Annotated in this window: 54 protein-coding genes and 1 pseudogene (1 of these 55 running past the window's edge); 37 read left to right on the top strand and 18 right to left on the bottom strand. The window is 39.6% G+C overall.

The window, feature by feature from the left end:
- Positions 1 to 77: the end of a DMT family transporter gene (locus ACG916_RS17110; RefSeq protein WP_419328798.1), read on the top strand. It extends 100 nt beyond the left edge of the window; only the last 77 of its 177 coding nucleotides appear in the window; its start codon lies off the left edge, out of view; the stop codon is at positions 75 to 77.
- Positions 78 to 243: 166 nt separating this feature from the next.
- Here ACG916_RS17110 and ACG916_RS17105 read toward each other — a convergent pair whose 3' ends face one another.
- From ACG916_RS17105 to iolG, 5 genes are all read right to left on the bottom strand, one after another.
- On the bottom strand, positions 244 to 1434 hold the full coding sequence (locus tag ACG916_RS17105) for an MFS transporter (RefSeq protein WP_336954147.1): 1191 nt from the start codon (positions 1432 to 1434) through the stop codon (positions 244 to 246).
- 95 nt (positions 1435 to 1529) lie between these two features.
- A complete protein-coding gene (locus ACG916_RS17100) occupies positions 1530 to 2306 on the bottom strand; it encodes an SDR family NAD(P)-dependent oxidoreductase (RefSeq protein WP_336954146.1) in 777 nt (258 codons plus the stop codon).
- 235 nt (positions 2307 to 2541) lie between these two features.
- Positions 2542 to 3405 (bottom strand): sugar phosphate isomerase/epimerase family protein, encoded by an 864-nt coding sequence (locus ACG916_RS17095; RefSeq protein WP_419328796.1) that lies wholly within the window; start codon positions 3403 to 3405, stop codon positions 2542 to 2544.
- Positions 3406 to 3437: 32 nt separating this feature from the next.
- The gene (locus ACG916_RS17090) at positions 3438 to 4712 is read right to left on the bottom strand and encodes a sugar MFS transporter (protein WP_336954144.1); all 1275 of its coding nucleotides are present in this window, start codon (positions 4710 to 4712) and stop codon (positions 3438 to 3440) included.
- 112 nt (positions 4713 to 4824) lie between these two features.
- Positions 4825 to 5850: an inositol 2-dehydrogenase gene (iolG, locus tag ACG916_RS17085; protein ID WP_336954142.1), complete on the bottom strand. Its 1026-nt coding sequence runs from the start codon at positions 5848 to 5850 to the stop codon at positions 4825 to 4827.
- A gap of 512 nt (positions 5851 to 6362) precedes the next feature.
- Here iolG and chvE point away from each other — a divergent pair.
- The 4 genes from chvE to ACG916_RS17065 all read left to right on the top strand — a co-directional run bounded on the left by chvE (position 6363) and on the right by ACG916_RS17065 (position 10191).
- Entirely contained in the window at positions 6363 to 7427 is a 1065-nt protein-coding gene (gene chvE / locus ACG916_RS17080; RefSeq protein ID WP_419328794.1) for a multiple monosaccharide ABC transporter substrate-binding protein, read from the top strand.
- A 100-nt stretch (positions 7428 to 7527) separates the two neighbouring features.
- A complete protein-coding gene (gene mmsA, locus ACG916_RS17075) occupies positions 7528 to 9057 on the top strand; it encodes a multiple monosaccharide ABC transporter ATP-binding protein (protein ID WP_419328793.1) in 1530 nt (509 codons plus the stop codon).
- Position 9058: 1 nt separating this feature from the next.
- A complete protein-coding gene (locus ACG916_RS17070) occupies positions 9059 to 9550 on the top strand; it encodes an ABC transporter permease subunit (protein WP_419330657.1) in 492 nt (163 codons plus the stop codon).
- A 23-nt stretch (positions 9551 to 9573) separates the two neighbouring features.
- Positions 9574 to 10191, top strand: a complete 618-nt coding sequence (locus ACG916_RS17065; protein WP_419330656.1) for an ABC transporter permease subunit — start codon at positions 9574 to 9576, stop codon at positions 10189 to 10191.
- 659 nt (positions 10192 to 10850) lie between these two features.
- Here ACG916_RS17065 and ACG916_RS17060 read toward each other — a convergent pair.
- A complete protein-coding gene (locus tag ACG916_RS17060; protein ID WP_419328791.1) occupies positions 10851 to 11579 on the bottom strand; it encodes a hypothetical protein in 729 nt (242 codons plus the stop codon).
- 80 nt (positions 11580 to 11659) lie between these two features.
- Here ACG916_RS17060 and ACG916_RS17055 point away from each other — a divergent pair, with 80 nt between their 5' ends.
- On the top strand, positions 11660 to 12271 hold the full coding sequence (locus ACG916_RS17055) for a TetR/AcrR family transcriptional regulator (protein ID WP_336954135.1): 612 nt from the start codon (positions 11660 to 11662) through the stop codon (positions 12269 to 12271).
- Positions 12272 to 12475: 204 nt separating this feature from the next.
- Here the strand turns inward: ACG916_RS17055 and ACG916_RS17050 are convergent, their stop codons facing one another.
- Complete coding sequence (locus ACG916_RS17050) at positions 12476 to 13408, bottom strand: IS5 family transposase (protein ID WP_419328790.1); 933 nt, start codon at positions 13406 to 13408, stop codon at positions 12476 to 12478.
- A gap of 348 nt (positions 13409 to 13756) precedes the next feature.
- Here ACG916_RS17050 and mdcA point away from each other — a divergent pair, with 348 nt between their 5' ends.
- Genes mdcA through madM form a run of 9 tightly spaced genes read left to right on the top strand, consistent with a single transcriptional unit; the run spans position 13757 to position 21054 of the window.
- Complete coding sequence (gene mdcA / locus ACG916_RS17045; RefSeq protein ID WP_336954130.1) at positions 13757 to 15436, top strand: malonate decarboxylase subunit alpha; 1680 nt, start codon at positions 13757 to 13759, stop codon at positions 15434 to 15436.
- Positions 15436 to 16314, top strand: a complete 879-nt coding sequence (locus ACG916_RS17040; RefSeq protein WP_419328787.1) for a triphosphoribosyl-dephospho-CoA synthase — start codon at positions 15436 to 15438, stop codon at positions 16312 to 16314. Before mdcA ends, ACG916_RS17040 begins: the two co-directional genes overlap by 1 nt.
- A complete protein-coding gene (locus tag ACG916_RS17035; RefSeq protein ID WP_419328785.1) occupies positions 16314 to 16613 on the top strand; it encodes a malonate decarboxylase subunit delta in 300 nt (99 codons plus the stop codon). Before ACG916_RS17040 ends, ACG916_RS17035 begins: the two co-directional genes overlap by 1 nt.
- Complete coding sequence (locus ACG916_RS17030) at positions 16606 to 17457, top strand: biotin-independent malonate decarboxylase subunit beta (protein WP_336954127.1); 852 nt, start codon at positions 16606 to 16608, stop codon at positions 17455 to 17457. Before ACG916_RS17035 ends, ACG916_RS17030 begins: the two co-directional genes overlap by 8 nt.
- Positions 17454 to 18284, top strand: coding sequence for a biotin-independent malonate decarboxylase subunit gamma (gene mdcE, locus ACG916_RS17025; RefSeq protein WP_336954125.1), 831 nt, complete (start codon positions 17454 to 17456; stop codon positions 18282 to 18284). The genes ACG916_RS17030 and mdcE overlap by 4 nt, the downstream gene beginning before the upstream one ends.
- Positions 18284 to 18883, top strand: a complete 600-nt coding sequence (locus tag ACG916_RS17020) for a malonate decarboxylase holo-ACP synthase (RefSeq protein ID WP_336954124.1) — start codon at positions 18284 to 18286, stop codon at positions 18881 to 18883. The genes mdcE and ACG916_RS17020 overlap by 1 nt, the downstream gene beginning before the upstream one ends.
- A 9-nt stretch (positions 18884 to 18892) precedes the next feature.
- Positions 18893 to 19825: a malonate decarboxylase subunit epsilon gene (gene mdcH, locus ACG916_RS17015; protein WP_419328783.1), complete on the top strand. Its 933-nt coding sequence runs from the start codon at positions 18893 to 18895 to the stop codon at positions 19823 to 19825.
- 55 nt (positions 19826 to 19880) lie between these two features.
- Positions 19881 to 20297 carry a malonate transporter subunit MadL gene (gene madL / locus ACG916_RS17010; protein ID WP_336954121.1) on the top strand — a complete coding sequence of 139 codons (417 nt, stop codon included), beginning with the start codon at positions 19881 to 19883 and terminating at the stop codon, positions 20295 to 20297.
- The gene (gene madM, locus ACG916_RS17005; RefSeq protein WP_336954119.1) at positions 20290 to 21054 is read left to right on the top strand and encodes a malonate transporter subunit MadM; all 765 of its coding nucleotides are present in this window, start codon (positions 20290 to 20292) and stop codon (positions 21052 to 21054) included. Before madL ends, madM begins: the two co-directional genes overlap by 8 nt.
- Before the next feature lie 60 nt (positions 21055 to 21114).
- Here the strand turns inward: madM and ACG916_RS17000 are convergent, their stop codons facing one another.
- Positions 21115 to 22032 (bottom strand): LysR family transcriptional regulator, encoded by a 918-nt coding sequence (locus ACG916_RS17000; protein ID WP_419328781.1) that lies wholly within the window; start codon positions 22030 to 22032, stop codon positions 21115 to 21117.
- 366 nt (positions 22033 to 22398) lie between these two features.
- Here ACG916_RS17000 and ACG916_RS16995 point away from each other — a divergent pair, with 366 nt between their 5' ends.
- Positions 22399 to 23385, top strand: a complete 987-nt coding sequence (locus tag ACG916_RS16995; RefSeq protein WP_419328779.1) for an AraC family transcriptional regulator — start codon at positions 22399 to 22401, stop codon at positions 23383 to 23385.
- Positions 23386 to 23590: 205 nt separating this feature from the next.
- Here ACG916_RS16995 and ACG916_RS16990 read toward each other — a convergent pair whose 3' ends face one another.
- Complete coding sequence (locus tag ACG916_RS16990; protein ID WP_336954173.1) at positions 23591 to 24289, bottom strand: DUF1826 domain-containing protein; 699 nt, start codon at positions 24287 to 24289, stop codon at positions 23591 to 23593.
- 597 nt (positions 24290 to 24886) lie between these two features.
- Here ACG916_RS16990 and ACG916_RS16985 point away from each other — a divergent pair.
- From ACG916_RS16985 to ACG916_RS16965, 5 genes are read left to right on the top strand one after another with little or no spacing between them, the layout of a single operon-like run.
- Positions 24887 to 26134, top strand: a complete 1248-nt coding sequence (locus tag ACG916_RS16985) for a dienelactone hydrolase family protein (protein WP_336954115.1) — start codon at positions 24887 to 24889, stop codon at positions 26132 to 26134.
- Between the two features lie 17 nt (positions 26135 to 26151).
- Positions 26152 to 26943 (top strand): SDR family oxidoreductase, encoded by a 792-nt coding sequence (locus ACG916_RS16980; protein ID WP_336954113.1) that lies wholly within the window; start codon positions 26152 to 26154, stop codon positions 26941 to 26943.
- Between the two features lie 55 nt (positions 26944 to 26998).
- Positions 26999 to 28237 (top strand): styrene monooxygenase/indole monooxygenase family protein, encoded by a 1239-nt coding sequence (locus ACG916_RS16975; RefSeq protein WP_419328810.1) that lies wholly within the window; start codon positions 26999 to 27001, stop codon positions 28235 to 28237.
- Between the two features lie 28 nt (positions 28238 to 28265).
- Positions 28266 to 28802, top strand: a complete 537-nt coding sequence (locus ACG916_RS16970) for a flavin reductase family protein (protein ID WP_419328777.1) — start codon at positions 28266 to 28268, stop codon at positions 28800 to 28802.
- 50 nt (positions 28803 to 28852) lie between these two features.
- On the top strand, positions 28853 to 29800 hold the full coding sequence (locus ACG916_RS16965) for a SphA family protein (RefSeq protein WP_336954111.1): 948 nt from the start codon (positions 28853 to 28855) through the stop codon (positions 29798 to 29800).
- Between the two features lie 116 nt (positions 29801 to 29916).
- On the opposite strand, the gene ACG916_RS16960 is transcribed toward ACG916_RS16965, so the two are convergent.
- From ACG916_RS16960 to ACG916_RS16940, 5 genes are all read right to left on the bottom strand, one after another.
- Complete coding sequence (locus tag ACG916_RS16960; protein ID WP_419328775.1) at positions 29917 to 30975, bottom strand: AraC family transcriptional regulator; 1059 nt, start codon at positions 30973 to 30975, stop codon at positions 29917 to 29919.
- Positions 30976 to 31556: 581 nt separating this feature from the next.
- The gene (antC, locus tag ACG916_RS16955) at positions 31557 to 32588 is read right to left on the bottom strand and encodes an anthranilate 1,2-dioxygenase electron transfer component AntC (RefSeq protein WP_419328773.1); all 1032 of its coding nucleotides are present in this window, start codon (positions 32586 to 32588) and stop codon (positions 31557 to 31559) included.
- Positions 32589 to 32599: 11 nt separating this feature from the next.
- Complete coding sequence (gene antB / locus ACG916_RS16950; protein WP_336954107.1) at positions 32600 to 33091, bottom strand: anthranilate 1,2-dioxygenase small subunit; 492 nt, start codon at positions 33089 to 33091, stop codon at positions 32600 to 32602.
- Between the two features lie 2 nt (positions 33092 to 33093).
- Complete coding sequence (gene antA / locus ACG916_RS16945; protein ID WP_419328771.1) at positions 33094 to 34509, bottom strand: anthranilate 1,2-dioxygenase large subunit; 1416 nt, start codon at positions 34507 to 34509, stop codon at positions 33094 to 33096.
- Between the two features lie 419 nt (positions 34510 to 34928).
- A complete protein-coding gene (locus ACG916_RS16940) occupies positions 34929 to 35321 on the bottom strand; it encodes a DUF4440 domain-containing protein (protein WP_419328769.1) in 393 nt (130 codons plus the stop codon).
- 363 nt (positions 35322 to 35684) lie between these two features.
- On the opposite strand from ACG916_RS16940, the gene ACG916_RS16935 reads away from it, so the two are divergent.
- From ACG916_RS16935 to ACG916_RS16920, 4 genes are all read left to right on the top strand, one after another.
- Positions 35685 to 37028, top strand: a complete 1344-nt coding sequence (locus tag ACG916_RS16935; protein WP_419328767.1) for a spinster family MFS transporter — start codon at positions 35685 to 35687, stop codon at positions 37026 to 37028.
- Positions 37029 to 37118: 90 nt separating this feature from the next.
- Positions 37119 to 38120, top strand: a complete 1002-nt coding sequence (locus ACG916_RS16930) for an AraC family transcriptional regulator (RefSeq protein WP_419328765.1) — start codon at positions 37119 to 37121, stop codon at positions 38118 to 38120.
- Between the two features lie 83 nt (positions 38121 to 38203).
- Positions 38204 to 39310, top strand: a complete 1107-nt coding sequence (locus ACG916_RS16925) for an NAD/NADP-dependent octopine/nopaline dehydrogenase family protein (protein WP_419328808.1) — start codon at positions 38204 to 38206, stop codon at positions 39308 to 39310.
- Position 39311: 1 nt separating this feature from the next.
- Entirely contained in the window at positions 39312 to 40307 is a 996-nt protein-coding gene (locus ACG916_RS16920) for a 3-hydroxybutyryl-CoA dehydrogenase (protein ID WP_419328763.1), read from the top strand.
- Between the two features lie 54 nt (positions 40308 to 40361).
- On the opposite strand, the gene ACG916_RS16915 is transcribed toward ACG916_RS16920, so the two are convergent.
- Positions 40362 to 40829 carry a MarR family winged helix-turn-helix transcriptional regulator gene (locus tag ACG916_RS16915; protein WP_419328761.1) on the bottom strand — a complete coding sequence of 156 codons (468 nt, stop codon included), beginning with the start codon at positions 40827 to 40829 and terminating at the stop codon, positions 40362 to 40364.
- A 147-nt stretch (positions 40830 to 40976) separates the two neighbouring features.
- Between ACG916_RS16915 and ACG916_RS16910 the strand changes: the two genes are divergently transcribed.
- The 12 genes from ACG916_RS16910 to ACG916_RS16855 all read left to right on the top strand — a co-directional run bounded on the left by ACG916_RS16910 (position 40977) and on the right by ACG916_RS16855 (position 53774).
- Entirely contained in the window at positions 40977 to 42089 is a 1113-nt protein-coding gene (locus ACG916_RS16910) for an amidase (protein ID WP_419328759.1), read from the top strand.
- A gap of 18 nt (positions 42090 to 42107) precedes the next feature.
- Entirely contained in the window at positions 42108 to 43274 is a 1167-nt protein-coding gene (locus ACG916_RS16905; protein WP_419328757.1) for an acyl-CoA dehydrogenase family protein, read from the top strand.
- 43 nt (positions 43275 to 43317) lie between these two features.
- Entirely contained in the window at positions 43318 to 43845 is a 528-nt protein-coding gene (locus tag ACG916_RS16900) for a nuclear transport factor 2 family protein (RefSeq protein WP_419328756.1), read from the top strand.
- 30 nt (positions 43846 to 43875) lie between these two features.
- Entirely contained in the window at positions 43876 to 45153 is a 1278-nt protein-coding gene (locus ACG916_RS16895; protein WP_419328754.1) for an aromatic ring-hydroxylating oxygenase subunit alpha, read from the top strand.
- 10 nt (positions 45154 to 45163) lie between these two features.
- Entirely contained in the window at positions 45164 to 45649 is a 486-nt protein-coding gene (locus ACG916_RS16890) for an aromatic-ring-hydroxylating dioxygenase subunit beta (protein WP_004721595.1), read from the top strand.
- An 11-nt stretch (positions 45650 to 45660) separates the two neighbouring features.
- On the top strand, positions 45661 to 46398 hold the full coding sequence (locus ACG916_RS16885) for an SDR family NAD(P)-dependent oxidoreductase (RefSeq protein ID WP_419328753.1): 738 nt from the start codon (positions 45661 to 45663) through the stop codon (positions 46396 to 46398).
- A 34-nt stretch (positions 46399 to 46432) separates the two neighbouring features.
- Positions 46433 to 47386 carry a PDR/VanB family oxidoreductase gene (locus ACG916_RS16880; RefSeq protein WP_004721592.1) on the top strand — a complete coding sequence of 318 codons (954 nt, stop codon included), beginning with the start codon at positions 46433 to 46435 and terminating at the stop codon, positions 47384 to 47386.
- 65 nt (positions 47387 to 47451) lie between these two features.
- Positions 47452 to 48411 carry a p-hydroxyphenylacetate 3-hydroxylase reductase component gene (locus tag ACG916_RS16875; RefSeq protein ID WP_390883196.1) on the top strand — a complete coding sequence of 320 codons (960 nt, stop codon included), beginning with the start codon at positions 47452 to 47454 and terminating at the stop codon, positions 48409 to 48411.
- A 136-nt stretch (positions 48412 to 48547) separates the two neighbouring features.
- Entirely contained in the window at positions 48548 to 49456 is a 909-nt protein-coding gene (gene feaR / locus ACG916_RS16870) for a transcriptional regulator FeaR (protein ID WP_419330655.1), read from the top strand.
- A 126-nt stretch (positions 49457 to 49582) separates the two neighbouring features.
- Complete coding sequence (locus ACG916_RS16865) at positions 49583 to 51184, top strand: GMC family oxidoreductase (protein ID WP_336954168.1); 1602 nt, start codon at positions 49583 to 49585, stop codon at positions 51182 to 51184.
- 66 nt (positions 51185 to 51250) lie between these two features.
- Positions 51251 to 52741 (top strand): aldehyde dehydrogenase family protein, encoded by a 1491-nt coding sequence (locus ACG916_RS16860; RefSeq protein ID WP_224965224.1) that lies wholly within the window; start codon positions 51251 to 51253, stop codon positions 52739 to 52741.
- 103 nt (positions 52742 to 52844) lie between these two features.
- Complete coding sequence (locus ACG916_RS16855) at positions 52845 to 53774, top strand: SphA family protein (protein ID WP_224965225.1); 930 nt, start codon at positions 52845 to 52847, stop codon at positions 53772 to 53774.
- A 68-nt stretch (positions 53775 to 53842) separates the two neighbouring features.
- Here the strand turns inward: ACG916_RS16855 and ACG916_RS16850 are convergent, their stop codons facing one another.
- The 3 genes and pseudogenes from ACG916_RS16850 to ACG916_RS16840 form a co-directional block, all read right to left on the bottom strand.
- Positions 53843 to 56332, bottom strand: a complete 2490-nt coding sequence (locus tag ACG916_RS16850) for a penicillin acylase family protein (RefSeq protein WP_419328751.1) — start codon at positions 56330 to 56332, stop codon at positions 53843 to 53845.
- A gap of 274 nt (positions 56333 to 56606) precedes the next feature.
- Positions 56607 to 57404 (bottom strand): 3-oxoadipate enol-lactonase, encoded by a 798-nt coding sequence (pcaD, locus tag ACG916_RS16845; protein WP_419328749.1) that lies wholly within the window; start codon positions 57402 to 57404, stop codon positions 56607 to 56609.
- Between the two features lie 10 nt (positions 57405 to 57414).
- Positions 57415 to 57671: pseudogene (locus tag ACG916_RS16840) on the bottom strand (acetyl-CoA C-acyltransferase); the annotation flags it as partial.

The following is a 57671-nucleotide window of genomic DNA, read 5'->3' as shown; positions in this document are numbered from 1 at the left end:
GTGGAAAATTCGTGACAGGGATAGTGATTGATAGCCAAGGGTTAGTCCAAATGCCAATACGAACTGTATATTGGTAGAAGTTTGTTGGGATGGAGGGCATGTTTCTTGTTTTATTTTTATTTATGTTTGGGGAGCGTTGGCTAAAAAGAACTTAGTTTTATGGTGTTTTTTTGTTCTCTTCCCATAAAAATCCTTAATAGTTAAATGAGAGACTCTTCTCATAAAGAGCAGTCTCATTAAAAATTATTTTATAGAGTTTTGAGTGGACTTTTCTATCATAAAGGCTATTGCTAAGATCAGCAATCCACCTAAGCTGAATATTGAACCTATCCAAATTGGTGAAAGCCATCCCAAATGGTGGTTGATCGCCCATCCACCTAAAAATGCTCCGAGTGCATTGGCTAAATTAAATGCAGAGTGATTGAGTGAAGCTGCTAAGCCTTGTGCATCACCTGCCACATGCATAAGTCGCATTTGTAAGGTATTACTCAATCCAATAATAACCAGACCAATAAAAAATAAGCCGATAATGGCTGTATAAAGATTTTTCATTAGAAAGCACACACAAATAAATGTTAATGCTGAACTGATTAAAATACCAACAATGGTTTTATTAAGATTCTTATCAGCAAAATGACCTGATAAAAGTCCACCAATGACCATACCAACTCCCCAAATTGCAAGTGCCATAGGCACAACGGTAATATCAGCTAGTGTATATTCAGTCAAAATTGGAGAAATATAACTATAAGTTGAAAACATCCCCCCAAAGCCAATAGCAGCAACAGCAAGCGTTAACCACATATTGATATTTTTAAGTCCTGCCAATTCATTTTTGACACTTGCCGTCTTATGGACAGAGATATTAGGGACAAAAAATATAATTGCAATTAAGGTTATAACAGCGATAGTCGCTGAAAATTCAAATCCAGCACGCCAGCCAAATTGTTGCCCCATCCAGGTTGCCAAGGGAACCCCAACCACCGTTGAACTGGTTAATCCCATCATCATTAAAGCAACTGCTGTGGATTGTTGTTTAGGATTTGCAAGTTGAGCAGTTACCAAGGCGCCCACCCCAAAGTAGGCTCCATGAGGAAGCCCTGCAATAAATCGGGATAATAATACTGTTTCAGGTGCATGCGCTAAAGCTGTAAAAGCATTTGCTACACCATAAAATAACATAAGTATAAGTAAGAGCATTTTGCGAGGAAGTTTAGCACATGAGATTGCTATGATAGGTGCTCCAATGACCACCCCTAAAGCATAAGCACTGATAAAATGCCCAGCATCAGGGATAGAAACCTGTAGATCTTTTGCAATTTCCTGAATAAGTCCCATAGCAACAAATTCAGTTGTACCGATACAGAATCCACCCATTGCAATGGCGAATATAACCCATAAGAGAGAATATGACGAAGCTGGATGAGTATTCATAAGTAGGAAAGCCAATAATAAAATTGAAGTTAGTGAAGTAAATAAAAAAAGATCTAAGATTTGGTCTTAGATCTTTTTTGTGTACATTTGAATGATTAACTATAGAAGTCAAAACCAGTTGTTAAACCGGCATCTGCCATTAGATCGGCACCTAATAGTGCACTTGAACCTGAAGATAATAAGAATAGAATCGTTTTTGCAACATCTTCTACTTCAAGAATCTGGCCGTATGGCTGACGATTTGCACGTTTAGGATGGAAGCTTGGATCGTTTACCGATTCAACATGACGTTTGAACAAGCCTGCCATCATTGGCCCTGGGCTCACAATGTTGACTTTAATGCCATCACGAGCATAGTCTAGTGAAGTGGTACGAGCAAGTTCACGGACAGCTGCTTTTGAAGCAGAATAAATTGGTAAGCCTTGTTCACCAAACGTTGCACATATACTGCCGATCAAAACAATACTACCTTGTTTGTTTGGTAGCATTAATGGTAAGGCAGCTTGAAGCGCTTGAATTGTGCCTAAAATATTTACGTCAAATACTTTCTTAATACGATCTGGTGTCACATCAAGAATACGGTCGATATCTGTCACTGCCGCACAAGGTACTAATCCTACGTGCTTAAAATTACCTGCTTTTACTGCACCAGTCAGGGTAACCCATGATTCAGGATTTGTAATATCGCCTTGGAAATGTTGATAATGATCTAATGCATCTAAAGTTGCTGTTTTTCCAGCAATATCTAGACCAAAAACTTTTACATTTGCTTGAGTTAATGCAATTGCCATAGCTTCACCAAGACCTGAAGATGTGCCAGTAAGAATTACTGCTTCAGGCATGTCAAATGTAATTTGTTGGGATAGACTCATTTATAAAACTCCATTTTAGATTAATTTTAGATTAGAAAAGTTTTCTTTAATTTCCTAAGTTTTATTTTAAATTGAATTCTTTATTTTAAAAGAACATTAATTAAAAACAGTTTTTCTAAAAATGAAAACATACGATTAAATATCTTGTAAATGGTATTTTATAGAATAGGAAATTTAATATCTTATAAATAAAAACCCAATAGTTATAAAAGAACTATTGGGTGGATAATTAATATTATGCAGTTACAGAGTTAAATGCATTTATTGTAGTTTCATAAGCATTTTTTGCCATTTCATCAAGGGGTAAAGTACGATGATCTCGCGAAATTAGTTCAACGCCATAATAAGGTTGATTGAAACCCGCTTTTTTAATTTCATTCAAGAATAGAGGAATATCATACGAACCTTGGCCACATAGCATCCGATGGTGTGTAGAATCATTAAATAAGTCAATCTCAATTTCCTCTGCTGCATCGTTTAATTCAACAGATTTAATAAGATGAGCAGGAACAGTGCTAATTTTTTCGAAATCAATATTGCCACGTGCTAAATGCCAAATGTCTAAGCATAAACCGCCATTAGTATCGCCAGTATCTACGATCTTTAAACCATCCTCGAGAGTTGCTAAGCGAGAGAATGGCATAATTTCTAAAGCTACATTTGCATTAACTTGAGCAACTTCTTTACATAATTTTGAAAATTCGTCAGACATTTTCTCTAAAGAGTTTGGTGAATTTTCAAATGGTCGTGCTCCAATTTTAAGGTTACACATACCCAATTCAGCACCAAGCTCAATCATTTTAGAACGTTCATAGTCAGATACCTTTCTAGCTTCACCATCCAAATACCAATCGAGTAAAATTTCAAGTTCAAAGTATTTTATATCATTGTCTTTTAATATTTGACGAAGAGTTGCTGTACTCGTTTTTTCGAGATTTGCTTGCAGATCACTTAAAACTAATCCGATTCCTTTCCAACCTGCTTTAGATGCAGATTCTACACGTTGTTGTAATGAAAATGGGCTAATTTCTGTCGGTGCACCAGGATATACGTTTCCAGCTAATGTCCAATATGCAGCTAGTAAATCTGGTTTATTCATGAGATTTTCCTTTAATTCATGTCTGAAAGTGTTTATTTAAAACGAACGTGTTTATAACCAGTAAGGTCTTGAGTAACTGCACACCAGCAGATAAGTGCGTAACAGATAGCAGGAACAATAAATGCTGTTGAAATACTTGTGATATCTGATAAGTAACCCATGACAAGCGGTAAAATTGCACCACCAACAAACATCGTCACCATAAGAGATGCTGCCATTTGAGATTTTTTACCTAGACCACGAACGCCCATTGAAAAGATAGTTGGATATAAAGTTGATTTGAACAAGAAGATACAGATAAGTACGACAACAGAAATATAGTCATAACCTAGCATTACAAATAGGCAACCAATCACGCAGACAGAACTGTTAAAGATTTGGAGTTTTCGAGGATCAATACGCTTCATGATAAAGATGCCTAAGAAGCGGCCAGTCATATAACAGAACATTGCCATTGATAAGAAATAAGCAGCTTTACTTGGAGTAATTCCATGCCAATGCTCAATCACATAGTTAATGAAAAAAGCACCGATACCAAAATGTGCACCGTTATAGCAAAATTGGGAAAGCATAGCTTTACGCACATTCTTAATTTTTAATAAAGGAATATTTTCATAAACAGTATCTTCTGGGCGAGGAGCAATACTATTTTCATCTTCATTATTTGTTTCTGGTAACTTAATCGAAATAATATATCCGATGACACACAACACTAGAATAGAAAGCACAGCGTAAGTCATTGTTGCAGGCTCAACATAAAAGCCTCCCACAGTTCCCGCTGGAATAAAAAATACGGCTCCACCTACTAAAGGACCACACATTCCCCCCATACCGCCAAATGCCTGCGCCATAGTTAAACGGCGAGTTGCATCTTTAGGGTCACCTAATTTAGTAGCATATAAATTACAAACAATTTCTAAGCAGGCCAAGCCAGTCGCTAAAATAAAGATTGCGGTTAGAAAGGCTGAAAAAGTTCCAATTTGAGCAGCAGGAACAAAGCCCATACAACCTATGGCGAACAGCATTAATCCCACAATAATTGAGTTTTTATAGCCATATTTTTTCATAAGCAATCCCACAGGAATTGCAGATAAAAAATAAGCGCCTAAATATGCTGTTTGAACAAATGCAGATTGGCCATGTGATATATGGAAAACATCCTGAAAATGTTTATTCAATACATCTAGTAATGTGTGTGAAAATGCCCACATGAAGTTAAAAGCTGTAACAATGATCATTGTCGCTTTTAACGTAATTGCTTTCTTGTTTACTGGCGCAACTGTAATTTTACTAAAACTCGCATCCATTGCTAGTTTCCTTGCAAATGATATATAGCCCCTCGAAGAAATACGCTTAGAGCATATTTCTTGAGCTATTTAATTAAGTCGTTAAGAACCTTACTCTTAAATAAGAAATAACTTATGCAGCAAGTGACTTTGTTGGACCTTCTGCATTTACGGTAATAGCTTTATTACTTTCTACTGATTCCATTGCACAAACTGCTAAATAAAGCGCTTGGAGTCCATCGAATAAATTGGTAGGGAACTCTTGTCCTTCCACTAGGCTGGATACAAAGATATTAAATTCATTTCTATATGAGCTCGTGTAACGTTCTAAGAAGAAATTTAATAGAGGCTTTTGTGAGCTAGTGAAATCGTGAGTGTATTTTTTCAGGGTAGAAGGGCGGTGGTTCTGGGTTTTTAATAAACCTTGAGAACCAAGTACCTCAATACGTTGATCATAACCATAGACAGCCTCACGACAGTTATTGATGATGCACTGTTTACCTGATTTGGTTTTCAATGTAATGCTGCAAGTATCGTAGTCATTAATACTCGCTAGTTCTTCATCTACTAGACGGCTTGCTGTAGCAAAGATTTCAACTGGCTCTTCACCGAGAATATGTCGGGCCGTATCAAAATCATGAATTGTCATATCTTTGAAGATACCACCTGAGGTCTTCATATATTCGACGGGTTGCATACCAGGATCACGACTTGTAATAATAACTTGGCGAATCTCACCAATTTCGTTGTTCAAAATAGCATCTTTAATTGCGATTGTATCTTCATCAAAACGGCGATTAAAAGCGAGCATTACTTTACCATTATGACTTTGAATTTCTTGAACTGCTGCAATAGAACGTTCAAAATCAAGATCAATTGGCTTTTCACAGAGAACAGGTTTTTTACGTTTTACTGCATGTAACATTAAGTCAACATGTAAATCTGTTGCCGTTGCAATTACAACAGCATCAACGTCATCTCTATCAATTGCTTCGTAATAGTCATAACATGCTTCACAATTAAGTTCATTGGCAAGCTTTTCCACACCCTCTTTCCATGGGTCTGCAATGAGTTTCAATTCACATTGCGAATTAAGAAAAGCGCTTTTAGAATGAATTTGAGCAATACGTCCTGCGCCTAAAATAGCAACTCTCAACATTTCTTACTTCCTTTTAGAAAATAGGTAATCATGAAAAATACCCTGTTGATAATTAGGGTATACAAGCCGTTTTTGAAAAAGAATAGCTATTTCTAAAAACACTTTTTCATTTTTGAAATTACCAGATTGCATTCCATTAGCATTTTTATAGGCAGATTAAAACCCTTTATTTTTCCAGATTATGCAAAAGACATTTTCTAATTTGACATTTTTTTCCAGTTTTTGCGCTCCTATACTTCAAAACAATTGATAAGAACCATCCCCCAACAAATGAATGTTGGAAAAATTGATTAGTGAGTAAGTGCGACAGGAACGTCGTAAATATAAGGGAGAAGTGAGTTTGATAACTTACTCAAAAGACAAATAAATTTATAGTTGTTAACCAAGTGTCTTAAGGCATCTAATTTGATGCTTTCAGGCTATCTTTTTTCAAGCGATCATGCAGATTTTGAATGGAATTAAAGATATCTGCAGATAAAAATTGTGCTTAATTAAGTTAAAGGAAAATGAAAATGAAAATGTATAAGACTCTTTCTACTTCTATAGCTGCGATAGCTTTAGCAACATTTGCTAATTGTACTTATGCCGCAGGTGAGTTAATTGGTATTGCTATGCCAAACAAAACAGAAGCCCGCTGGATTATGGATGGAAATAATATCGTCAATAATCTTAAAGCTAAAGGCTACAAGACGGATTTACAGTATTCAACTTATGATGTGCCAACTCAGATTTCTCAGATTGAAAATATGATTACGGCAGGTGTTAAAGTCCTGATTATTGCTCCAGTAGATGGGACAACCGTTTCGAATGTAGTACGTAAAGCAAAACAAAAAGGTATTACTGTAATTTCATATGATAAATTGATATTGAAAACCAAGGATGTTGATTATTATGCAACTTTTGATAATTTTCAGGTAGGTGCACTTCAAGGTATTTCGATTGTTAAAAAACTTGGATTAGATAAAGGTAAAGGGCCATTTAATATTGAGCTTTTTGCTGGTTCTCTTGATGACAATAATGCTCATAAATATTATGCAGGTGCAATGTCTGTATTGAATCCATATATCGCCAAAGGCAAGTTGGTGGTACGCAGTAAACAAACTGATATTAACAAAGTTGCGATTCTACAATTTGATGGTGCAAAAGCCCAAGCTCGAATGGATAACCTGCTCAGTGCTTTTTACGGTGGTACCCATGTAGATGCTGTTTTAGCACCCAATGATAATATTGCAACAGGTATTATCTCTTCGCTCAAAGGGGTTGGTTATGGTCGTCCTAATCAGCCTATGCCTGTTATTACCGGTCAAGATGCTCAGATTGCAAATATCAAAGCCATTATCCGCGGCGATCAAACATCAACCGTATTTAAAGATACTCGTTTATTAGCCAAAGCAGCAGCTGATATGGTTGATGCAATTGTCACACGTAAATCTGTTCCGGTTAATGATACAAAATCTTATAACAACGGTGTCAAAGTCGTGCCGACTTATTTAGCGAAGCCTGTTCTAGTTGAGAAGAGTAATTGGAATGCGGCACTTGTAACATCAGGTTACTACAAAGCAACTCAACTGAAATAAGTTATTCAGTCATCACTTTCTGCAAGCTTTTCAGAAAGAAAATAAGGCTATTAATTTGGATAAATGCTGGTCAGGTTGCTGATCAGCAGAGGGTTGCTGTATGGAAACAATACTTGAAATGCGTGGCATTAAAAAGAGTTTTGGACATGTTCAGGCACTAAGTCACGTTGATATGGTAGTTAAGACTGGGGAGATTCATGCAATTTGTGGTGAAAATGGTGCTGGTAAATCGACCTTAATGAAAGTTTTGAGTGGTGTTTACCCTCATGGCTCATTTGATGGTCAAATTTTATATCAAGGTGAAGTGCAAAAATTTTCTAATATTCATGACAGTGAACAACGAGGGATTATCATTATTCACCAAGAGTTGGCATTAGTGCCGATGCTATCTATCACCGAGAACATTTTTTTAGGTAATGAACAGTCCAAATTTGGTGTGATTGACTGGAATAGCTCTTATAACAAAACCAAACAGGTGCTTGCTAAAGTTGGTTTGTTGGATTCACCTGATACACTTGTTAGCGATCTTGGCATTGGTAAACAACAATTAGTTGAAATTGCTAAGGCATTATCAAAACAAGTGAAACTATTGATTTTGGACGAACCAACAGCCAGTTTAAATGATAATGACAGTGATCGGTTATTAACTCTGTTATTAGAGCTGAAGTCGCAAGGTGTCACCTCAATTATTATTTCACATAAATTAAATGAAATATCTAGAGTTGCTGACAGTATTACCATTATACGGGATGGAGCATCTGTTGATTATCTGAATTGTCGTACTGAAGAAGTCAGTGAAGATCGAATTATTAAAGCGATGGTTGGTCGTGACATGGAAGACCGTTATCCAAAACGAAGTTCTCAAATTGGCGAAGTTTTATTTGAAGTCAAAGACTGGTGTGTTGATCATCCAAACCACGCTGCACGTGAAGTGATAAAAGGAATTAGTCTTAATGCACGTAAAGGTGAAATTGTTGGGATTGCGGGACTGATGGGTTCAGGTCGTACTGAATTAGCAATGAGTATATTCGGCAAATCTTATGGAAAAAATATTCGTGGTGCGGTTTCAATTCATGGCAAGGCTATAGATGTATCAACGGTCCGAAAGGCTATTGATAATGGTCTGGCTTATGTCACGGAAGATCGGAAAGGGTATGGTTTGTTGCTTGATGAAAGTATTAGAAAAAATACCCCTTTAGCTAATCTGTCAGGTATTTCTAACCATCTAGTGACGAATGAGCATCAAGAAACCAAAATTGCAAAAGAGTTTCGAAACAAGCTTAGGATTCGAAGTGCAGATGTGGAACAACATACTGGCAATTTGTCGGGGGGGAATCAGCAAAAAGTAGTGATCAGTAAATGGTTATTTACTGCACCTGACGTACTTATTCTTGATGAACCTACACGTGGTGTGGATGTGGGTGCAAAGTATGAGATTTATACGATTATTGATCAGGTTGCCCAAGAGGGTAAATGTATCGTGATGATCTCATCCGAGATGCCCGAGCTATTGGGGATGTGTGATCGGATCTATGTCATGAATGACGGGAAAATTGTTGGGGAGTTTCTGGCAAAAGATGCAAGCCAGGAAGCCATTATGCGATCTATTATGAAGAATGGAGAAAACTAACATGAGCAATACGGACATTTCTAATCCTACTATTAGTTCTGGAAGTAAAAAAAATAATACGAATATATTGGCACAGGGTTTACGGGAGTACGGTTTATTATGTGCCTTGCTGATTATTGTAGTATTTTTCCAGATCGCGACAAATAACGTTTTATTACAACCGTTAAACTTAACAAATTTGATTTTGCAAAATGGTTATATTGTCATCATGGCATTAGGTATGCTCATGGTGATTGTGTGTGGACAAATTGATCTTTCTGTTGGCTCTGTGGTTGGATTTACTGGAGCGATGGCTGCCAGTTTAATGGTCACACATGAAATGTCTTTTATCCCTGCAATGATCTTATGTATTCTTGCTGGTGCTGTCATTGGAGCAATTCAAGGCTATTGGGTTGCATATTGGGCAGTTCCCTCATTTATTGTGACATTAGCAGGCATGTTAGTTTTTAGGGGTTTATTCCTGATTTCTTTGGTCTTGAAAGTCTGCATGTGACATCTCTACTTTTGGGTGTTGTCGTGAGTGTGGCTTTTTTTGTGATCGAATTACATCAGCGTAAACAAGCTGTACAGCATGGTATTGATAATGGTTCGATGGGCATGTTTGTAGTGAAGAACTTGGTATTAAGTGCAGTCATTATAGTTTTTTCTTATTTGTTAGCATCTTCTCGTGGTATGCCAACCGTTTTGATTATTATGGGCATTCTGGTTGCGTTATACACTTTTATTATGAATAGAACGACAATAGGTCGTCGTATTTATGCGGTTGGTGGTAATGCAAAAGCTGCGAAACTTTCTGGGATTAATGCAGAACGTGTCATTTTCTTTTCCTTTGTAAATATGGGTATATTGGCTGCATTTGCAGGACTTCTTTTTGCAGCTCGTTTGAATAGTGCAACGCCATCGGGTGGTTATGGTTTTGAATTAGACGTTATCGCAGCCTGTTTCATTGGTGGTGCGTCAGCTTCTGGTGGTGTTGGTAAGGTCTTTGCAGTAGTCATTGGCGCATTTATTATGGGTGTTATGAACAATGGTATGTCGATCTTGGGAATTGGCGTTGACTATCAACAAGTTATTAAAGGATTGGTATTGCTCGGTGCAGTACTGATTGACGTTTATACAAAAAATAAAGCTTAAGCAATAGACCCTTGAGATTGAATATCATATTTCAAGGGTTACGGATTGATGTTTAAATAACAGCAGTAGAAGTATGCCCTTAACCATTTTCAGAAAATCCAGAAAGAGTTGCAGCAATCAGTTCAGGTTTTAAATTAAACATAAATATAGATGGAGGTAATTAGCCTCGATCTATATTTTTATTACGATTTATTTCTTTCAACACACCAAGTTAAATTTACTTGGATAAGAAATTGACGGGGAGAGGAGCAGGGCTTGAGCTTTCAGTGAAGCTAAGTAGAGTTAAAGGCCTTTTTAAATACCGGCAATCAATGTCATTTAGGAGTGCTTTATTAATCCATTATTATCCTAAAAACATCAGATTGAATATTTAAAAACTAAAAAAAGTAGGTAATGCTCTTTTTTCAGTCTTTAAGCCTAATCCACGTTTATTCTCGTTCAAGTAGCGAAATTCCAATATAACCTATTAATGTCAACTTGTTGCCATCTGAACTGAGCTTTACCTTGGTAAGCCTTGCCTGTCTCTGGATCAACAACAATGGCATTAATATATTCATTTGAATTTTCTGAATCTGGTATTAGATAAGATACCTAAACTTAGAAGTAAAATATATCGTCGTACATTTATTTTTTAATAGGCAAGAAAACACTTTTATTTGCTATTGAAAGTCCCAACTAAATGCAGCACAAATCCAATTAGAAAATTCATCTGCTAAATGCATTTGATGACCGGAAATGATTGATGGAAGAATAAGTAATGGATACTCAACAGTTAATCTTGCTCTAAATCCATTTTTTTCATTACGGAATTGATGTCTAACACCGCCTATTGCAAGACCATCCGATGATCTAGCGACACCTGCAATTTGTAAGGGAAATGATGGATCAATTTCAGAACGTAGGCTCGATAAATCTTCATAATCAATATAGAACTTTGCTACTAAAGGTGAACCACCATTAGTTTCTATAACTTCCTGAAGGTCTTTATTTGTTGCGATGACGTAATGATCTGGGGTACCTGCAAGCATAGCAGTTTCATTATTTGTTTTACCGCATTGTTCAAACCATTCAACAAATTGTTCTGCTTGTGCATTTTCAACAAATATTTCTGTAATGCTATAACGTCTTAGACCAAAAGATAGCCAAGCTGTCAATTTTGCAAATTGATCAGAAAGCATAAGTTCATTCTTCAGAATTTTTTTGATTCTCTTTTGACCAAGCTCAACCTTTCGTTCAAGTAATTGATGTCTTAAAGACATAATATTCTGACTTAAAGGCTTAGATCCTAATTTTTTTAAAACGATATTAGCTCTTTTCGTTTCCCATTTTATGATGTCTTCATTCGCTACTTTTTGGTCGTTAATATAGACATGAATGTTAGAATGCATAAGAAGATTCCCTTTAATAAACCATAAAGCAACTATAGTTGCTTTATGGTTTGGGGTAAATATATTTGGAGAAATTTTAGATGGATGGTCATGCTTCTAGTTCGGAATCAAAAGTAATTAAACAAAGTCGACCAGGTGGTCGAGCTGAAAGGCTGGTTTTGGCTATACATGACGCAACTTATATTCTTCTTCAACAAACTAACTTTGAAGAAATCGAAATTCCAGATATTGCAAAATTAGCAAATGTAAATAAAACAACAATTTATCGTAGATGGCCCACTAAAGTGGATCTTATTTTAGACGTTGTTTTGACACGCTTGAAAGTAGACATGGCTTTACCTGATACAGGATGCCTAATTGATGATTTGAATATATTTCTAAAAATGATTGCCTCAACTATAAGTACACCGTTTACATTGAATATTTTACGTGCACTTTTAAATCAAAGGGATGAAAATATTATAAATGCTAGAAAACAGTTCTGGGATGAACGTTTCTTGCTTGCAACACCATTAATTGATCGAGCGATTCAAAGAGGCGAACTCGCTGAAACAACTCAAGTAAGGGAGTTTTTTGAATGGGCTGCTTCTCCACTATTTTATAGAGTTGTAATCATTGGTGATTCTGTTTCAGATGAGGATATAGAGTTAATCGCACAGAGAGCTATATTAATATTTAAAAAAAATAGATAAATCATTGTGATTGATGCTTTTAAAACAGAATAATGTAAAGATATCTGTCTGCTAATTACATCTTAAAATATTGAATAGCAAATAAATCCTTTTTAGGGTTTAATGATACGATACGTTTCGTATTTAAGTGGTTTGATTCTATGAGTCTACGGTGGCTTTGTTGCACAAAGATTTAAAATTAAAGTTCCCCTAAGTTATCTAAATTTAAGATACAACTCGGGTATGAGGTCTTCCTAAATCCGTGAATTTATATAATACTGCTACACGTGCATGAATCTCATTGACCTGACTTTGAAAATGTCTTGCAGTCAGTTTATCCCCTAATAATTTGACGCAATGCATCTTGGTTTCAACCAAACTTCGGCGATGATAGCCAGACCAGTTTTTCCATATAGTCCTACCCAAATGTTTAACTGTTCGAAGCAGTTCATTGCGTTCTAACGAGCTAATCTTTGTATCTTTCCAAGGTTTAGCATTTTTTCTGGGGGGGATTACTGTATGAGCTTGCTGATCGGAAATCACTTCTCGACATTGTTTCGTATCATAAGCTCCATCAGTATAAACGGAATCAATTGGTTCAGCTGGTGGAATCTGATTAAGTAAATCACCGAGTACCTGGGAATCACTGACGTTGTTTGTAGTGAGCTGAACTGCATGTATTTGCAGGGTTTCAGCATCGATACCAATATGTAATTTACGCCATTGTCGACGATATTCAAGCTGATGTTTCTTACGTTTCCACTCACCTTCACCTAAAAATTTCAAACCAGTAGAGTCAATGAATAGATGGAGTCCACCACTACTTCTTTGATAGCAAATCGAAATATCAATATGCTTTTGTCTTCTACAAAGGGTGGAGTAATCTGGTGCTGCCCAATCCAAGCCAAAAAGTTGAATGAGACTTTGAACAAAGCCAGTGACCATACGTAAAGACAGACGGAATAATGATTTAATCATTAAACAACATTGTATTGCTGTATCTGAATAGGTTTGATTTCGAGCTTGTTTGCCATGCGGTTGTTCATACCACTGAGTATTTGGATCAAACCAAATGGCAATATTTCCACGATTAATGAGAGCTCGGTTGTATGAAGACCAATTAAGAGTACGGTAAACTTTAGGGCGAGGCTTATTCATTTGAAAATTATAGTGTGGAATCAGCCTTTAGAGATAGGTTTGTGCAACAAAGCCCCTTGAAATTAAAAATAAAAAAAGTATGTGGCTAAAATTATTAAAAAATCTTTGAAAAATAAATACTTAAATAAGTACTTTATTCTGAATAAATAGGTTGAATTAAAATACTTTTATAAAAAATAAAATAAATGGGCTGTTTCAAACTTCGAAATTAAGTCATGAGTATTGAGTCTATTTTTGATGTTTTTATATTAACTTAAAGTTAATGAACTCTTATTGAGGTTGATTGATCAAAATCTAAGAAAAAGCTTTTATAGATTCAAAGCAAAATACAACATCAGGATAAGTCACATGGAAGGATCAGTTCAAAACAAAGAACGTGTCTGGAATACACGTCGACACGCAAAACAACTCAAAGTTGATATGGCACGTAAATATACCGATGGGGTGGTTATACCTACACAGGACATTATCAAGGTCTTGGAAACTTTGATTACGCCAGGCGATCGTGTCGTTCTTGAAGGGAACAATCAAAAACAAGCTGATTTTTTATCACGTTCACTGGCACAAACCAATGCTTCGGTTTTGTATGACTTACATATGATCATGCCCAGTGTTGGGCGTCCAGAGCATCTAGATTTATTTGAAAAAAGGATTGCCCGAAAACTGGATTTTTCATTTGCTGGGACACAGAGTTTACGCATCAGCCAGTTAATCGAAGATGGTTTATTAGAAGTCGGCGCCATTCATACTTATATCGAACTCTATTCGCGGTTATTGGTTGATTTAATTCCCAATGTTGTATTGTCAGCAGGCTTTATGGCTGATCGCCATGGCAATATTTATACAGGCCCAAGTACTGAGGATTCACCTGCTTTAATCGAACCTGCTGCGTTTAGTGATGGCATTGTTATTGTTCAAGTCAATGAATTGGTTGATGACGTACAGGATTTACCACGGGTAGATATTCCAGCATCGTGGGTTGACTTTGTCGTGGTTGCGGATAAGCCATTTTATATTGAACCCTTGTTTACACGTGATCCCAAACATATTAAGCCTGTGCATATATTAATGGCAATGATGGCGATTCGGGGAATTTACGAACGCCACAATGTGCAATCACTCAATCATGGTATCGGGTTTAACACGGCTGCGATTGAATTGATTCTACCAACTTATGGTGAGTCATTGGGACTAAAAGGCAAAATCTGTCGAAATTGGACACTCAATCCGCATCCTACACTCATTCCTGCTATCGAAACAGGTTGGGTGGAAAGTGTGCATTGCTTTGGTACTGAGTTAGGGATGGAAAAATATGTTGCTGCTCGTCCAGATATATTTTTTACAGGTCGTGATGGCTCATTAAGGTCCAACAGGATGATGTGCCAGCTTGCGGGACAATATGCAGTAGATTTATTTATTGGTGCAACTTTACAAGTTGATGGTTCTGGACATTCTTCTACAGTTACCAAAGGACGCTTAGCTGGTTTTGGTGGTGCACCGAATATGGGACATGATCCGCGGGGTCGTCGACATGCCACACCCGCATGGATGGATATGCGTCCTACTCAGGTAAATGAGACTGATACCTTTTTGGCACGTGGTAAAAAGTTGGTGGTACAAATGGTGGAAACCTTTCAAGAAGGTGGCAAACCTACTTTTGTAAATACGCTTGATGCTGTGGATGTTGCGAAAAAAGCAGGAATGCCACTCGCTCCAATTATGATTTATGGAGATGACGTTACCCATTTGTTGACTGAAGATGGTATTGCGTACCTATACAAAGCCAGCAGTTTACAAGAACGTCAAGACATGATTGCCGCCGTTGCAGGAGTGACTGATATTGGCCTCAATCATAATCCAAAAACTACGGAACGCTTAAGACGAGAAGGACTGGTTGCATTTCCAGAAGATTTAGGTATTCGTCGTACTGATGCCACACGTGAGTTATTGGCCGCTAAAAATATTGCTGATTTAGTCACTTGGTCAGATGGTTTATATCAACCGCCTGCAAAATTCAGGAGTTGGTAATGAATGCCTATGTTCAATCATACTCACAACAACAATGTGCATTGTTGGCAGATTTAGCTGTAAATGCATTGATTGCCGAAGTTAATTTAACGCCGAAGCCTGCGTTGGTTGATCGACGTGGTAGCGGAGCACATGATGACTTAAGCCTAGTGTTGATGGAGCAATCTGCGTATAGCTTAAGACCTATGTTTTTACAAATGGCACAAGCTGCATTTCTACATGCTGACTGTTTGCAGACTTTACGAGAAGTGATTGGTGCAATAGGACGCGCTGGTGAAGTAGCAATGCTCGAAACCACATACGGTGTAAATACGCATCGTGGTGCAATTTGGGCTTTGGGGCTTTTGGTCACGGCGACAGCGCTAGCAATACATAATCACTATTCTCTTTATGCTTATGATTTATGTAAGGTTGCTGGAAAAATTGCAAAATTAGAAGATAGGTTGATTCCTCTACAACAGTCAAGCCATGGGCAACAGGTACAGCAAAAACTCGGTATAAAAGGAGCTAAAGCTCAAGCACAAGAGGGTTTTCCTGCGATTGTCGAGCATGCATTACCTCAACTTCACTACAGTCGAAAGATTTCTGGTAACGAGCTTGCTGCTCGAGTTGATGCCTTATTGGCTTTGATGAGCATTTTGGACGATACCTGTGTACTGTACCGTGCAGGGCGAATTGGGCTAAACCGTATGCAAAAAGGTGCACGTTATGTACTTCGTTGTGGCGGATATGCAACTGTTGCAGGGCAATCTGCGCTGAATTTTTTAGAAATGGATTTAATGCGACTTCGTGCTTCGCCAGGTGGAGCAGCAGATTTACTTGCAGCAACCTTATTTTTGGATTGGGTTGAGCATAATCTTAATGAGGAAGGAACGTAATGGAAATACTCAAATTTGAATTTGTTGCTGGCTCAGCACCAGATAAGCAGGTATTGGTGGGCTGTGTGGGTTCAGGAGACCTTGAAATTTTAATGGAACCTAATCTGGCAGGAAAACTTTCAATCGCAGTGACAACTTCAGTCGATGGCAGTGAACAACGCTGGAAAAATGTATTTGAACGTATGTTTACAGAGCAAACTCCGCCAGCAGTACATATTGAGATCCATGATTTTGGCGCAACACCAGGGGTTGTACGTTTACGTTTAGAGCAAGCTTTTGAGGAGGTGAACTGTGGCTAATTTAGAAATCTTACTGAACAAGCAAAGCTTTATCGAACTAGGTGCACGAGAACGTGCTAAAGCTTTACTTGATCAGGGAACCTTTCGAGAGTTACTTGATCCCTTTTCAAGAGTGATGTCACCGTGGCTGATCCAACAAAATATTGTACCGCAAGCAGATGATGGTGTAGTGGTTGCGAAAGGCTATTTAGAAAATCGTCCTGTGGTTGTTGTGGCAATTGAAGGTGGTTTTCAGGGGGGAAGCTTAGGTGAAGTCGGTGGAGCAAAAATTGCGAGTGCGCTTGAACTTGCTGTTGAAGACAATCAAAAGGGTATTCCAACTGCAGCTATTTTGTTATTGGAAACAGGTGGTGTTCGTTTGCAAGAAGCCAATCTTGGGCTTGCTGCAATCGCCGAAATTCAAGCCGCTATTGTTGCGTTAAGACAGTATCAACCTGTTGTTGCCATCATAGCTGGGAGTGTTGGATGTTTTGGCGGAATGTCAATTGCCGCTGCATTGTGTAGTTATTTGATCATGACTCAAGAAGGTCGCTTGGGATTGAATGGTCCACAAGTCATTGAGCAAGAAGCTGGTGTGAACGAGTACGATTCAAAAGATCGCCCATTTATTTGGAGTATTACTGGTGGCGAACAGCGAGTAGAAACAGGTTTAGCTGATGCTTTCCTCGAAGATGATCGTGAGCAGATTAAGCAACACATTATCGACTATTTGGAACAAGGCATTCCGCAACTTCATCGTAGTTCAAACTATGCGTTCTATTTGCCAAAACTTCAGCAGCTTGCAACGGAACAACAAGCAACCCCACAAAATGTACTGGATACATATCGAGGAGAACAGGTATGAATATGGATGTTCGTTCAGTGAAAGCCTCTCTTCGAGGTGAACACTGGTTTATTGCACTGAGTGAAGGTTTTCAGCAACAAACACAATATAGCAAATCTGTTTGGGTGGCTGATGGTCTATTGGGTGATCAGCCTACTCGTTTGATTGTAGTAGTTGCAAATACGGAGAACCAATTCCCTCGCGCACGTGCAGGCGAAGTCGGTTTATTGGAAGGTTGGACTTTGGCAAAAGCGGTAGATGAGGTGATACAAGTAGATCAGCATACCACTCAGAAACGCGCGATTGTTGCAATTGTTGATGTACCAAGTCAGGCCTATGGACGACGTGAAGAGTTATTCGGCATACATCAAGCCCTTGCCGGTGCAGTAGATAGTTATGCGCGTGCTCGGCTAGCACGACATCCTGTGATCAGCTTGTTAGTGGGCAAATCCATGTCAGGGGCATTTTTAGCTCATGGTTATCAAGCCAATCGTATTTTTGCACTCCATGATGATGGTGTCATGGTTCATGCCATGGGTAAAGAGTCGGCAGCTCGTGTCACACTTCGGACTGTAGAAGAGTTAGAAAAATTGGCAGCCAGTATTCCACCAATGGCGTATGACATTCAAAGCTATGCCACGCTAGGATTGTTGACAGCATGTCTTGATGTTGAAAATGCGGATCAGCCTACAGCAAATGATCTGACCCATGTAAAACAGGTGATCACACAAGCAATCACTGACATTCAACAGCAAAACTCGACTGGGCTAGAGCAACGTTTGAATGGTGAAAATAGACAAATGTCAAAGCGTGTACGTGAGTTAATGCGTGCACAGTGGTCGATCTAATGCAGCCACAGGCACATGATCTCCTCTGGGGACTGACAGAGCAATATCTTCCTTTGGATGTGCCAGATTGGGTGAGTCATGTGATTCAAAGTGGCGATCCTGTAGTAGTTCGTCGTGCAGTTTGTGTATCAGGGATGATTCCTGTTGGGGTTCGGGGGCGGCAAAAATCCCAACGTTATGCTTTGATGATGCCTGAGCAGCAAATTGAAAAATGCATAAAGCCTGAACAACTTTGTAAGTTGGGAGTTTCGCAATTTCCGCATTGGGCAATGCAAATTCTGCACTTACAAATGCAGATGAACGTGCTTTTGTTGCCATGGGGCTACACGGGCAGTATGGGGTTCGAGTTAGCCACGGGGCGTAAAACTGTGACTGCACAGAGCGATCTCGATGTACTGATTCGTACGCCTAAAGATTTGACTAAAGCGCGAGCTTTGAAAATATGGCAACAATTGCAACTGACGGGTTTGCCCTTGGATGTTCAGTTACAAACGCCTTTAGGTGGTGTGGCATTAAAAGATTGGGTGAGAGCAACAGGGAAGGTCCTACTCAAACGCAACCAAGGTGCTGTTTTAGTCAATAACCCTTGGCAAGGATAAGGCAAGTCAATGAGTTCGATTTGGGTGTTTCCGGGGCAAGGTGCGCAAAAGCCCAACATGTTACATGACCTACCTCAGATAAAGTCGGTGCATCAATATCTTGAGCGTGCATCAGATATTTTGGGTCAGGATGTGTTGCTTCTAGATCAGCAAGCAGCTTTACAGTCGACTTATGCAGTACAACTTTGTCTTTATATCGCGGGTGTGGTCAGTGGACATTTATTGTCTGAACAGCAACTCAAACCTGATTATGTTGCTGGACTCTCAATTGGTGCGTGGGCCGCAGCTACAGTTGCGGAAGTACTCAGTTTTGAAGATGGTCTAAAGCTGGTTGCTCGCCGGGCAACCCTAATGCAAGACGCATATCCGACAGGATATGGAATGATGGCATTGATTGGGGCGAATAAAGCCAGTGTAAGCGAGTGGGTAAAGGAGGTGCAGCAAGATCAACAAGATGTATTTGTTGCCAATATCAACTCTGTAAACCAGATCGTGATTTCAGGAGTAGACATTGCGATGCAACATGTCGCTGACATCGCACGCCAAAAGGGTGTGTTGAGCAAAAAGCTGAGCGTAGCAGTCCCATCGCATTGTGAGCTATTAAAGAACCAAGCTGAAGCTCTTGATGCTGAGGTTAAAAAAATCAGCACAGGTTCACCAAAAATTCGTTATTTAAGTGGGACGACTGCACGGCTACTGGTGCATCAGGACCAAATTATCGATGACATCACATTTAACATGAGCAGAATGATTGATTGGGAAAGTACCGTTCAATCTGCATGGGAAAGAGGAGTACGCTTACAAATCGAAGCATGGCCAGGAACTGTGCTGACAGGTTTGGCAAAAAAAATATTTACAGATGGAACCGTCATGTCTTTTCAAGGAACACGTTTAGATACGTTAATCGTTGAAATGCAAAAGGAACGCGCTCACACGTTTTAGTCAAAATTTAAAGCAGTGAACGGACAAAAATGTCAAAGGAAACAAGGAATTTATCATGATTATATATGGAGTTGGTTTGCTTGCACTCTGTACACTGGTTGGTGTCGTTGTAGGTGATATGTTGGGCGTATTATTTGGCGTAAAATCTAATGTTGGTGGTGTTGGTATTGCCATGATTTTACTTATTTTTATTCGTATATGGATGGATAAGCGTGGTCTAATGACCATAGAAACTGAAAAAGGGGTGGTATTTTGGGGAACCATGTATATCCCGATTGTGGTTGCAATGGCAGCACAACAAAATGTGATTTCAGCAGTTTCAAGTGGGCATATGGCAATTTTTGCTGCCGTCGCCACTGTTATCGTTTGCACCCTCACAATTGCAGGTCTGAGTCATTATAAAAAAGGTGAGCCTCTTCCAAAAGAAGAAGAGTTTAATTTGGCAGAGTTAGGAGGCAAAGCTCATGGCTGAAACGATTTTAAGCGGTTTAACTCATCTTGGATTAGTCACTGCATTTGCTCTAGTCGCATTGATTATGTGGCTCTCTACAAAGCTTTCTAAATATTTGACCAAAGGGCGAGTACATGCATCTGCAATCGCAATTGTGATTGGTTTAATTCTGGCTTATGTCGGTGGTAGTGTCACAGGCGGTCAAAAGGGTATCACCGATATTGCATTATTTGCAGGTGTTGGTTTGATGGGGGGGGCAATGCTGCGTGATTTTGCAATTGTTGCGACTGCATTTGAAGTGCAAGCATCAGAAGCAAAGAAAGCAGGCTTTATTGGTGTCCTCGCACTATTTTTAGGCACGATTTTACCATTTATCGTAGGGTGTATTTTTGCATGGTTATTTGGTTATCGTGATGCAGTCAGTATCACTACCATTGGTGCAGGTGCAGTGACTTATATTGTTGGTCCTGTTACGGGGGCTGCAATTGGTGCAAGTTCAGAAGTGATGGCTTTATCTATTGCGACAGGCTTGGTTAAAGCAATTTGTGTGATGGTGTCTACTCCAATGACTGCCAAATTTATGGGCTTAGATAATCCTCGTTCTGCTATGATTTTTGGTGGCCTTGCAGGAACTGTGAGTGGTGTATCCGCAGGTTTGGCAGCAACAGATCGCCGTTTAGTTCCATATGGTGCATTAACTGCAACTTTTCATACAGGATTAGGTTGTTTGATGGGACCTACAATTCTATACTTATGTGTCAAACTACTGGTCGGCTAAAATCCACCGTGTAAAATTAAAAAAGGCAATTCTCCTGACAAGGTGAACTGCCTTTATTTTTTAGTGTCGCAGCTTTTTGGTAAACATTCGGCATTCAGCGATCAGAGCCAGTAAATTTGGATCACGTTCTTTACTTTTTAAAAATACCAAGCCAATCTCTTGCTTAATTTTATAAGAAGTGTGTAGTGGGATAAGTTTGACGGAACTTTCATAAATGGTAGAAATACGTCCTGGCAATAAAGCAAACCCAACCCCCGAGCTGACCATACTAATCAAGGTGAATATATCACTGACTTCTAAGAAAACTTTTGGGTCAATTCCTGCTTTCTCAAAAATAACATCACTATCACTGCGAGTAGCAAACCCTTTTGCTAAGGTCAAAAAAGTTTCATTTTTAAGAAGACTTAAATCAATTTCTGGATATTGGGCATAAGTTGAATTTTTATTGACTGCTAAAAAAATTTCATCTTCAAACATAGATAAATGTTCAAAAATTTGATCTTGCGTCGTCTCATTGAGTGCAACAATAATCGCATCCAGTTCGGTCGCCTTAAGTTTTTTAACCAAGTCACGATTAGAACTTAATAACAGTTGAATATCCAGTTCACCGCGACGTAGTTTTAAACCACTGATCACACTTGGTAAAGTATTGACTGTTAACGAGTAGAGCGAGCCTAGATTGAGTACTTTAGCAGCAAAGCCTGCTGCTTCACGAGTTTTATTTACTGTGATGACAATATCTTGCACAATTTTTTGTGCGTGTTCTTGTAAAACATAGGCACTTTTTAATGGAATAAGTAGACGCCCTTCATTTTTAAACAGAGGGCAATGCAATGCACTTTCTAAGGAATGTAGGGCTTTGTGTACACTGACATTACTGAGGTCCATTTCAGCAGCGGTCTTAGATAAACTACCACAACGCATAAAAGCGAGAAATATCTGGATTTTTTTTAAGGTTAACTCTTCATCAATTTTCATTTCACAAATCCATTTTTTATTGAATATTATAGATAAAATTGATTGTCAATGATGTGTTTGGTTATGACAAAAATACAAAAATTTATATGCTGATGGAACCACAACACTGAATACCCACTGATTTTTTAGACACCTTTTAGTTGTATATGTCTAGAATTTTGGAGTCTATTCAAAGGGTACTTTTACGTGAAAATTACATACCCAAATAGTATATAAGTTCTCAATTAAATTTGTTATAAAGAATGATACAAAATTGATTTTGTACATTGTTTATAAATGGATACTACTCAATATTTTAAATAAAAGAGATTGGCGCATAATTTGCTAATTAAAACAAATATTGAGTGTTAGCTAGGTGAAAAGAATATGTTATCACTAAGCCAAGAGATGGATCTAAATCACTATTCCCGTCAGGCAGAATTTGCACACAGTTTAATGTCCTCAATATGTGGGGAGCACCATTTAGATACATGTGGTCGAAATGTCTTAGATTTTCATTATGAAGGGATTCGATTACCCCACAAGCGTATGGCAATCGGTAAGGTCAGTTATGGCGCAAATGTACTCATTAACACGTCTAATTTAAGAGCATATAGTATTAGTTTACCGATCCAAGGTAAGCAGACTTTAGCCATAAATGGTACCAATTATATTTCTAGTACCGATAAAGGGCTAATTTTATCTAATGCAGATTTACAAGATTTAGCGATTGATAAAGATTGTAAAAAATATCAAGTGGTTATTCCTGAGAAAAGTATGCAGAAGGTGTTAGGCGAATTACTACGACAGCCTGTTGAAGAGCCCGTGGTTTTCAATCCTGAAATGAGTTTGAATATTGATCAGGGGATCGGGATGTGGTGGCAAAATATTGATCATTTTTTGTTGCTTCGATCTCAATACAAAAGTATGCAGGGCTTACAACTTTGGTCAGAGGATTATGAAAATTTCCTGATTAAAGCTTTATTACTCTCGCAAGAAAATAATTATTCGAGCTTGTTAAGATCCTTATCTGATCAACAAGCGCCAGAATACTTACGTAAGGTGTGCGACTATATTCAGAAGTATGCCCATGAAGAGATTCGTGCAGAAGATCTGCTAAGATTAGCTGGCGTATCAAAGTCTAAATTATATGCTGAATTTCAACAGTATTATGGAACAAGTCCTTTGACTTTTTTACGTAGATATCGTTTACAACAAGTTTATAAGACTTTAAGTACCTCTATGGATAAACATATCTCCATTTCAAAATTAGCTTTTGATTGGGGATTTAATCACTTGGGCCGTTTTTCACATGAATATCGTGAAGAATTTGGAGAGAATCCAAGTGAAACTAAGAATCGAGTAAAAATATAATTTGTTAATATATTCGTGCTTTTAAACTGATTTTATCCAAAATTTAAAAGCGCTAATAAACTACTTTAATCTCTTACTTAAAGTACGAGTCGTTGATTATTTTAAAATGGAATTAATCAGCATTCTTTACAAACTGGTGCTTTAATCATTCTTTTTAAACTTGTCATATCGAGAAGCAATTTTTCTCTATAGATCAGATGCTGATCTAACAAATTAACAACAACCTATACTCGCCATCCTTTTCAATGGGCGCTCGATGAACGCAAGGTAAAACCTGTTGTGTTGGATGATCTACTGCTAAGCGCCAAAGATGTCCTGATCCTAAGTTTACAGGTTCTGAGTCGGGTTTTGGCTGGTAATGCAGATCAAAAAAATACTCTTGCAGAAAGGTTTCAAATTCTGCTTCAGGACCGTCATGTAATGCTTTAAGCTTTTCTCTGATTTCTGGAATTAAAATCTTTTGTTCTACTTGATCATTGGAGATGATGTCACTGGCAGTGCCATGATAGGTACATAAAAAAGTATCTGTTTCAATGGGCGAACGATCAACATGAAACGAATACACATCTGTAGAAATGAAATCCAGATCTTGGTCCTGTTCATAATGTTTAAGTAAATTCAGTGAAGGCGATGCGCCGAAATCAGTTAGAAGCTGTATATCCCTTAAGATGATATCTCTTGCTAGAATGCCTTTTTCTGAAAGTTGTAATGCTAAAAGATCTTCAGTAGAAACTTCGGTAATATTTTCTTTTAATTCAAGTTTAGACACAATTTCTTTAAAATTACCCAGCAAATCTCTGTTCCAACAAATAGCATTTATCTCGCCTTGAAATGTCGTATTTATAAGTTCTGAAAAAGTCGTTACTACACGAACTTGATTGTTGTCAGAAAATGCAGGCTGCATATTAGAATTTAATAAATCAGAAACCATGTCTAATATATTCACTCAGCTTGGTAGAATCAGCTTTATAGAAGTTGGGACGAATCACACAGAAGCGTGCATTACATGTAGCGTTAGACATAGCTTACTGAACAACAGGGTATTGTTGCAATGTATTGCTAAGTGAGATGGTTTTAATAATGAGTTCTATTGAGAAGTTTTGCAAAATTGCAGATTTATTTATTTAACTATGGCTTTCTGATCTGGTGAGCAAAATCTTGTTTAAGATAATGTTGTTCAGAATAGTAGATGACAAGATATTTATAAAAAGTGACAATCAGCTTCTATCATAAGTCCTTATTAAAACCATAATTCAACATAAAAGCCCTCTCATCCTCGTCTCAGCCCAAAGGTAATTTCAATATCAAAACGATTCGCTCAATATGCTCATTTTTTGATTTATGAAAAAGATCTAATGATTTCTAAAATAAATTTTATGCAATGAATTTGCATCTTTCATAGTATTCCGCACTGATTGGATAATCCTCGCAGATTTTGGACAGACGTTAAATACCTTTCACAGACATGATAACGCTAACGGTTAGGTCTGGAATGGATGAAATGTCAGGTCAATATATTGAAGTAAAAACACAAACAGGGAAGTCATTTGCTGGGTATTTGGCAAGTGCAGAAGGCGGAAAAGGGCCTGGAATTGTACTGTGTCAGGAAATTTTTGGTGTGAATGCAGCAATGCGTATCAAGGCTGATTTTTTGGCTGAGGAAGGCTATACCGTATTGGTTCCAGATTTATTCTGGCGTACTGCACCCCGCATTGAACTGGGTTATACCGAGCAAGATTTTCAAAAAGCCTTCGAGCTTTATCAACACTATGATGAAGATCAAGGTGTCGAAGATATTCAAGATAGCTTGAATTTTCTCAAAACTTTAGAGAGTTGCGATGCCAGTGCAGGCTTAGGTGTCGTGGGATATTGTCTGGGTGGAAAACTGGCGTATCTGGCAGGTTGTCGTATTCCTGAAGTGGCCTGTGCTGTGGGTTATTACGGGGTAGGAATCGAGAAGACACTCGATGAACTTGAAAATGCCAAAGGGCGAGTAGTTTTACATATTGCTGCATTAGACAAGTTTACACCGCCAGAGGCACGCCAAAAGATTCTGGATGCTACCGCCCAATATAGCAATGTTCAGGCTTATGTCTATGAGGGTGTAGATCATGCCTTTGCCCGACCAAATAGCGAACATTATCACAAACCCTCCGCACGTTTTGCTCATGAACGCAGTATTACCGCACTGCATCAAAGTATCGGACCAGTTTATGATTTGGTTGCACTTTGGGAAGCGCATATCCGTTATGAATTTGATACACGCGATGTACCTGCCACTATGGCAACCATGGTGGCGCAACCCTATGTCAATCATATTCCAACATTGACAGGTGGTGTGGGATATAGCCAACTTGCCCGCTTCTATCAATATCACTTCGTTCATCAAAATCCTAAAGATATGAAGATCACGTCGATCTCACGCACTGTTGGTTCAACACAGGTGGTGGATGAATTCATTATGAGTTTTACCCATGACAGTGAAATTGACTGGTTACTGCCGGGTGTCGCGCCAACAGAAAAGTATGTTGAGATTCCTATGCTGGGTGTGATCCAGTTCCGTGGCCCAAAACTATGCCATGAACATATCTACTGGGATCAGGCATCCGTTCTGGTTCAAATTGGATTACTCAATCCTAAAGGGCTACCTGTTGCTGGTGTAGAAACTGCTCAAAAACTACTGGATGAAGATTTGCCATCCAATACCCTCATGCCATCTTGGTCAAGCAGCGAAGGCAAATCGTTTTAACTATCTAGGAGTGGAATATGGATATTCAATTGAATCAGAAAATCGCTGTGGTCAGTGGTGGCGCCACCCTGATTGGTCAGGCCGTGGTTCAAGCATTGGTCGATGCAGGCGCAAAAGTCATTATTCTGGATATTGACCAACAAGGGCAGCAAGTGGCGGATGCCATGCATGGGCAGGCGCAATTTATTCAAACTGATTTAAGCAGTGATGTGGCGATTGTAAACGCAGTAAAAACAATTCACGACAGCTTTGGCAAAGTTGATTATTTGGTCAATCTGGCCTGTACCTATCTGGATGATGGCTTTAAATCCTCACGTGAAGACTGGCTACAAGCATTGAATATTAATCTGCTTTCAGCAGTCGAACTGACCCGTGCGTTTTATCAAGATTTAAAAACCAAGCATGGTGCGATTGTCAATTTCACCTCGATCTCCGCCAAATTTGCGCAAACAGGGCGCTGGCTTTATCCCGTTTCAAAAGCAGCGATGCGACAACTTACCCAGTCCATGGCGATGGATTTTGCAGCAGATGGGGTTCGGGTTAATTCGGTATCACCTGGTTGGACATGGTCACGGGTGATTGCTGAAGTCAGTGGCAATAACCGAAGCAAAGCTGATGCCGTAGCAGCTGACTACCACTTGCTGGGACGTCTAGGTCATCCCGAAGAAGTGGCCAATGTGGTGCTGTTTTTACTCTCGCCAGCCGCAAGTTTTGTGACAGGCGCAGATTATTCCGTCGATGGTGGTTACTCCGTTATGGGGCCTGAAGGGAATCAACCTGCTATTCCACGTTTAGCCGATGACGCGTGATAGCAAATCAAACATTTAAAACACTCAATGAATTAAAAAATATGGGAGAACCATGATGCGTCGTATCGCTATAGTAGGAGCTGGTCAATCTGGATTGCAGCTCGGTTTAGGATTATTAGACACAGGTTATGAGGTGACGATTGTCACCAACCGTACTGGTGATGAAATTCGTCAGGGCAAAGTCATGTCAAGTCAGTGTATGTTTCACACAGCCTTGCAAACAGAGCGTGATGTTGGACTTAATTTTTGGGAAGAGCAATGTCCAGCGGTGGAAGGGATTGGATTTACACTGGTCAACCCAGAAACAAAACAGCCTGCCTTTGCATGGAGTGCGCGATTGGAGCGTTATGCACAATCGGTAGATCAGCGCGTCAAGATGCCGTACTGGATGGAAATGTTTGAGCATCGTGGTGGTCAGTTGATTATTCAAGATGTTGGGATAGAGGAACTGGAACAGCTCACTGCTGAATATGAGCTGGTCTTACTGGCCGCAGGTAAGGGGGAAGTAGTTAAACAGTTCGAGCGTGATGAAGCGCGTAGTTGTTTTGATAAGCCACAACGCGCGCTTGCCTTGACCTATGTGACAGGTATGAAGCAAATGTCGCCGTATTCACGTGTGACTTTTAACGTAATTCCAGAAGTTGGTGAATATTTCTGTTTTCCTGCGCTTACAGTTACAGGTGCTTGTGAAATTATGGTGTTTGAAGGCATTCCCGGTGGGCCGATGGATTGCTGGCAAGATGCAAAAACACCAGAACAGCATTTGCAAATGAGTAAAGATATTTTAAACAAATATGTGCCTTGGGAAGCAGCACGTTGTGAAAATATTGAATTAACCGACGCTGGTGGCTATCTGTCTGGACGTTTTCCACCGGGAGTGCGTAAACCGATATTAACCCTGCCATCTGGTCGTAAAGTTTTTGGTATGGCCGATGCGTTAGTGGTGAACGACCCAATCACTGGGCAAGGTTCAAACAATGCCGCCAAGTGTAGCAAAATTTATTTCGATGCCATTTTAGCGCATGACAATCAAACATTTACAGATGAATGGATGCAACAGACATTTGAACGTTATTGGGCATATGCCGAAAAAGTCGTGGCTTGGACCAACAGTTTATTGTTGCCACCACAACCGCACATGATTGAGCTTTTGGCGGCGGCTGAGCAGAACCATGCCATTGCTTCGAGTATTGCCAATAATTTTGATAATCCACGCAATTTTGCCCCATGGTGGTTTGATCCAGAACAGGCGCAGCGTTTTATCGAATCGAAAAGCTGTCAAAAAGTGGCTTAACAGGGAAGCAAAGTCAAAGGTGAATGTTATGAATATCAACACATCGCATGAACTGGATTTAAAACCGATTGATACGGAAAATCCAAGAGAAATCCGCAACCTGTTAGGGCAGTTCGCTACAGGGGTTACGGTGATTACAACCCGTGGACGAGATGGACGAAAGATTGGGATGACAGCCAACTCATTTTCTTCACTATCACTCGATCCTCCGCTGATTTTATGGAGTTTGTCAAAGACTGCACCAAGTTTATTAGATTTTACTGAGGCCGAATATTTTGCAATTCATATGCTGGCACAAGAACATCACTCACTTTCAGGGCATTTTTCCCGTGGTTCAGAGGATAAGTTTGCCAACATTGCACATCGTGAGTGTGAGCGCGGTTTACCGTTACTAGAAGATGTATTGGCAACATTGGTATGTAAAAACGTAAATCAATATGAAGGGGGGGATCATCTGATTTTTATTGGTCAGATTGAACATTATCAACATCGTATTGGTGAGCCTTTGGTGTTTCATGCGGGCAAGTATCGTATTGCTGCAGCGCATCCAGAACTGAGTATTTAACAGCAACAATCACGATCAATTTTGATCGTGATTTTTTTCGGGGATCGAAAATGAAAAATAATGTGATCAAAAGAGGTTTTCTTGCTGGAACAGTGGTCTTAACAGCGGTTGCAGCACAGGCATATGACTTGCCGACGGTGAATCTGGGCATGACCAGTTTTCTGGATGGTGGACTGCCTGCTGGGCCGGGATGGTATTCTCAAACTTATCTGCAAAATTATGATTCGAACAAGTTAAAAGACAATCAAGCTCATCGGTTAGCTTTACCCAAGACCGACTTAAATTTTCAAGTCATTGTTGAACAAGTTAGTTATCTGTCCGATGTGCGTGTAGGTGAACACGCATCGTTAGGATTGAATTTGCTGATTCCATTTGTCAGCAAAATGGATATGGAGGATGGTTTAAATAATGCTGCGATTAAAGCCCAAGGGGGTTTTGGTGATCTGATGATTGGGCCATTTATCCAGTTTGACCCAGTCATGGGCAAAGATGGTCCTAAATTTGTACAACGTTTTGAATTTCAGGTCAATTTACCGACAGGGAAATATGATCAGAATAAAAATATTAATCCGGGCAATAATGCTGTCTCATTTGATCCATACTGGGCAGCAACTTATTGGTTTAATCCAAAGTGGACGGTTTCTACACGTCTGCACTATTTGTACAATTTTAAAAATGATGATCCAAATTATAGCTTCGGTCTTGCAGATGATATTCAGGCAGGGCAAGCGATCCATGCCAATTTTGCAACAGACTATGCGCTTACACCACAATTACGCTTAGGGATCAATGGTTACTGGCTCAAGCAAATTACTGACACGGAAGTAGAGGGTGAAAAATTAACAGGCACACGTGAACAAGTGTGGGCGATTGGACCGGGGGCGATGTATAGCTTTTCTAAACATGATCATATCGTGACAAATGCCTATTTTGAACAGGATGCAAAAAATCGTCCTGAAGGAACTCGTTTGCAATTACGTTATATTCATCACTTCTGATGTGAAACGCTATGGCAATATCCTGACAGATATACTTGACCTATTTAGATACGTCTAAATAGGTTTTTAACTTTTTATATTCAATAAAATCTCTTTAACTAAATCTCATCGGTTGCTTAAGAATATGGCTTAAACCTGAGATCTTGCTGTTCAAGGGTGCTACGGCGTGTACAAGAGGGTAATTCACCATAACGACGTTTATATTCCTGAGAAAAACGCCCAAGATGACTAAAGCCCCATTTAAACGCGACATCTGTGACTGAGACATGCTCATTTTGTAGGAGTTCCATATGCGCTTGTTCAAAACGCAATTCTTTTAAGTATGACATTGGAGTGGTGTTTAAAAAGCTTTTAAATCCTGCAAATAATGTACGTACGCTTACGCCTGCCTGTTCAGCCAATTGTTCAATGGTTAAATTTGCGTGTAGATTTTCACGCATATAGGCTTCAGTACGTTTGACAAAATAAGGTGAAATGGCTTTTTCTCTGTACTGATCGATTTGATGCAATAAGCTGTTGGGTTGGCCGTAAATCAGGGCATTGAATAGACTGGATTCAAACTGCTTAAATGCCATTGGGTGATGTAAGGGATGTTGTTCACAAGCAAGTGCATCCATCAATGTACGCATCAATTGGAAAAAATAAGCACCGCCTTGGGTAGAAAGATCAAGCTTGGGTTCAAAAATAGGAGGGTGCTGCTGTGCGTCTGGAAGATGCTGGCGGCAGTGCTGTAAAAGGTCATCTTTATCAATTTTGAGAATCAGCTGTGGGGAGTTGGCATGCCAGCGCATTTTTAGCGATTGTTCGGGTGAAATTAGAGAGGCAACTTTCGGATAAGAAATAAATTTTTGTTGATTCATTTCAATTTCTGCATATCCCTGTGTTGGGATTTGAATCAGATAAAATTTTTCTAAATGGTCAGGTTCAATATAGACATCGGCTCTGTATTCAAGACGACTGATGGATAATCGTCCTGCTTTAAGATGGTGCATGGATGAGTGAAAATCATGTTGCTGTTGTACGATTTTTAATAGATGTGGTTTGAAGATTTGCCCAACACTTTTGCAGGTTTCGCCCAAGTCTTGATGGTGAAAGACTAAGTTTTGTGATGAAAAAATGGGGCATTGCTGTAAATGACGTCCATTGAATTCCATAGTAGGATCGACCTGACTCATAAATATTCCTTTTGGCTGGCTTGTTTATTACAGCTAATCTTTATGTCACATGATGACCTGATTAAAAATGCACTAAACAATACTTAAAACTTTAAGTGGCTGGCAGTGATATAAAAAGTTAAGCAAAAAATAGACCAAGTAAAATACCTCGATACAACATATTTTTAGTCTAGTTTGGCGTGATCAAATCAATAAAAACGTCATAGTATTTTTAAAAAAATAAAGGATAGCATTGATCATGCTTTGTACTCTTTATATGATCCTATTCCTTAAGATCTATCTCTATGTATAGCAAATCTGACTAAAATGATCAATTTGTTTTTGGTTGTTTTTATTAACTTAACTCATTGAATAATATAATTATATTAAAAATCCTCATATTATTGAAAATATCAGGATATCACCAAACTGAAATATTCAGACCACGTAGAAAAAATATCCAAATTCCATCAATAAATCATTCTATGATTTCGCTATTTAATAAGGTTTGTTGCCCAATTAAGATTTGAATCATCTTGAGCTTAACCCTGCGTTGAGTTGGTGTCATATCTTAAGATATGACACGCATTTTGTTGTTAAAACTAAGTTCTAACCGTATTGCTCTGTAAGAATTTCTCACTGTAAATCGAACAATCTTCGATAGATTGCTCATCTAGCCAAGATTTGACGGCTTCGATCATTGGTGGCGGGCCACATAAGTACATATCAAAGCGTTGTTGTTGAAGTTGTTGTTTATCCAGATGTTGATGGATATAACCTGATTTTCCTTGCCATCGTTCTGAGGCGCTTGAAATGATCGGATAATAACTAAAGTCTTTGATCTTTTCTGCATAGGCGATCAAACGCTTTTGTTCACATAGATCGGCTTCTGTATTGACACCATAATACAGTTGCACTGAGGGTTGATTTGGTTGATCCGCAATATTATCGAGCATACCTAAAAAAGCCGATAAGCCTGTACCACCTGCAATAAAGATCAGAGGGCGTTCAGCTTCACGTAGGTAAAAACTACCTAAAGGTGCTTCCATCATCAGGCTTTGTCCGATCTGACAACGTTCTCTGAGATAATTACTCATTACACCATCTGGCAGCAGACGAATTAAAAACTGAAGTTGATTGTTGGCATTGGGACGATTGGCAAATGAATAAGAACGCCAATCGTCAGTCTCTGGAATTTGTAAATGTGCGTATTGACCCGGTAAGAAATTCAGTTCTTTGTCAAAACTACTGGCATCCAGATGCAAGATCGCGGTGGTTTCTGAAACCAATTCAACAGCAGTAACCACCGTGGTAATTTTTAAAGTTTCACCCGCATTACAGATTTCAGAACTATGATCGAAATAAAAAGCGGCATTAGACTTAACCCGTGTTTGGCAAGCTAGCATTTTACGTTCAGCCAAATCACGTTCGCTTAATGCATCCTCATCGACATATTCTTGTTCATAAATACCCGTTTCACATTTTCCCTGACAGGTTCCACAAACACCTTCGCGGCAGTCGAGCGGGAGGTGGATTCCTTGACGAACCGCTGCATCCAACAGTAATTCGTCTTCCTGTACCGCGATAAAAAATGTTCTACCATCGGCAAAGTTGAGTGCAACAGAATGACTCATTGTATTTCTCCTTAGACGTGATAGAAATCGAGAACCGAATCTATCTTGTCATTAAGCAATACGCTGTGTTGACGACGAATACGGAAGCTATCTTCAGTTGGACGGAGCAAATAAGTGGCATGACCATAAAAGCATCCTTCAAGGCCCTGACGATTATAAAGCGTGCGCCAACTTACCTTTGCCTCAACCAAACCATCTTCCTGAGTCTTTACTTGTACATTGTGAATATTATGTTGAGTGCGCGGTAAAGGCATTGCAGAAGCTGCTTTTCCAGTGCGGATACGGAACACACGATCTTCAAGTCCTGAACGATCGGGGTAATAAATATAGGACAAGCCTTGATTGGGATCTTGAACGTAGTGATGGTCATCAATCCATTGTGGGATATGATATTCGCTGTCTTCATCATAGAGTTCGAGGTAAGCATCCCAATCATAGCGATCACACAGTTCTGCCTTTTTATACAGGAATTGAGACACTGCAAAATGAAGTTCTAGAGACATGGTTACACCTCATCCATAACAGATTGATTTAAAAAAGTGACTTCTTGCATCTTAAGTGCTTTTTTATTGAGCCCATTGAGGAGCAGGCGTTGCCAGTGACCATGCTGGTTGACATATAGCCCTTCATGAGTAAATTCACGCCCTGTGATCACGGGTTCAATACCAAGATCTTGTGAATTTTGTGATGGGCCATAATTCCATTGGTGATAACCGCGTGAGATATCACTCCAGCGTTCTAAACGACCCTGAAAGCCTTTTTGTTGTTCGCGGAATTCCACTAGATCATCTGGCGTACCCAGTCCTGATACATTGAAAAAGTCTTCAAACTGACGAATACGGTTACGACGTGCCTCCGCTGATTCACCTTTGACACCAATACATTGGCTGATGACTTCGGTTTTATTCCACGCCACAGGACGGACAATACGCAGTTGTGAACTGATCTGATCCATAAAGAACAGGCTTGGATAAAGGTTGAGGTTACGTAAACGATGCATGGCCCATTTAGCGCGTTTTTCCCCAAACCTTTCCAGCAGATAAGGCATCACCATATCATAACCAGGACGTACCGCTGGATTTGGCATATCACTAAACAGCACACTATGTCCATTTTTAAAGCTAAACCAGCCATCATCTGTTTCGGCATCACCCGCACCTAATTTACTATAATCAAGTGTGTCAAGTTCACTGCCATTGGCTGCGTTAACTTGCTGGCGATGTTGAACGGTGGAAACATAGTTATAATGCACGGTACTAACATGATAGCCATCCAGACCATTTTCATTTTGTAGTTTCCAGTTACCTGCAAAAGTATAAGCAGATTTACCTTGTAATACTTCAAGCTCACCTGTTGGTGATTGATCAACCATCAAGTCAAGGAACACTTTAGTATCACCTAAAAAGTCTTCCAGTGAATCTGTGGCCTGAGTATCCAGACTGACAAAAACAAATCCACGATAGCTGGCAATACGGCCTTGTTTTAAACCACGGCTGGATTTATCAAAATCTTCACAATATTCATTTGGCGCTTTGACCTTAACCAAACGCCCATCCGACTTATAACACCAAGCATGAAACGGGCAGGTGAATACAGACTGATTGCCTTTGGCCACACGGGTCAAGGTTGCACCACGATGCTCACAGGCATTGACCATGGCATGTAGTTCGCCTTTACCATCACGGCTGATAATGATTGGTTGTCGGCCAATCTGTACTGTAATGAAATCATTGTTATTGGCAATTTCACTTTCATGGCAAGCATAAATCCAGACCTTTTCAAAAATGAGTTCCATTTCGAGATCAAATAGTTCTGGTTCGGTAAACATATCGCGAGCTATTCGATAAACACCATCATTTGGTCGAAAATCGATACAGCTGTGTACAAAATTTTGCCATTCGGCGAGGTTACGTGCAGTCATGGGCTCTTCCTCTATTCAATCAGTCCTTTGTTTGATTGAACCGCGATTTAAAGAAGGGCTCTATCCAGATTTTCCATGTGTTTATCCACTTTATGCAGATTAAATGTTTGGATACATTTTTGTGGAGGAGATTGCGACAGGATTTTTCAATCTGTTTTATACATAACAAGATGCATACTTTTGAAATAAATAGGGTCTGTTGACAATTCGTCTATGTTTGCGAGTATTTTGAATTGGACTTCACCGTAATTTTGTTTTTAAGTAAAATTTTTAATGATGGGGATGAAAACAGACAAAGTATTTGCTAAAAGCAGTGTCTAAGCTTTAAGTCGCAACTCGATCATTTATATTCTAAATTGATATCTTATTGAACTTAAAGCGTTGCATTGAAAAATGAAGTTATTATGACTGACAATTATTTAAGGTAAAAAAGTTTCCTGTAAATAGCTCCACTGCATTTTTCCTTGAATTTCTTCAATAAGCGCACATGAACGTCGAACTAGAACTCCTGATTCCTTGGTATGTTTTTCAGTATAGGTGAGAACAATGCTTTGTTCAGTTTGCATCAAAATTTGTTCATCATAAATTTCGATCTGTAGATCTTGCATCTTGCCCTGATTATTGCTAAACAGACCTTTGACATCGGCTAAGGACAAGCGCTTTCCAGCTGCACCGACCATCTCAAAATGATCGGAAAAATATTCAATAAGTAGGGGAAGATCTTGTTCTGTATGTTTCCCGTTAAAAATACGTTCAATCAGTACGTGCATGCTATGTATACTTTCAATTGCATCTTGTTTTGACAGCGGCATATCCATTTCCTATGAGAGGTGTATTTTCTATATTATGTAAAAATAAATGTAAAATTCAATATTATTTTAAAATTAAATTTTTAACGTATGTTTCAAGAACCTTCCAAAAAATAATTTCCAATTTTTAAAATATATTATCTTATTGATATATAATAATTTAAATAAAATAAATTTGTTCAAGTTGAGCATTGTGAAGTAAAAGGTATAACTATATACTTAAAATAACATGGAAAATTCCATGTAAAAATAACTATAGTGGGTTAAGCTTTTATCAAGAAGGTGGATAGGAAATGGATATTTCCTTAAATACGCGACATCTTCTTAAAGATACCAATCATAAAAATGCATGGACAAGGAAGAAAAATGGATACTCATTCACCAGAGTCAACGGGCTCTCATTCAAATACATATGCATGGTATGTTGTTTCACTTTGCATGTTGGCTTATATATTTTCATTTATAGATCGGCAAATACTGGCATTGATGATTGAACCAATTAAGGCTGATCTAGGATTGTCAGACACCCAGTTTAGTCTATTGCATGGTCTCGCCTTTTCACTGTTTTACGCCTTTATGGGGTTGCCACTGGCCTATTTGGCAGACCGATTTTCTCGACCAAAAATTATTGCAGTCGGGGTAGTGTTTTGGAGCATTGCAACTGCATTTTGTGGCTTAAGTAAAAACTTTATTCAACTGTTTTTAAGCCGTATGGGGGTTGGAGTGGGCGAAGCTGCTTTATCTCCAGCAGCGTATTCAATGTTTAGTGATATGTTCAGTAAAGACAAATTAGGCCGTGCTGTTGCAGTCTATTCAATTGGTTCATTTGTCGGTGGAGGGATTGCTTTTCTGGTCGGTGGTTATGTGATTGGCTTGCTTAAAAATATGGACACCATTCAGGTTCCTTTATTTGGTGCATTAAGAGCATGGCAGGCGGCATTTATTATCGTAGGCTTACCTGGGGTGTTTATTGGCTTACTGGTGTTGCTTACGGTGAGAGAACCGCAACGCAAAGGTCAGCGTTTAAATGCACAAGGTCAAGTTGAAAAGACCAATATGAAAGATGCGTTTAAGTTTATCAAAAAACATAGTCGTACTTTTACTTGCCATTATTTAGGTTTTACTTTCTATGCAATGGCGCTGTATTGCTTGATTAGTTGGTCACCAGCATTTTACATGCGTAAGTTTGGCCTTACACCGACAGAAGCAGGCTATATGCTAGGCACGGTGTTATTGGTGGCAAATATTCTTGGCGTATTCTGTGCAGGCTGGCTCAATGACTGGTTTATTCAAAAAGGACGTAAGTACGCACCAATGATTACCGGTGTGATTGGAATTGTGGGATTAATTTTACCAATTATGGTCTTTACCCAAGTCAATGAGCTGTGGCTTTCTGTGGTATTTCTTGTCCCTGCCATGTTTTTTGCCTCTTTCCCAATGCCAATTTCAACCACAGCAATGCAAATGCTGGCACCGAATCAGTTGCGCGCACAAATCTCAGCTGTATTTTTGCTGATCAGTAATTTGGTTGCAGTTGGAATTGGTACCACGTTGGTGGCATTGATTACAGATAAAATTTTTGAAAATCCACTGATGGTGGGGATGTCTTTGTCTATCGTGGGTACGATTTCATGTGTGTTGGCATTTATCTTATTGAAAAAGGGCTGTAAGGCATTTAGTGCCAGTATGCAGCAGGAACATGCCTCTTAATTCAATGGTGTTCTCAATCAGTCACAACGCCCATTCTTTGTAATGGGCTTCGTGACTTGTTTGGTCAATCCATAATCAGGAAGTGAAAGAATGGAACAGTTTTTCAAATTAGATTATCTGGATGAACTGCTATTGTTTAAATCGGATGATTATCAAACCATTAAAGATCAGGTCAGTTATTATTTAAGCCCTCATCGTTTTGAGGTGGAAGTGCGTGAACCGCTAAATACCCGTTTAAATGGTTTTCGCTTTGGAAATTGTGCCTTGTACGATCTTAAATACAGTGCTCCTGTGATAATCACCATTGATGAGGTTTCTGATTTTTATTTATTTCGATTGACACTGGAAGGCCAATGTAAAGTCGGTATAGAAGACCAACAGGTGCTACAGTCAGTCGGGATTATGTCAATTACGCATCCACATACTCAACAGCAAATCCAGACCAATCAGCATTGCCGAAATATTATTTTAAAACTTGCTCAACATGATGTAGAAACCCAATTGTTTAAAATGTTGGGGCATACCAGTCATGAACTGGTTATCTTTGATATGAGTCTGTCCTGTACCGAGGAAGGCATAGACTCGATTATTGAAACCCTCAATTATTTGTGCCATGCCTATTATCATATTCAAAATTGGAGCTTTATCTCAGCAAGTTTTACCCAGTATTTAATTGAACTGATTTTATTAAAGATTCCAAATAACTATAGTGACCAGCTTAATTTGCAAAGACAGCATATTTTGCCCGGCTATCTAAAAAAAGCACAAAAATATATTCAGAATCATTTAGAACAACCGATTTCATTAGCGGATTTAAGCCAGTGTTGTGAGGTGTCGATCCGCACATTGCAAAAAGGCTTTAGTCAGTATTTACAACAAACCCCAGTCGAGTATATCCGTGATCAGCGACTTGAACGGGTACATTTGGCTTTACAACATGCACAAACCAATGAAACAGTGACGGATATTGTGCTGCGTCATGGCTTCCAAAGTTTAGGGCATTTTTCTACGCTGTATAAAAAACGCTATGGGTGTTTGCCCTCTAAAACTTTAAAAATGAGTCCTGTTCAAATGAGTACAATGCTTTCGTAACCCGAACACGTGTTGCGTGTTTGGATAAGCCAGCAGGTTATTGCGCTTCTATGATGAATTGAAATAAATCAGGAAGAGCAATGATGAAAATTACAGTTTTAGGTGGCGGCCATGGATGTTATGCAGCTGCGGCAGAAATGGCTGAAAAAGGGCATGAGGTGCTGTTATGGCGCCGTGATTCAGATGCTTTACAACAACTTGCTGCCACTGGGCAATTAAAGATTAAGGATTATCAGGGTGATCGTACTGTGACGGTGGGTTTTGAAAAGAGTCAGATTAATTTGTCTGATGATTTGCAAAGCGCCATTGAACATGCCGAGTTGATTATTATTCCATTACCTGCGACCACACATGATGATTTAGCCCATCAAGCAGCGCCATTTTTTAAAGCAGGGCAAGTGGTGTACTTACCACCAGCGACATTTGGTAGTTTTATCTTTGCCAAGGCGATGCAACAAGCAGGCAACACTGCGCAAGTGGCATTTGCAGAAACGGGAACTTTGCCTTATCTGGTGCGTAAACATGGGGTGAATCAAATTGTGATTAGTGGTTATGCGACCCGGTTACCCACAGGCGTGTTTCCAAGCGTATTGTCACAACATGCATTTCAAGTGCTTAAGCAGGCATATCCTAGCGTTGAACCCGTTGAAGACAGCTTAAGTGGTGCATTGATGAATGCTGGACCGATTATTCATCCACCTCTGATTTTGATGAATGCAGGTCCACTTGAACATTTTGAAGCGTGGGATATTCATAACGAAGGTACTCAACCCTCAATTCGTCGTGTCACCAATCAACTCGATGCGGAACGAATGCAACTGCGTGAAGCATTGGGATATACAGCACCACATTTTCCTTTGGCGGATCATTATAATCATGAAGGTGAGGGTGATGAATGGATGTATGGACGTGGGGCACATGGAAAATTAACCGACAGCGGTGACTGGCGTGAGGATATCGACTTAGATTCACATCGCTATATGTTAGAAGACACTCGTTTAGGATTATCTTTTTTAGTTTCTGTGGGACGTTGGGCAGGTGTTGCAACCCCTGTTGCTGAAGGATTGTTGAATATCGCGTCAGCGGTCACGGGTAAGGATTTATATCAACAAGGGCGTACTTTTGAGCGTTTAGGTCTTGCGGATAAAAGCCCAGCAGAACTGCAAGCGATTTTGCAACAAGGTGTCTAAAATGCAGATGATCGAAAAAATTGCGGTGCTTGGCGCTGGACGTATGGGCAAAGCCATTGCGATTGCATTTGCCTATGCAGGACTAAACGTTGATTTGATTGATGCAAAACAACGTAGTGAAGCTGAATTTGAACAATATCAAACTCAAATTCGTGCTGATTTACAGCAAGAGTTACAGTTGCTTGAGAAAATTCAGTTTATTCAAGCGGAGCAGCAAGTTTTTGTTTTGGATAAGATTGCGATTTTATCTAAACAAGCTGCTACAGGCATATTGCCAAGCTGTGCGTTGATCCTTGAGGCTGTACCAGAAGTAAAACAAGCCAAACAAGAAATTTTTGCTTGGCTGGATCAATATCTTTCACAGCAGTGTATTGTGGCTTCGACCACCTCCACATTTTTAGTGACGGATATTGCGCAAATGATTTCGCATCCTGAGCGAGTAGTCAATGCACATTGGCTAAATCCTGCTTATCTCATGCCTTTGGTGGAGTTAAGCCGTTCTGACCAGACCTCAAATGAGGTGTTGACTCAGCTTAAGCAATTTCTACAGGCGATTGGTAAGGTACCTGTGGTTTGTAATGCCAAGGCGGGCTATATCGTGCCAAGGATTCAGGCCTTGGCAATGAATGAAGCGGCACGTATGGTTGAAGATGGAGTCGCTTCGGCAGAAGATATTGATATTGCTATTCGTACTGGTTTTGGTTTGCGTTTTTCTGTTTTAGGCTTATTGGAGTTTATTGATTGGGGCGGTGGCGATATTTTATATTATGCCTCGCAATATTTGCAAAAAGAGCTGGGTGAGCGTTTTTGTACACCTGAAATTATTGCGGAAAATATGCGGCAGCAGCGTAATGGCCTTCGTGAAAAGCAGGGCTTTTATAATTATGCGGATGTGGATATTCATCAATATAAACAAGATGTCTTACGCACCTTTTCAGATCGAATTGAAAAAAGTAATTTAAAACCATCGTTCAATATTTTACAGTCCGCAACGTGATGAACCGAACAATTCGCCCATTGCATTCAGCGAATGGGCGTTTATTTACAGCTTTTAGCTTGATGGCATCAAATTGAATAGCTTTTTCAACTGTGCATTTAACTGATGCAATTCTTCATCTTCAAAGGCATTTAAAATCCCAGATAAAGTCACTTGGCTGATTTGATTGATCTGCTCTACCAGTTCTTTGCCTTTTTCTGTGAGCTTGACCATCGAAATACGTTCATCAGACTCTGACGAAAAAACCTGCACAATATCATCTTCAACCAAGCGATAAATGGCTTTAGTTGCTGTGGTCAATTTAAGGGTAGAGAGGTTGGCAATTTCGGTAATACTGGCTTGTTGCAAAGCATTGGTACTTAAAATGATTTTACGACGTGTATTGTCGATACCTAATTTTTTTATTGATTTTTCAATAAGTTGTGTATATTTACCATTCACTTGAGAAATCCAAAAGAAAGGATAGCTTTGTAAGCTGCTAGGTTCATTATTAGGTAGAAATTGTTCTAAATGAGTAAGCATAGCAAAGTGATAACTTTATAAAGATGAATATTCATCATTATACAAAAATTAAAGAAAAAATCTTTGCTCTTTCTGATAAAAATATCTTGACAATTACATTACTTTTTCCGATATTGGTATTAAGTACAAAAATACATGGAAAAGTGAATGAATATTGTTGTACAAGACGTACAAATAGGACACGGTGCTTTAAAAGTCATGGTGAAAGATTCTATTGATATTCAAGGTCTTAAAACCATGATCGGGAGCAAAGCCTTGATGGATAAGCCTTCTGCAACAAAAAATGCAGAAGTGGTAGAGCGTATTTTGGCAGAGGATTGCCAAATTACTGCAAAAACCAATCTGCATGAGCTGGCTTTTGGAATTACCGGGATCAATCCTGTTTTTGGCACTGCAATCAATCCTCAATATCCTGATCTAATTCCAGGTGGTTCATCGAGTGGGTCTGCTGCTGCCGTAGCCGCAGGTCTGGCTGATTTTACTTTAGGTACCGATACTGGTGGTTCAATTCGTATGCCAGCGGCATGTTGTGGCGTGTATGGTTTTAAGCCGACATTCAATCGCGTCAGTCGTCAAGGGATACATCCAGCCATGAGTTCGCTGGATTGCGTGGGACCATTTGCAGCTTCGGTTGCAATGATTGAAACCGCGATGCAGATAATTGATCCAAGCTTTCATACTTTGGAAAAATTAGCGCATGCACCAAAACTGGCTTGGCTTGAGGTAAATGCAAATCCAACGGTATTGAACTGTATTCAGCATTTTCTTGCTCAGGCGAATCTGTCAGCTACACCAGTGAAATCTGAATGGTTTGAACCTGCTTATGATGCAGGGATGCAGATCATTAATTATGAAAATTGGCAGGCGTATGGCGAGTTAACCAAAACTGGTTTATTGGGTGACGATATCCATGCTCGCTTGCTTAAATCTGCGCAAACCACTGTGCAACAAGTAAAAGAGGCGGAAGCGGTCAAAGCACAATTTATCAATGAAATTGATGGCTTATTAGAAAAATATGATGCTGTGTTACTGCCAACCCTTCCGCAAATCCCACCCAAATTAATCGATGCAGAACATATGGTCGCACTGTTGAACTTAACTTCATTGGTGCGTCCATTCAATTTATCTGGACATCCTGCAATTTCAATACCGCTCAAAACCAGTGAAGGGCAACCAGTGGGTTTACAAATTGTGGCGAAACGAAATTCGGATGAGCTGGTCTGTGCAATTGCGAAATATATCGTGGATGCAGCGCAATAAATGACAAGGAGTTGGGTAATGAATAATTTATCGACAAAGGAATTTGTAATGGACACAACAATAACGGAATTAGAAGCACTCTGTCAGGAGATTCGAGAACGTGCTTGTACAGGCGAGTTCGATAACCAAGCGTATGTGAGTCAAGACATTATCGATAAGTTGAAACAGATTGGTGTTTATCGTGCATTGGTACCAAAACGTTTTGGTGGCAATGAATGGTCACCTCAACAATTTTGTGAATTGATTGAGCGTCTGTCTAAAGCGGATGGGTCTGTGGGATGGGTTGCGAGTTTTGGGATGAGCCCTGCTTATTTGGGTAGCCTGCCTGAAGCAACACTTGAAGAATTATATAAAGAGAGCCCAGATATTGTATTTGCAGCAGGTATTTTTCCACCGCAACCCGCAGATTTAAGAGCTGATGGTGTGGTGGTAAAAGGTCGATGGAAATTTTCAAGTGGTTGTATGGGGGCAGATATTATTGGGGTGGGGATTAGTCCACAGGTCAACAACACCACACAAGGTCTCCCACGCTTAGCAATTATCCCTGCAAAACAAGCGAAAATCGAAATGACTTGGGATACGGTCGGCTTAAAGGGAACAGGCAGTCATGATCTACTTGTGGATAATGTTTTTGTTAACAATGACTGGACCTTTATTCGCGGTGAACCGTCTAAACTTTCGGAACCATTTTTTAAATATCCATCACTGTCATTGGCAACACAGGTGTTAACTGTGGTCGGGATCGGTGTTGCAGCAGCAGCGTTGGAAGAATTCCAAAAGTTAGCGCCAGGGAAATCATCCATTACAGGTGGTGCTGAAATTGCCAGTCGCCCAGTCACTCAATATGAATTTGCCCAAGTCGAAGCTGAGTTTAAAGCAGCACGTGTTTGGTTCTACGACACTATGCAAATCGTTTGGAATGAAATTATTGCAGGTGGTACGCCAACGCCAGAACAGATCAGTGAGATGCGTTTGTCTTGTACCCATGTTGCTCGAGTTTGCGCACGCGTAACGCGCAAAATTCAAATGCTGGCGGGCATGACTGCAATTTATACCCATAACCCATTTAGCCGTTTTGTGAATGATACCAATGTGGTGACTCAGCATGCCTTTATGGGCGATGCCACTTTACAAAATGCCGCTTTGGTGAGCTTTGGTATGCAGCCAGCACCAGGTTATTTATAAGCCGAATTTAAATAATCACGAGATGTCCAAGGATGAATATGACATGAATAGCCAGATGGATTTGACCGCTATCTTACAACGCTTAGAGCAGCTCGAAGCGCAAAACGCGATACGTAATTGTATTCATCGTTATATGGAAATTTGTGATGGATTAAATGCCAAGACTGACCTCAATGAATTAATGGATTTATTTGATCAGGACAGTATTTGGGAAGGAATTGGTGAGAAATATGCGCAATCTTTTGGTCGCTATGCTTCATGGCAAGCCATTTTTGACATGTTTAAAAGCTATATCCAAACCGAATCACATTTTGTGATGAATGCGCATTTTGTCAGTTCAGAACAAATTTATATTGCAGGCGATCAGGCCAATGCAAGCTGGTTGATGTTGCAAACCTCGACCTTTCTCAATGGAGATAGCCATTTAAATGCCGCAAAACTCAGTGTGAAATTTAAACAGCAAACCGATGGTCTATGGAAGATCAAACATTTTCAGACTGAAAATATTTTTAGTCGCCCCGTGTCTCACTGGAACAGTACAGCGATATTGCCAGTACCGTCTCAGCAATAAGTTATGGATAAATTGAAAAGGATAATGGATATGAACAGTATTATTCCAATGCAGAATATTAACATTGATTACAGTGAGTTAGTTCAAAGTGATCGTGCACATACCTCTTTATATAAAGATGCGCGTGTCTTTGATGATGAAATGGAAAAGATTTATTACAGCACTTGGGTTTGGGTGGCACATGCCAGCGAAATTCCAGATGGTGGTAGCTATAAAACTATTAATATTGGTAAGCAACCTGTGGTCGTTGTACGTGACCGTAAGAAAAAAGTCCATGTATTGCTCAATCGTTGCCGCCATCGTGCAGCAACGGTATGTGAACATAAAAAAGGCAAAACCAACAGTTTTGTTTGCCCATATCACGGATGGAGCTATGCACTGGATGGTTCATTACGTGGTGTACCTTCGCCTGAAAGTTATGGTGAGTGTCTGGATAAATCAGAGTTTCCATTGATTAGCCTACGTGTTGAAGAATACAACGGTATGATTTTCGCCACCTTCAAAGATGATATTGAGCCTTTAGCGGATTTCTTGGGCGCTGCGAAAAAATGGATTGATTTGTTTATGAAACAAGGCGCAGGTTATCCAATTAAAGTATTGGGTGAACATCGTTTCCGTTTCCCAGGCAACTGGAAAATCCAACTGGAAAATACCACCGATGCTTATCATTTCCCCTTGGTACATAAGTCGTTCTTAAGTTCAGTCGATGAGAAGACTGAAGAGTTATTTAATTTTGAAAATCAACCTGGCTATGTTGAAGACTTAGGCAATGGTCACAGTGTCATGGTGATGATTCCTGAGCTGGTGGATTTAGATGAAGAGTTGATGGAACGCCCAATTCAGGAACGTTTTGAAGAGCTTGCACAAGCGTTACGTGATGAAGGGCATGAAGAACTTGAAGTACGCCGTATTGTACGCGCTGTGGGGGGCTCTGGTTTTAACTTAAACCTGTTCCCGAACATTGCCTGTTCAATGGCCTTCTTCCGTGTTATGCAACCGATTTCAGTCAATGAAACTGAAATTCATCATTCCGTGATCACGATGGATGGTGGTCCACAGATTGCCAATCAATATCGCTTACGTCTACATGAACATTTCCAAGGTCCATTTGGTTTCGGTACGCCTGATGACTCAGAAGCGTGGGAACGTGTGCAACATGGTGCCAATGCTGGTCAGGATTTATGGATCATGTTGAACCGTGGTTTACCCGGCGAAGTAAAAACTGAGGATGGCTTAAAAAGCGATGTCAGTGCAGAAACTGGAATGCGCGCTGCTTATCAGCAGTGGAAAAAGATGATGACGGCTTAAGGAGAGTAGCATGAACATGAATTTGCAATTATTAAATGAAGTGACTGCTTTTGTTTGGGCTGAAGCTGACATGTTAGATCACAGTGAATACCGTGAATGGCTCAATCTCTGGAATGAAAAAGGCGTGTATATCATTCCGATTGATCCGACGCTGAAGGATTATGAAAACAATTTGAACTATGCCTATGACAACAATCATATGCGTACATTACGGGTCGAACGTTTGGAAAATGGTGAAGCGATTTCGACTGCACCCAAAGCCAATACCGTCCGTAGCGTGTCACGTATCCGTGTCGTAAAAGATGAGGATGGTGAAATCATTTTACGCTGTGCACAAAACCTCCGTGAATTCCGTAAGGAAAGCTTAAAACATTACACCGCAGATGTGATTTTTCATTTGGTTCGTGATCCAGAACAAGGCTTTAAGATCAATCGTAAAATTATCAACTTAGTCAACTCGACCGATACTTTGGCGGGTATCAGTTACATCCTCTAGGAGCGCAAAAAATGAAACAGGTTGTTTTAGTCACGGGCGCAGCATCTGGTTTAGGGAATGTGATCGCCGAATATTTTGCAGCACAGGGGCATCAAGTGATTGTCTCTGCCAGCAGCTTAGAAAAGGCTGAAAATGCCAAAGCACGTAGTCCTAATGCAGAGAATATGTTTGCGTTAAAACTGGATATTTCAGTTGAGCAAGATTTTCATGCCGCAGTGCAGTGGATTCAACAAAAATTCAGCAAATTAGATGTGTTGATTAATAATGCGACGGTCACCAAGGCAACCCCAGTTTTAGAGATTACTGCAGCTGACTTTGACTGGATCACCCAAGTGAATCAGCGGGGAACCTTTCAGGCGTGTCAGATTATTGGCAAATATATGGCTGATCAAGGCTATGGTCGTATCGTCAATATGGCTTCATTGGCAGGGCAAAATGGAGGTACTGCAACAGGAGCACACTACGCTGCAACTAAAGGTGCAATTGTGACTTTGACCAAAATCTTTGCCAAAGAGTTTGCTGCTAAAGGCGTGACTGTAAACGCCATAGCACCTGGGCCAATGGAATCACCGATTGTACACAGTGTGGTATCTGACGAAAAAATGGAGCAATTTATTCAAAATATCCCAGTCAAAGCATTAGGTAGTATGGAATTTATTGCTGAAACCTGTGCCTTGTTGGCAAGCCCAAGCGCTGCATTTGTCACTGGGGCGACGTGGGATATTAACGGTGGATTATTTATGCGTTAAGCCTTGAGCGAGATGCATAAAAGGGAGATAAATCATGGCTACACTCTATAACGTGGTTGTCAGAAACCGTCATGTAGAAGGTGGGAATGTTGCAGTCATGGAGTTTGAATCTGCAAATTCTGCCACATTACCAAAAATTGAAGCAGGTGCGCATATTGATGTGCACTTACCCAATGGTATGGTGCGTCAGTACTCACTATGCCAAAACCCAAAGGATGTTGGCATATTCAGACTGGGGATTTTACGTGATCCAGAATCGCGTGGTGGTTCAGTATCGGCTTTTGATGATTTAAAAGATGGTATGCAAATACAGGTCAGTGAACCCAAAAACCTGTTTCCATTAGTCAAAGCCAAACATGCTGTACTGGTGGGTGGGGGGATTGGAATTACCCCTTTGATCACCATGGCCTATCAATTGGTACAAGAAAATGCATCTTTTGAACTGCATTATTGCGGGGCAAGCCCAGAGCAATGTGCCTTTGTTGATGAAATTAGAAATAGTGTATTGGCGCCATTTACCACCTTTCATTTTAAATCGGAAGGGGCCAGCCATCGTGAGTTTTTTCAATCTGCCATTCAGGACATAGACAAAGCAAGCCATATCTATACCTGTGGTCCCAATGGATTTATGGATTGGGTGATTAATTTGGCTTTGACACAAAATTTTCCTGAGCAACAGATTCATAAGGAATATTTTCAGGTTGAGGTTGAAACCAACGGTGATGCATTTGAAGTTGTTGCTGAGCGTAGTGGCAAGATCATCATGGTCAATGCCGAAGAAACCATTCTGCAAGCACTGGCACGTGAAGGGATTGAGATTGAAATGTCTTGCGAACAGGGCGTCTGCGGAACCTGTATGTGCGATGTGATCGAAGGTGAGCCTGATCATCGCGATGTGTATTTTACTGATGAAGAAAAAGCCAGTAATGAACAAATACTGGTGTGCTGTTCCCGTGCAAAGTCAGCACGATTGGTACTGGATATTTAATTGCTTTTAACAGGACTAAGCAATTTCAGATACCGAGCTAAATAGGATAAAAGATTCAGGAGAGAATAATGAATTCATTAAAATCAATGGATGAAATCAAAATAGATCCAATGCAATTTAGACGGGCATTGGGTAATTTTGCTACAGGTGTGACCATTGTGACGGCACAAAATGAGCAAGGTGAGAAGGTTGGAGTCACTGCAAATAGTTTTAATTCAGTGTCTTTAGACCCACCACTCATTTTATGGAGTATCGATAAAAAATCATCGAGTTTTTCTGTATTTGAGCAAGCTACGCATTTTGCGGTAAATATTTTATCGGGTTCTCAAATTGAGTTATCCAATAAATTTTCCCGTCGCAATATCGATAAGTATGAAGGTACAAGTTATCAGGTTGGTGCAGGTCAATCACCAGTTCTAGACCATTGTTCAGCAGTGTTTGAATGTGAACGACATGAAATTATTGAAGGTGGTGATCACTGGATTATTATTGGCAAAGTCGTTAAGTTTCATGATCAAGGGCGTAGTCCGTTGGTGTATCACCAAGGTGCGTATTCAGGTGTGATTCCTCATCCATTATTACAGCTTAAAGATACTGTAGAAGCAGAAGACTTAGGCGAATTACACCAAGGGCATTTATATAGTAATGTCTGTTATTTAATGAGTCGGGCGTTTAAATTTTATCAGACCGATTATATTCCGAAGCAGTTAATCACTGGATTTCGCACCAGTGAAGCAAGATTATTATTGGTGTTAGGCAGTGGTACCGCATCCAATAAAGCAGATTTACCACGTGATATTGCCATGCCGATGCGTGAGATCGAACAAGCTGCGCTTATCTTAAAAAAAGATGGTTTATTGATTGAAACGGAAGGTTTTTTTAAGTTAACGGAAAAGGGCAAGAAAACCGCACATTATCTGTTTGATATTGCCGATAGCCATCAAAATGAAGTTTTTGAAAAATATCCTGAAAATGAAAAGGAAATTTTTATTAAAATTTTAAAGGATATTGCGGGGATTGTATAAACATCAACTAACCGACAAATATCTAGATGAATTTGTCGGTTATTTGGATTGATTGAGATAGAATTTTTAACGGTGTTGGAAAAAACAAAGCAAAGCTACTCAAATTATTGAATCGATCTGTCCAAGGGGAATGGATATGAATCAAGCTAAAGAAAATGAAATTGTGCAGTGGAAGCAATCTATCCAAAAGGTTTGTGGTGATTTTGAAACGACCTTTGATAAACAAAATAATTTATTTATTGGTGAAGTAAAGTTCTTCCTATTGGGTGAGACAGAGGTTGCTTTTATAAAAAGTAATGCCAGTCATATTTGCAGAAAAAGTGGTATGCCTGATCGAGTGAAAGATCGTTTCTGTTTTTTGGTAATTCAGTACACAGGCAAGATGCGGATTGTTTATAAACAGCAAAATATTGATTTAAATGAAGGAGAGATTACCTTACTTGATCCTGATGAAACGATTGATATGTATCCACAAGGTTTATTTAGTCATGTTTCAGTGCATTTATCGCGTGAGAAATTATTCAAGCAAGGCATTACAGTTGATCATTTTGGCAAATTAAACACTTCCAATATGAGTGGGCATTTGCTGAAAGGTATGTTGCAAAATCTATCATCTGAAAATATTGAACTTTGGTATGCAAAAGAGGATGGCAATGCTTTTGAAGATGCCTTGATTGCTTTAATCAAACCGACAATTAACTATAAAAATATTGAAATTTCCAGTCATCTCAAAATAAAAGCAGAGCGATTTATTTTTGAGCATCTCAATCAGCAAAGTTTAAATGCACAAATGATCGCAAATCACTTAGGGATTTCACTTCGGCATTTACACCGATTATTTGAACATCAACAGCAATCTGTACACAAGTTTATTCAAATGCATCGTATCGAAAAAATTCAGTATGAATTAAAAGATGGCAAAAATAAAAGTCTGTCGATTACTGAAATTGCTTTGAAGTGGGGATTTGGTGACAGTGCTCATTTCTCAAAATTGTTCCGTAAGATGATCGGGCTTTCACCGAAACAATATCGCTTAAAAGTGTAGTCGATGAATTTTTAGATCTACTGTCAATGTCACAATTTTGCATAAAGTGAGTCACGTTTAAACAAGAACATCCGCTATAATCATGGTGAAATCTTATTCAAGGAATTGGATGAGTAGGCAAGCATGATGCAAGCAGAATATGACTATATTATTATTGGGGCAGGGTCGGCAGGCTGTGTGGTCGCAGCACGATTATTACAAGCAAACGCAGGACGAGTGCTGGTTTTAGAGGCGGGGACGAAGGACAATAGTATGTTCCATACGATCCCAGCAACAGTGATCAAAGTATTTCAACAAAAATCATGGCCGTATATGACGGTTCCACAAAAACATTGTAATCATCGTGAAATGATTCTTGCACAAGGAAAAGTCCTTGGCGGAGGGAGCTCTGTCAATGGCATGGTGTACTGTCGTGGACAACGTCAGGATTATGATCTATGGGCATCTGAATGGGGCTGCAACAAGTGGTCTTATCAAAATGTGCTTCCATTTTTTAAAAAAGCTGAAAAAAATGAAAGCCTTGCGGATGAGTATCACGGACAAGAGGGTATTTTGCCTGTCAGTGAAAATCGTTATCGTCATCCTTTAACACTTGCCTGTATTCAAGCAGGTCAGCAAATGGGGATGAAATATGTCAATGATCTCAATGGATGGGATCAAGCGGGTGTCGGCTTTTATCAAACCACAACCCTGCATGGTGAAAGAGCCAGCACTGCAAAGACCTATTTAAAAGCGGTTGAACATCTTGCAGATATTACTGTGGTGACCGATGCACTGGTTCATAAAATCGAAACACATGCTGGTCGGGCGACAGGTGTAACCTATAGCATTGCTGGAAAACCCACTGTTACTGTGCACGCAAGCAAAGAAATTATTGTCAGTGCTGGTGCAATTGGTAGTCCAAAAGTTTTATTACTCTCAGGTATTGGTCCAAAACAGCATTTAAATGAACTGGGCATTGAATGTATTCAAGACTTACCTGTGGGTGAGAATTTTCATGATCATTTACATATGTCAGTGAATGCAACTGTTAAAACCAAGAATAGCTTGCTTGGGGAAGATCAAGGTTTAAAAGCACTACGGCACTTTTTACAATGGCGCTTTACCCGTTCTGGTTTATTAACGTCTAATATTTTAGAAGGCGGTGGCTTTATTGATACCAATAACCATGGCCGACCTGATGTACAGTTCCATTTCTTGCCAGTACTGGATAATTTTGATAATACGCCAGGTGAAAAAGCAGTGGCACAAGAACATGGTCTCACCATTAAGGTTGGACATGTACAACCCAAAGCACGAGGCAGTTTACGTTTAAGCAGTAAAGACCCAAATGCTTTGCCGATCATTGATCCAAACTATTTAGGTCATCAAGAAGATATTGATGCCAATATTCGCGCGGTTCAGGCAGGGCTGCGTTTACTACAACAGCCTGCATTAAAATCTATAGTCAAAGATATTATTGAACCAGCAAATATCGATCCCGATGACATTGCTGCGATTGATCTGTGGATGCGTCAAAATATTAAAACGGTCTACCATCCAGCAGGCAGCTGTAAAATGGGCAATTCTTCACAAGACTCCGTTACTGACCAAACCCTTAAAGTGTATGGTTTTCAAAATTTACGCGTGATTGACTGTTCCATTTGCCCACAAGTACCAAGTGGAAATACCAACGCCATTGCCATCATGATTGGTGAGCGCGGTGCTGACTTTATTCTAAATGCATAATTGAATCTCATAGAGATTGCTGAACCTAAATTGCCAAGATTTCTATATAGAACACAGGATAACAAGATGAACCAAGTACAAATTTTAGCGAGTGTCCAAACTTTTTTGCAACGTCAACACGGTCATTTTATTCATGGACAACATATTGAAGTCGATGATACGCGTACTCGAATTGAGCTGGTTAACCCAGCAACGGAACAGCCTGTTTCAAGTATTGCGATTGGGACTAAACTAGATGTTGAGGCCGCTGTAAACAGTGCGCAAGATGCTTTTCTACATGCTTGGGCCAATACATCACCTTATGAGCGTGGGCAAAAGCTGAATAAGCTTGCTGATCTGGTTGAACAGCATGCGGAGGAATTAGCACAACTAGAAACTTTGACTACAGGCAAGTTGATTAATCTTTCTCGACACTTAGAAGTTGCTCAGACTGTCGTGTTTTTAAGATATTTTGCTGGTTGGGCCACCAAGATTCATGGTCAAACCATGCAACCTTCTATTCCCTCAGCCAATGGTGAAAAATATACAGCTTATACAGTGCGTCAACCTGTTGGGGTTGTGGCAGGAATCGTGCCGTGGAATTTTTCCTTGATGATCGGATGTTGGAAGATTGGTTCGGCATTGACAACGGGTTGTACAATCGTGCTTAAACCTAGTGAGTTCACAACACTTTCATTATTACGTTTAGCCGAGCTTGCAATAGAAGCAGGCATCCCCGCAGGTGTGATTAATATTGTCACAGGCACAGGAGAAACTGGCCAATATTTAATTGACTCTAAAAAGATTAAAAAAGTCTCGTTTACAGGTTCTGTACCCACAGGAATTGCGATTGGTAAACAAGCGATGCATAACGATTTAACCCGTGTCAGCTTAGAACTAGGCGGAAAAAATGCAGCTGCGATTTTAGCGGATACTCAAATCGATGAAATTTTACCAACACTGTTACAAGCCAGTTTTGTCCATCAAGGTCAAGTGTGTGCAGCACCAGAACGTTTTTTTGTGCATTGCTCTAAATATGAAGAGTTTATTCAAAAAGCAGCCGGAGCTCTTCAACAATTTAAAATAGGTTCACCACTGGATGAATCCTCTATGTTTGGTCCACTTTCAAATAAGCCACATTTTGAGAAGGTTAAACATTATCTGGATCTTGCTTATCAAAATAATCAAATCATTTGTGGTGGTAAAGTCATTGCAGGAACAGGCTATTTTGTAGAGCCAACTTTATTAACAGTGCGGGGTATTGACGATCCATTATTTATTGAGGAAACATTTGGACCTGTGGTGGATGTGATTGCTTTTGAAAGTGATGAAGAGTTAATTTCAATGATGAATCATTCTCGTTTTGGTTTAACTGCAAGTATATGGACCAATGATTTGGCGAAAGCTTTGCGACTCATTCCGCAAATTGAAGCAGGCTCAGTCTGGGTGAATATGCACACATTCCTTGATCCTGCCGTTCCTTTTGGTGGTGTCAAAGCGTCTGGTCTGGGTCGTGAATTTTCAGACGCATTTATTGAGGATTACACTGAATTAAAGTCAGTGATGATCCGTTATTAAAAATGCACAATATTATTTAAACTGGCAAATCCAGTTAGAAAAAGGTAGCAGCATCAATTGCTACCTGTAGGAGGATTTTGCCTCAACAATAAGGATATTGAAGATGAATAAGAAAATACTGGGTCTGATTTTTATTACGCATACAAGTTTTGCCAGTGATCTGCCAACTGTGAATTTAGGTCTATCGAGTTTTGTAGACGGTGCAGTTCCAGCAGGTAGTGGTTGGTATGCACAAACCTATTTTCAGAATTATCGCGCGGATAGTATTCGCGATACACATGGCAACAAAATCGCACTCCCTCAGTCAGAGATTGATTATCAATCGATTGTTCAGCAAATCAGTTATATGTCAGATATCAAATTGGGTAGTGGTAATCTTGGCTTAAATATGGTGATTCCTGTGCTGGCACATGTAGATGTGGATGATGGCCTCAATAATCAAGCTATTAAAGCAAATAGGGGACTGGGCGACATTATTATCGGCCCTTTTATCCAATTTGATCCAGTGATGGGGCAAGACGGGCCTAAGTTTTCCCATCGTTTTGAATTTCAAATCAATTTACCTACAGGTGAATATGATCATAATAAGGATATAAACCCTGGTGCCAATGCAGTGTCACTTGATCCATACTGGGCTGCAACCTATTGGCTGAATCCCAAATGGACACTTTCGACACGCTTACACTATCTTTATAACTTTAAGAATAATGATCCAAATTATAGTTTTGGGAATGCTGAAGACATACAGGCTGGGCAAGCGTTACATGCCAACTTTGAAAGTAGTTATGCAGTCACACCACAGCTTCGGTTAGGAATAAATGGATATTGGCTCAATCAAATCACAGATACACAGGTGGATGGTGAAAATGTCAAAGGACGACGTGAACAGGTATGGGCGATCGGTCCAGGGGCGATGTATAGTTTTTCTCCCCATGACCATCTTGTTGCAAATGCTTATTTTGAACAAGATGCAGAAAATCGACCACAAGGGACCAGTATGATTTTTCGGTATGTACATCATTTTCAAAAATGATGGATTTGATAAGCTTTAAAATCGAAACAGCCCAATATATCTATATATTGGGCTGTTTCGATTAAAAATTAATAGGTTAAAGTCATACTTTGTTGTGTTGCTTGATCAATTTGCTTTTGGCTTACTGCATCATCCTTACATTGATAGTTTTCAAATAATGGGAGCTGATCGGCAAAGTGTGTATCGGTCTTTCCATTGCGATGAATAAATCCACTTTGACCAGGTGCAAGAATTGAACACATGCTGACTTGATTGGGATTGAGTACCACTCTAAAGGTTGCACTCCCTGTATTCCCATAGGTGCTCAGCTGTTGTTGATGCGCCTGATCAGCCCATGGAATACCCACTGAGTTTTTGTTGGAGAATCCCATTGTGGCAACAGGAATTTTCCAATCATTGGGTTGATCTGAATGATATTGTTTTGAAAGCTGAATTAAGGTGTTTTCCAAGGCAGTTAACACCACATCATCTGCTGATTGTCCTTTTAAGAAATCAACGGTTTGAGCAACACTGGCTTGTTTGCCTTGCAGCGCATTCCAGATCAGTTTAGATGCATTCGCAGGTTGTGTACTCCGTGGGTCATTATTTACTGGGTAAAGGGTATCTGTGTAACGCGCATAAATATTTTCAGATAAATTTGGTTTAAGCACCAATTCAATCATTTGATTGAGCCATGTACGCATAATGACAGGTGCTGCGCCTTGATAGAATTTAGCCTCACTGTCAGGACGAAGTTTGAAGTCCCAACTCGCCAATATCGGTGCGATTTTCTTTGCTAAAGGTGATGCGTTCGGGCTTTGCGCAGCTTTGACCATATAGGGAATAAAATAACGCGCATTCAGATCCGACCAAGCGCCCATTTTATTGATATCCCAAATGTCTTGTTGGCTTAATTTTGCTTTACTTTCTAGGGGTTCAATCAGTTCATTGACACGGTCAACATGAGAGAAGTTGGAGGAATCGGAACGTAAATCCGCATAAGCTTTATTGTTCCAACTGCTAATATAGCCTTTTTCAGGGTTATAGGCTTTGGGATTATGTGAGAAATCATAGAAACCCTGCCATTCCATTGAGCCATCACCTTGAGCAGGCAGTTGAATATGCTGGTTTTCAGGGCGGATCGGTAAACGACCCAATGCAGCGACACCAATATTATTTTGGGTATCGGCATAAAACCACGTAATCGAAGCCGCGACACGTTTGGCTTGATCTAGGAATTCTTGCCAGTTGCTCGCTTTTGCTGCATTGGCCCAGCCCAGTAATGTTTCAATCTCTACACCTTCCCAGCTACGTTTTTGTGCATAGGCGGTATGATTTTTTTCATCCCATGTGCTGACAAAGCCTTGTTTACTTTGATACACATCTAAAACATGGTCTGGTTGATTACGGACTTTAATTTTGATCTGTTGATGTTCAAAGGGAATATAACTGCCTTGATAGCGGTACTGTTTTGAATTACTCGGATTTAAGCTGAGTTGATAGACGTCATTGGTATCAAGCGAACCGACAGTTGAACCCCAAGCAATTTTTCCATTGGTTCCAAATAGAATTGCAGGTAGACCGACAGGGGTAATCCCTGTGAGATTATAGCCCGCACCATGTAACCCAACCGCATAAGTAATGGCAGGCGTGTACCAGCCTTGTTGAGGGCCATTATATAAAACCGTTTGGCCTTCTACCGTTTTATCTCCTTTGACCACCCAAGCATTACTGGCTGTAGGGACGCCATCAACCACACTTTTACCCAATGCAATACGCGCTTGAGCTAAATAGTTTTTGGCTGCTTGGTCTGAGATAGGGGCTATACCTTTTAACATGTGTTGTTGACGTGCTAAAACTTGTGGTTTTGCTTTAGATTGAATAATTGTAGGAGCACTCGGATCATCTAACCAACGTAATTGCTGATAAACTTTTAATCCTGTTTCTGGACCTTTTTCTTTTTGTAGTTGAGTCAGTAAATCTAAATTTGAGACTTCTGAACTGGCTGAAAAAAAGCGATTGAGAATTAAGCCCACCCAGACCATTGCGATATCTTCTGGCTGCCATGTCGATGGTTTAAAGTCATAATCAATAAATTCTTTAGGCAACAGCTCCGGATTGGCTAAGACCTCTTGGACACGCTTATTAAAACCAGCGGCATAGCCATCGAAAATGGCACGATCTTCAGGAGAAAGTCGGGCAATTTGTTGTTTAATCTGTTCAGGATTAAAACGACTATGGGTTGCAATATCATATTGTAGATAATCAGGGCCGAGAACTTCAGCAACAGTGCCTAAACCTGTACGTTTTGACATTTCCATTTGAAATAAACGATCAGTTGCGACTGCATAAGCATAGCCATAAAAAAGACCATAAGTATCCTTGGCATAGACATGCGGTGTGCCAAAATTGTCACGTTGAATCGTGACCTGTTTTTGCACTGGGTTTGATTCTAAACGAGAGGATGAACTACATCCTGCAAGCAATAAACAACTTAAAACACCTAATTTGATTAAGTGGTGTTTATCGCTCAGTTGATTATTTGAGGGGCTTTTTTTCAATTGAAATATCCTTTTCATTATTGTTGAGAAATAGAGTGTTGGGAAATAAATGCTTTTAGATGTTTTCTAAAAACAGTAGATTTATCGATATGCAGGTCCTGATTAAATAAAATGATTGTTATTTTTATATGTAATTTTCTATTACTTTGTGGGTATATATTTATACTTTTAAATAAATAGACTTAATTTTATCTCATCATTTTATTTTAAATATGCTTTCTCAAGTCTTGATGAAATGCCAAAAAATAAAGGGATATGTTCTATCCCTTTATGCTGCGTCAAAAATTAAGTGTCAAAGCTCAGTCGTAAGAATTTCAGAGAGAAATTTTTCAAGTGCAGCATTGAATGCTTCAGGACATTCAATATTTGAAATATGCGATGCTTGAATTTCCACAAGTTGGGATTGCGGAATGTGCTGTTGCATAAATTGCCCATCTGCAACTGTAGTTACAGGGTCTTGCGTTCCTGCAATGACCAAAACTGGAATCGTGATATCTTTGAGTTGATTGCGGACATCCGCTTTAGCCAAAGCCTCACAACAATTAGCATAACCTATTGCGCTGCCAGCACTTAAGTCGTTACACAGATTATTGACAATTGCAGGATGACTTTGAATAAAGGGATCTGTAAACCAACGTGATGCAGCGGTTGCTGCGATGCTGGTTAAACCTTGTTCTCGGACAAGTTGGGCACGATCTAGCCATGCTTGTTCTTGTCCAATTTTTGCTGCGGTATTACTGATAACAACAGCATTAAATCGTTGTGGATAATGGATGGCTAACCATTGACCTGTTAACCCCCCCATAGAAATGCCACAGAAACTGGCTTTTTCAATATTTAAATGATCCAGTAATCGAATCACATCTTCAGCCAATTGGGGCAAGGTATAAGGATCTTGTGGCGCAGATGAAGAACCATGTCCACGGGTGTCATAGCAAATGACAAAAAAACGTTCTTTAAAATAATTGAACTGCTTTTGCCACATGCCATAGTTGGTCCCTAAGGAATTTGAAAAGACCAGTGCAGGGGAATTAGGGTTTCCAAAACTTTGATAATTAATCTGTGCATCCGCTGATTGAAAAGTTGGCATTGCTCGTTCCTTAATTTTGATCAACACGTTGAATAATGAGTGCAATCCCTTGCCCGACACCGATACACATTGAACATAGGGCATATTGCCCCTTGATCTGTTCAAGTTGATTTAAGGCAGTGGTCACCAATCTGGCACCTGATGCGCCCAAAGGATGACCTAAGGCAATTGCCCCACCATTAGGATTGACACGTGCATCATCATCTGCCAAACCTAAATCACGGGTGACAGCCAAAGCTTGGGCAGCAAAGGCTTCATTTAGCTCAA

The organism is Acinetobacter legionensis (assembly GCF_048552295.1).
GTDB lineage: Bacteria > Pseudomonadota > Gammaproteobacteria > Pseudomonadales > Moraxellaceae > Acinetobacter.
The sequence above is the reverse complement of the archived record's forward strand: the minus strand, read 5'-3'. Positions and strand labels throughout refer to the sequence as shown.

Excerpts from the sequence above, each read along its gene's own strand:
- ACG916_RS17105 (WP_336954147.1), bottom strand. The coding sequence starts at position 1,434 with ATGAATACTCATCCAGCTTCGTCATATTCTCTCTTATGGGTTATATTC.
- ACG916_RS17100 (WP_336954146.1), bottom strand. The coding sequence starts at position 2,306 with ATGAGTCTATCCCAACAAATTACATTTGACATGCCTGAAGCAGTAATT.
- ACG916_RS17095 (WP_419328796.1), bottom strand. The coding sequence starts at position 3,405 with ATGAATAAACCAGATTTACTAGCTGCATATTGGACATTAGCTGGAAAC.
- ACG916_RS17090 (WP_336954144.1), bottom strand. The coding sequence starts at position 4,712 with ATGGATGCGAGTTTTAGTAAAATTACAGTTGCGCCAGTAAACAAGAAA.
- iolG (WP_336954142.1), bottom strand. The coding sequence starts at position 5,850 with ATGTTGAGAGTTGCTATTTTAGGCGCAGGACGTATTGCTCAAATTCAT.
- chvE (WP_419328794.1), top strand. The coding sequence starts at position 6,363 with ATGAAAATGTATAAGACTCTTTCTACTTCTATAGCTGCGATAGCTTTA.
- mmsA (WP_419328793.1), top strand. The coding sequence starts at position 7,528 with ATGGAAACAATACTTGAAATGCGTGGCATTAAAAAGAGTTTTGGACAT.
- ACG916_RS17070 (WP_419330657.1), top strand. The coding sequence starts at position 9,059 with ATGAGCAATACGGACATTTCTAATCCTACTATTAGTTCTGGAAGTAAA.
- ACG916_RS17060 (WP_419328791.1), bottom strand. The coding sequence starts at position 11,579 with ATGCATTCTAACATTCATGTCTATATTAACGACCAAAAAGTAGCGAAT.
- ACG916_RS17055 (WP_336954135.1), top strand. The coding sequence starts at position 11,660 with ATGGATGGTCATGCTTCTAGTTCGGAATCAAAAGTAATTAAACAAAGT.
- ACG916_RS17050 (WP_419328790.1), bottom strand. The coding sequence starts at position 13,408 with ATGAATAAGCCTCGCCCTAAAGTTTACCGTACTCTTAATTGGTCTTCA.
- mdcA (WP_336954130.1), top strand. The coding sequence starts at position 13,757 with ATGGAAGGATCAGTTCAAAACAAAGAACGTGTCTGGAATACACGTCGA.
- ACG916_RS17040 (WP_419328787.1), top strand. The coding sequence starts at position 15,436 with ATGAATGCCTATGTTCAATCATACTCACAACAACAATGTGCATTGTTG.
- ACG916_RS17035 (WP_419328785.1), top strand. The coding sequence starts at position 16,314 with ATGGAAATACTCAAATTTGAATTTGTTGCTGGCTCAGCACCAGATAAG.
- mdcE (WP_336954125.1), top strand. The coding sequence starts at position 17,454 with ATGAATATGGATGTTCGTTCAGTGAAAGCCTCTCTTCGAGGTGAACAC.
- ACG916_RS17020 (WP_336954124.1), top strand. The coding sequence starts at position 18,284 with ATGCAGCCACAGGCACATGATCTCCTCTGGGGACTGACAGAGCAATAT.
- mdcH (WP_419328783.1), top strand. The coding sequence starts at position 18,893 with ATGAGTTCGATTTGGGTGTTTCCGGGGCAAGGTGCGCAAAAGCCCAAC.
- madL (WP_336954121.1), top strand. The coding sequence starts at position 19,881 with ATGATTATATATGGAGTTGGTTTGCTTGCACTCTGTACACTGGTTGGT.
- madM (WP_336954119.1), top strand. The coding sequence starts at position 20,290 with ATGGCTGAAACGATTTTAAGCGGTTTAACTCATCTTGGATTAGTCACT.
- ACG916_RS17000 (WP_419328781.1), bottom strand. The coding sequence starts at position 22,032 with ATGAAAATTGATGAAGAGTTAACCTTAAAAAAAATCCAGATATTTCTC.
- ACG916_RS16995 (WP_419328779.1), top strand. The coding sequence starts at position 22,399 with ATGTTATCACTAAGCCAAGAGATGGATCTAAATCACTATTCCCGTCAG.
- ACG916_RS16990 (WP_336954173.1), bottom strand. The coding sequence starts at position 24,289 with ATGCAGCCTGCATTTTCTGACAACAATCAAGTTCGTGTAGTAACGACT.
- ACG916_RS16985 (WP_336954115.1), top strand. The coding sequence starts at position 24,887 with ATGTCAGGTCAATATATTGAAGTAAAAACACAAACAGGGAAGTCATTT.
- ACG916_RS16980 (WP_336954113.1), top strand. The coding sequence starts at position 26,152 with ATGGATATTCAATTGAATCAGAAAATCGCTGTGGTCAGTGGTGGCGCC.
- ACG916_RS16975 (WP_419328810.1), top strand. The coding sequence starts at position 26,999 with ATGCGTCGTATCGCTATAGTAGGAGCTGGTCAATCTGGATTGCAGCTC.
- ACG916_RS16970 (WP_419328777.1), top strand. The coding sequence starts at position 28,266 with ATGAATATCAACACATCGCATGAACTGGATTTAAAACCGATTGATACG.
- ACG916_RS16965 (WP_336954111.1), top strand. The coding sequence starts at position 28,853 with ATGAAAAATAATGTGATCAAAAGAGGTTTTCTTGCTGGAACAGTGGTC.
- ACG916_RS16960 (WP_419328775.1), bottom strand. The coding sequence starts at position 30,975 with ATGAGTCAGGTCGATCCTACTATGGAATTCAATGGACGTCATTTACAG.
- antC (WP_419328773.1), bottom strand. The coding sequence starts at position 32,588 with ATGAGTCATTCTGTTGCACTCAACTTTGCCGATGGTAGAACATTTTTT.
- antB (WP_336954107.1), bottom strand. The coding sequence starts at position 33,091 with ATGTCTCTAGAACTTCATTTTGCAGTGTCTCAATTCCTGTATAAAAAG.
- antA (WP_419328771.1), bottom strand. The coding sequence starts at position 34,509 with ATGACTGCACGTAACCTCGCCGAATGGCAAAATTTTGTACACAGCTGT.
- ACG916_RS16940 (WP_419328769.1), bottom strand. The coding sequence starts at position 35,321 with ATGCCGCTGTCAAAACAAGATGCAATTGAAAGTATACATAGCATGCAC.
- ACG916_RS16935 (WP_419328767.1), top strand. The coding sequence starts at position 35,685 with ATGGATACTCATTCACCAGAGTCAACGGGCTCTCATTCAAATACATAT.
- ACG916_RS16930 (WP_419328765.1), top strand. The coding sequence starts at position 37,119 with ATGGAACAGTTTTTCAAATTAGATTATCTGGATGAACTGCTATTGTTT.
- ACG916_RS16925 (WP_419328808.1), top strand. The coding sequence starts at position 38,204 with ATGAAAATTACAGTTTTAGGTGGCGGCCATGGATGTTATGCAGCTGCG.
- ACG916_RS16920 (WP_419328763.1), top strand. The coding sequence starts at position 39,312 with ATGCAGATGATCGAAAAAATTGCGGTGCTTGGCGCTGGACGTATGGGC.
- ACG916_RS16915 (WP_419328761.1), bottom strand. The coding sequence starts at position 40,829 with ATGCTTACTCATTTAGAACAATTTCTACCTAATAATGAACCTAGCAGC.
- ACG916_RS16910 (WP_419328759.1), top strand. The coding sequence starts at position 40,977 with ATGAATATTGTTGTACAAGACGTACAAATAGGACACGGTGCTTTAAAA.
- ACG916_RS16905 (WP_419328757.1), top strand. The coding sequence starts at position 42,108 with ATGAATAATTTATCGACAAAGGAATTTGTAATGGACACAACAATAACG.
- ACG916_RS16900 (WP_419328756.1), top strand. The coding sequence starts at position 43,318 with ATGAATAGCCAGATGGATTTGACCGCTATCTTACAACGCTTAGAGCAG.
- ACG916_RS16895 (WP_419328754.1), top strand. The coding sequence starts at position 43,876 with ATGAACAGTATTATTCCAATGCAGAATATTAACATTGATTACAGTGAG.
- ACG916_RS16890 (WP_004721595.1), top strand. The coding sequence starts at position 45,164 with ATGAACATGAATTTGCAATTATTAAATGAAGTGACTGCTTTTGTTTGG.
- ACG916_RS16885 (WP_419328753.1), top strand. The coding sequence starts at position 45,661 with ATGAAACAGGTTGTTTTAGTCACGGGCGCAGCATCTGGTTTAGGGAAT.
- ACG916_RS16880 (WP_004721592.1), top strand. The coding sequence starts at position 46,433 with ATGGCTACACTCTATAACGTGGTTGTCAGAAACCGTCATGTAGAAGGT.
- feaR (WP_419330655.1), top strand. The coding sequence starts at position 48,548 with ATGAATCAAGCTAAAGAAAATGAAATTGTGCAGTGGAAGCAATCTATC.
- ACG916_RS16865 (WP_336954168.1), top strand. The coding sequence starts at position 49,583 with ATGCAAGCAGAATATGACTATATTATTATTGGGGCAGGGTCGGCAGGC.
- ACG916_RS16860 (WP_224965224.1), top strand. The coding sequence starts at position 51,251 with ATGAACCAAGTACAAATTTTAGCGAGTGTCCAAACTTTTTTGCAACGT.
- ACG916_RS16855 (WP_224965225.1), top strand. The coding sequence starts at position 52,845 with ATGAATAAGAAAATACTGGGTCTGATTTTTATTACGCATACAAGTTTT.
- ACG916_RS16850 (WP_419328751.1), bottom strand. The coding sequence starts at position 56,332 with ATGAAAAGGATATTTCAATTGAAAAAAAGCCCCTCAAATAATCAACTG.
- pcaD (WP_419328749.1), bottom strand. The coding sequence starts at position 57,404 with ATGCCAACTTTTCAATCAGCGGATGCACAGATTAATTATCAAAGTTTT.